This window comes from Streptomyces sp. NPDC015032 (assembly GCF_043080425.1).
Taxonomy (GTDB): Bacteria; Actinomycetota; Actinomycetes; order Streptomycetales; family Streptomycetaceae; genus Streptomyces.
Genome location: NZ_JBIBVN010000015.1, coordinates 1 through 56083 on the forward strand (window position 1 = coordinate 1; position 56083 = coordinate 56083).

Annotated in this window: 54 protein-coding genes and 2 pseudogenes (1 of these 56 cut by a window edge); 31 read left to right on the forward strand and 25 right to left on the reverse strand. The window is 71.1% G+C overall.

Going from position 1 to position 56083, the window contains the following annotated elements:
* The first annotated feature begins 51 nt into the window (after positions 1-51).
* From ACF08M_RS21625 to ACF08M_RS21645, 5 genes are all read left to right on the forward strand, one after another.
* A complete protein-coding gene (locus ACF08M_RS21625) occupies positions 52-210 on the forward strand; it encodes an Arc family DNA-binding protein (RefSeq protein ID WP_392186875.1) in 159 nt (52 codons plus the stop codon).
* Positions 211-1098: 888 nt separating this feature from the next.
* Positions 1099-3015 carry a LamG-like jellyroll fold domain-containing protein gene (locus ACF08M_RS21630; protein WP_392186876.1) on the forward strand — a complete coding sequence of 639 codons (1917 nt, stop codon included), beginning with the start codon at positions 1099-1101 and terminating at the stop codon, positions 3013-3015.
* 374 nt (positions 3016-3389) lie between these two features.
* Positions 3390-3851: a hypothetical protein gene (locus ACF08M_RS21635; protein ID WP_392186877.1), complete on the forward strand. Its 462-nt coding sequence runs from the start codon at positions 3390-3392 to the stop codon at positions 3849-3851.
* A gap of 138 nt (positions 3852-3989) precedes the next feature.
* Positions 3990-4622, forward strand: a complete 633-nt coding sequence (locus ACF08M_RS21640) for a hypothetical protein (RefSeq protein WP_392186878.1) — start codon at positions 3990-3992, stop codon at positions 4620-4622.
* A 61-nt stretch (positions 4623-4683) separates the two neighbouring features.
* A complete protein-coding gene (locus ACF08M_RS21645) occupies positions 4684-5532 on the forward strand; it encodes a GNAT family N-acetyltransferase (RefSeq protein ID WP_392186879.1) in 849 nt (282 codons plus the stop codon).
* Here the strand turns inward: ACF08M_RS21645 and ACF08M_RS21650 are convergent.
* The 3 genes from ACF08M_RS21650 to ACF08M_RS21660 form a co-directional block, all read right to left on the reverse strand.
* Positions 5476-7263: a SpoIIE family protein phosphatase gene (locus ACF08M_RS21650; RefSeq protein WP_392186880.1), complete on the reverse strand. Its 1788-nt coding sequence runs from the start codon at positions 7261-7263 to the stop codon at positions 5476-5478. The two genes, ACF08M_RS21645 and ACF08M_RS21650, sit on opposite strands and share 57 nt — an antisense overlap.
* Before the next feature lie 291 nt (positions 7264-7554).
* Positions 7555-7827 carry a DUF1876 domain-containing protein gene (locus tag ACF08M_RS21655; RefSeq protein ID WP_392186881.1) on the reverse strand — a complete coding sequence of 91 codons (273 nt, stop codon included), beginning with the start codon at positions 7825-7827 and terminating at the stop codon, positions 7555-7557.
* A gap of 13 nt (positions 7828-7840) precedes the next feature.
* On the reverse strand, positions 7841-8626 hold the full coding sequence (locus ACF08M_RS21660; protein WP_392186882.1) for an alpha/beta fold hydrolase: 786 nt from the start codon (positions 8624-8626) through the stop codon (positions 7841-7843).
* Between the two features lie 97 nt (positions 8627-8723).
* On the opposite strand from ACF08M_RS21660, the gene ACF08M_RS21665 reads away from it, so the two are divergent.
* The 3 genes from ACF08M_RS21665 (at position 8724) to ACF08M_RS21675 (ending at position 11401) form a co-directional block, all read left to right on the forward strand.
* Positions 8724-9209, forward strand: a complete 486-nt coding sequence (locus tag ACF08M_RS21665) for a peroxiredoxin (protein WP_392186883.1) — start codon at positions 8724-8726, stop codon at positions 9207-9209.
* A gap of 148 nt (positions 9210-9357) precedes the next feature.
* Positions 9358-9867, forward strand: a complete 510-nt coding sequence (locus tag ACF08M_RS21670; RefSeq protein ID WP_392186884.1) for a hypothetical protein — start codon at positions 9358-9360, stop codon at positions 9865-9867.
* A gap of 76 nt (positions 9868-9943) precedes the next feature.
* On the forward strand, positions 9944-11401 hold the full coding sequence (locus ACF08M_RS21675) for a flotillin family protein (RefSeq protein ID WP_392186885.1): 1458 nt from the start codon (positions 9944-9946) through the stop codon (positions 11399-11401).
* 97 nt (positions 11402-11498) lie between these two features.
* Here ACF08M_RS21675 and ACF08M_RS21680 read toward each other — a convergent pair whose 3' ends face one another.
* Positions 11499-11894 carry a nitroreductase/quinone reductase family protein gene (locus ACF08M_RS21680; RefSeq protein ID WP_392186886.1) on the reverse strand — a complete coding sequence of 132 codons (396 nt, stop codon included), beginning with the start codon at positions 11892-11894 and terminating at the stop codon, positions 11499-11501.
* A 158-nt stretch (positions 11895-12052) separates the two neighbouring features.
* Positions 12053-13051 (reverse strand): hypothetical protein, encoded by a 999-nt coding sequence (locus ACF08M_RS21685; RefSeq protein ID WP_392186887.1) that lies wholly within the window; start codon positions 13049-13051, stop codon positions 12053-12055.
* Between the two features lie 260 nt (positions 13052-13311).
* On the opposite strand from ACF08M_RS21685, the gene ACF08M_RS21690 reads away from it, so the two are divergent.
* The gene (locus ACF08M_RS21690) at positions 13312-13587 is read left to right on the forward strand and encodes a helix-turn-helix domain-containing protein (RefSeq protein ID WP_392186888.1); all 276 of its coding nucleotides are present in this window, start codon (positions 13312-13314) and stop codon (positions 13585-13587) included.
* 109 nt (positions 13588-13696) lie between these two features.
* Here ACF08M_RS21690 and ACF08M_RS21695 read toward each other — a convergent pair whose 3' ends face one another.
* The 5 genes from ACF08M_RS21695 to ACF08M_RS21715 form a co-directional block, all read right to left on the reverse strand.
* Positions 13697-14224, reverse strand: coding sequence for a GNAT family N-acetyltransferase (locus ACF08M_RS21695; protein ID WP_392186889.1), 528 nt, complete (start codon positions 14222-14224; stop codon positions 13697-13699).
* A 407-nt stretch (positions 14225-14631) separates the two neighbouring features.
* A complete protein-coding gene (locus ACF08M_RS21700) occupies positions 14632-15357 on the reverse strand; it encodes a 5-formyltetrahydrofolate cyclo-ligase (RefSeq protein ID WP_392186890.1) in 726 nt (241 codons plus the stop codon).
* Between the two features lie 19 nt (positions 15358-15376).
* Positions 15377-15814, reverse strand: coding sequence for a hypothetical protein (locus ACF08M_RS21705; protein WP_392186891.1), 438 nt, complete (start codon positions 15812-15814; stop codon positions 15377-15379).
* Between the two features lie 61 nt (positions 15815-15875).
* Positions 15876-16682: a CPBP family intramembrane glutamic endopeptidase gene (locus tag ACF08M_RS21710; protein ID WP_392186892.1), complete on the reverse strand. Its 807-nt coding sequence runs from the start codon at positions 16680-16682 to the stop codon at positions 15876-15878.
* Positions 16683-16894: 212 nt separating this feature from the next.
* Positions 16895-17839 (reverse strand): alpha/beta hydrolase family protein, encoded by a 945-nt coding sequence (locus tag ACF08M_RS21715; RefSeq protein ID WP_392186893.1) that lies wholly within the window; start codon positions 17837-17839, stop codon positions 16895-16897.
* A 61-nt stretch (positions 17840-17900) separates the two neighbouring features.
* Between ACF08M_RS21715 and ACF08M_RS21720 the strand changes: the two genes are divergently transcribed.
* On the forward strand, positions 17901-18509 hold the full coding sequence (locus ACF08M_RS21720) for a helix-turn-helix domain-containing protein (RefSeq protein WP_392186894.1): 609 nt from the start codon (positions 17901-17903) through the stop codon (positions 18507-18509).
* Between the two features lie 158 nt (positions 18510-18667).
* Here ACF08M_RS21720 and ACF08M_RS21725 read toward each other — a convergent pair whose 3' ends face one another.
* The 4 genes from ACF08M_RS21725 to ACF08M_RS21740 form a co-directional block, all read right to left on the reverse strand.
* The gene (locus tag ACF08M_RS21725; protein ID WP_392186895.1) at positions 18668-18997 is read right to left on the reverse strand and encodes a MazG-like family protein; all 330 of its coding nucleotides are present in this window, start codon (positions 18995-18997) and stop codon (positions 18668-18670) included.
* 26 nt (positions 18998-19023) lie between these two features.
* Positions 19024-20346 (reverse strand): UDP-glucose dehydrogenase family protein, encoded by a 1323-nt coding sequence (locus tag ACF08M_RS21730; RefSeq protein ID WP_392186896.1) that lies wholly within the window; start codon positions 20344-20346, stop codon positions 19024-19026.
* Positions 20347-20452: 106 nt separating this feature from the next.
* Positions 20453-20731 (reverse strand): hypothetical protein, encoded by a 279-nt coding sequence (locus ACF08M_RS21735; RefSeq protein WP_392186897.1) that lies wholly within the window; start codon positions 20729-20731, stop codon positions 20453-20455.
* A gap of 245 nt (positions 20732-20976) precedes the next feature.
* Positions 20977-22206, reverse strand: a complete 1230-nt coding sequence (locus ACF08M_RS21740) for a helix-turn-helix domain-containing protein (RefSeq protein WP_392186898.1) — start codon at positions 22204-22206, stop codon at positions 20977-20979.
* A 346-nt stretch (positions 22207-22552) separates the two neighbouring features.
* On the opposite strand from ACF08M_RS21740, the gene ACF08M_RS21745 reads away from it, so the two are divergent.
* The gene (locus ACF08M_RS21745; protein ID WP_392186899.1) at positions 22553-23023 is read left to right on the forward strand and encodes a cation:proton antiporter regulatory subunit; all 471 of its coding nucleotides are present in this window, start codon (positions 22553-22555) and stop codon (positions 23021-23023) included.
* Positions 23024-23025: 2 nt separating this feature from the next.
* A complete protein-coding gene (locus ACF08M_RS21750; RefSeq protein ID WP_392186900.1) occupies positions 23026-24288 on the forward strand; it encodes a cation:proton antiporter in 1263 nt (420 codons plus the stop codon).
* Positions 24289-24380: 92 nt separating this feature from the next.
* On the opposite strand, the gene ACF08M_RS21755 is transcribed toward ACF08M_RS21750, so the two are convergent.
* A complete protein-coding gene (locus tag ACF08M_RS21755; RefSeq protein WP_392186901.1) occupies positions 24381-25343 on the reverse strand; it encodes a M56 family metallopeptidase in 963 nt (320 codons plus the stop codon).
* A gap of 7 nt (positions 25344-25350) precedes the next feature.
* Complete coding sequence (locus tag ACF08M_RS21760; RefSeq protein WP_392187020.1) at positions 25351-25812, reverse strand: BlaI/MecI/CopY family transcriptional regulator; 462 nt, start codon at positions 25810-25812, stop codon at positions 25351-25353.
* 306 nt (positions 25813-26118) lie between these two features.
* Between ACF08M_RS21760 and ACF08M_RS21765 the strand changes: the two genes are divergently transcribed.
* The gene (locus ACF08M_RS21765; RefSeq protein WP_392186902.1) at positions 26119-26574 is read left to right on the forward strand and encodes a tellurite resistance TerB family protein; all 456 of its coding nucleotides are present in this window, start codon (positions 26119-26121) and stop codon (positions 26572-26574) included.
* Between the two features lie 246 nt (positions 26575-26820).
* On the opposite strand, the gene ACF08M_RS21770 is transcribed toward ACF08M_RS21765, so the two are convergent.
* The gene (locus ACF08M_RS21770; protein ID WP_392186903.1) at positions 26821-27891 is read right to left on the reverse strand and encodes a PucR family transcriptional regulator; all 1071 of its coding nucleotides are present in this window, start codon (positions 27889-27891) and stop codon (positions 26821-26823) included.
* 275 nt (positions 27892-28166) lie between these two features.
* On the opposite strand from ACF08M_RS21770, the gene ACF08M_RS21775 reads away from it, so the two are divergent.
* From ACF08M_RS21775 to ACF08M_RS21795, 5 genes are all read left to right on the forward strand, one after another.
* Positions 28167-28820, forward strand: coding sequence for a hypothetical protein (locus tag ACF08M_RS21775; protein ID WP_392186904.1), 654 nt, complete (start codon positions 28167-28169; stop codon positions 28818-28820).
* Positions 28821-28951: 131 nt separating this feature from the next.
* Complete coding sequence (locus ACF08M_RS21780; protein ID WP_392186905.1) at positions 28952-31120, forward strand: flotillin family protein; 2169 nt, start codon at positions 28952-28954, stop codon at positions 31118-31120.
* A gap of 105 nt (positions 31121-31225) precedes the next feature.
* Positions 31226-36295 carry a DNA repair ATPase gene (locus ACF08M_RS21785; RefSeq protein ID WP_392186906.1) on the forward strand — a complete coding sequence of 1690 codons (5070 nt, stop codon included), beginning with the start codon at positions 31226-31228 and terminating at the stop codon, positions 36293-36295.
* Between the two features lie 29 nt (positions 36296-36324).
* On the forward strand, positions 36325-38316 hold the full coding sequence (locus tag ACF08M_RS21790) for an NAD-binding protein (RefSeq protein WP_392186907.1): 1992 nt from the start codon (positions 36325-36327) through the stop codon (positions 38314-38316).
* A gap of 90 nt (positions 38317-38406) precedes the next feature.
* Positions 38407-38973, forward strand: a complete 567-nt coding sequence (locus ACF08M_RS21795; protein WP_392186908.1) for an exonuclease domain-containing protein — start codon at positions 38407-38409, stop codon at positions 38971-38973.
* Between the two features lie 20 nt (positions 38974-38993).
* Here the strand turns inward: ACF08M_RS21795 and trpS are convergent, their stop codons facing one another.
* Positions 38994-40088 carry a tryptophan--tRNA ligase gene (gene trpS, locus ACF08M_RS21800; RefSeq protein WP_392186909.1) on the reverse strand — a complete coding sequence of 365 codons (1095 nt, stop codon included), beginning with the start codon at positions 40086-40088 and terminating at the stop codon, positions 38994-38996.
* Positions 40089-40374: 286 nt separating this feature from the next.
* Here trpS and ACF08M_RS21805 point away from each other — a divergent pair, with 286 nt between their 5' ends.
* Complete coding sequence (locus ACF08M_RS21805; protein WP_392186910.1) at positions 40375-40764, forward strand: PadR family transcriptional regulator; 390 nt, start codon at positions 40375-40377, stop codon at positions 40762-40764.
* Positions 40761-41360, forward strand: coding sequence for a DUF1700 domain-containing protein (locus ACF08M_RS21810; RefSeq protein WP_392186911.1), 600 nt, complete (start codon positions 40761-40763; stop codon positions 41358-41360). The genes ACF08M_RS21805 and ACF08M_RS21810 overlap by 4 nt, the downstream gene beginning before the upstream one ends.
* Before the next feature lie 425 nt (positions 41361-41785).
* Here ACF08M_RS21810 and ACF08M_RS21815 read toward each other — a convergent pair whose 3' ends face one another.
* Positions 41786-41944, reverse strand: a complete 159-nt coding sequence (locus tag ACF08M_RS21815; protein ID WP_392186912.1) for a hypothetical protein — start codon at positions 41942-41944, stop codon at positions 41786-41788.
* 334 nt (positions 41945-42278) lie between these two features.
* On the opposite strand from ACF08M_RS21815, the gene ACF08M_RS21820 reads away from it, so the two are divergent.
* Positions 42279-42980, forward strand: a complete 702-nt coding sequence (locus ACF08M_RS21820; RefSeq protein WP_392186913.1) for a DUF4232 domain-containing protein — start codon at positions 42279-42281, stop codon at positions 42978-42980.
* A 189-nt stretch (positions 42981-43169) separates the two neighbouring features.
* Here ACF08M_RS21820 and ACF08M_RS21825 read toward each other — a convergent pair.
* Both ACF08M_RS21825 and ACF08M_RS21830 read right to left on the reverse strand, forming a co-directional pair.
* Positions 43170-43316: pseudogene (locus tag ACF08M_RS21825) on the reverse strand (hypothetical protein); the annotation flags it as partial.
* A gap of 170 nt (positions 43317-43486) precedes the next feature.
* Positions 43487-43645: a hypothetical protein gene (locus ACF08M_RS21830; protein WP_392187030.1), complete on the reverse strand. Its 159-nt coding sequence runs from the start codon at positions 43643-43645 to the stop codon at positions 43487-43489.
* Between ACF08M_RS21830 and ACF08M_RS21835 the strand changes: the two are divergent.
* The 3 genes and pseudogenes from ACF08M_RS21835 to ACF08M_RS21845 all read left to right on the forward strand — a co-directional run.
* Positions 43580-43783 (forward strand): annotated as a pseudogene (locus ACF08M_RS21835) (DNA alkylation repair protein); the annotation flags it as partial. The gene ACF08M_RS21830 and the pseudogene ACF08M_RS21835 sit on opposite strands and share 66 nt — an antisense overlap.
* Positions 43784-43820: 37 nt before the next feature.
* Positions 43821-44417 (forward strand): SMI1/KNR4 family protein, encoded by a 597-nt coding sequence (locus ACF08M_RS21840; RefSeq protein ID WP_392186914.1) that lies wholly within the window; start codon positions 43821-43823, stop codon positions 44415-44417.
* Positions 44418-44819: 402 nt separating this feature from the next.
* Entirely contained in the window at positions 44820-46247 is a 1428-nt protein-coding gene (locus ACF08M_RS21845; RefSeq protein WP_392186915.1) for an FtsW/RodA/SpoVE family cell cycle protein, read from the forward strand.
* A 200-nt stretch (positions 46248-46447) separates the two neighbouring features.
* Here ACF08M_RS21845 and ACF08M_RS21850 read toward each other — a convergent pair whose 3' ends face one another.
* Entirely contained in the window at positions 46448-46588 is a 141-nt protein-coding gene (locus ACF08M_RS21850; RefSeq protein ID WP_392187021.1) for a DUF6126 family protein, read from the reverse strand.
* Positions 46589-46746: 158 nt separating this feature from the next.
* On the opposite strand from ACF08M_RS21850, the gene ACF08M_RS21855 reads away from it, so the two are divergent.
* The 3 genes from ACF08M_RS21855 (at position 46747) to ACF08M_RS21865 (ending at position 49073) form a co-directional block, all read left to right on the forward strand.
* Complete coding sequence (locus tag ACF08M_RS21855; RefSeq protein ID WP_392186916.1) at positions 46747-47835, forward strand: LLM class flavin-dependent oxidoreductase; 1089 nt, start codon at positions 46747-46749, stop codon at positions 47833-47835.
* A 5-nt stretch (positions 47836-47840) separates the two neighbouring features.
* Positions 47841-48512, forward strand: coding sequence for an FMN reductase (locus tag ACF08M_RS21860; RefSeq protein WP_392186917.1), 672 nt, complete (start codon positions 47841-47843; stop codon positions 48510-48512).
* Positions 48513-48650: 138 nt separating this feature from the next.
* Positions 48651-49073, forward strand: coding sequence for a universal stress protein (locus ACF08M_RS21865; RefSeq protein WP_392186918.1), 423 nt, complete (start codon positions 48651-48653; stop codon positions 49071-49073).
* A 184-nt stretch (positions 49074-49257) separates the two neighbouring features.
* Here the strand turns inward: ACF08M_RS21865 and ACF08M_RS21870 are convergent, their stop codons facing one another.
* Positions 49258-49668: a hypothetical protein gene (locus ACF08M_RS21870; RefSeq protein ID WP_392186919.1), complete on the reverse strand. Its 411-nt coding sequence runs from the start codon at positions 49666-49668 to the stop codon at positions 49258-49260.
* 121 nt (positions 49669-49789) lie between these two features.
* Here ACF08M_RS21870 and ACF08M_RS21875 point away from each other — a divergent pair, with 121 nt between their 5' ends.
* From ACF08M_RS21875 to ACF08M_RS21890, 4 genes are all read left to right on the forward strand, one after another.
* Positions 49790-50674, forward strand: a complete 885-nt coding sequence (locus ACF08M_RS21875; RefSeq protein ID WP_392186920.1) for a hypothetical protein — start codon at positions 49790-49792, stop codon at positions 50672-50674.
* A gap of 90 nt (positions 50675-50764) precedes the next feature.
* Positions 50765-51721 carry an NADP-dependent oxidoreductase gene (locus ACF08M_RS21880; protein WP_392186921.1) on the forward strand — a complete coding sequence of 319 codons (957 nt, stop codon included), beginning with the start codon at positions 50765-50767 and terminating at the stop codon, positions 51719-51721.
* Positions 51722-51824: 103 nt separating this feature from the next.
* Positions 51825-52088: a DUF2630 family protein gene (locus tag ACF08M_RS21885; protein WP_392186922.1), complete on the forward strand. Its 264-nt coding sequence runs from the start codon at positions 51825-51827 to the stop codon at positions 52086-52088.
* Positions 52089-52110: 22 nt separating this feature from the next.
* On the forward strand, positions 52111-54069 hold the full coding sequence (locus tag ACF08M_RS21890) for an FUSC family protein (protein ID WP_392186923.1): 1959 nt from the start codon (positions 52111-52113) through the stop codon (positions 54067-54069).
* A gap of 146 nt (positions 54070-54215) precedes the next feature.
* Here ACF08M_RS21890 and ACF08M_RS21895 read toward each other — a convergent pair whose 3' ends face one another.
* Positions 54216-54623, reverse strand: coding sequence for an RNA-binding S4 domain-containing protein (locus ACF08M_RS21895; protein ID WP_392186924.1), 408 nt, complete (start codon positions 54621-54623; stop codon positions 54216-54218).
* Between the two features lie 111 nt (positions 54624-54734).
* Positions 54735-56083, reverse strand: the 3' portion of a protein-coding gene (locus tag ACF08M_RS21900) for a hypothetical protein (protein WP_392186925.1). The gene runs 205 nt beyond the window's last position; only the last 1349 of its 1554 coding nucleotides appear in the window; its start codon lies beyond the right edge, outside the window; it ends in the stop codon at positions 54735-54737.

Here is a 56083-nt window from a genome sequence, read left to right on the forward strand (position 1 = left end):
GAAGTCTTCTGTAGTGTCTCCATGACACCACTCTACCACTACGCTTGAGGCATGGATGAGACAGCACGGATCACACTCCGACTCCCAAAAGACCTCCACGAACGCCTCGTTGAAGAGGCCCGCTCAGGTCGGCGGTCCCTCAATTCTGAGATCGTCCACCTGCTTGAGGTCGCCCTCAGCCCGGCGGGCGGAGACGACCAATCGCCCTGACGGCGATTGCTCTATCCAGTGCCCCGCTACGCGGGAGCTTCGATTCCCCCCGGCCTGAAGGCCGGGGCTTCCTCGAAGGGGACAAGGTGACATCCATCGGGACCCGTTGATAATCCCCGGGCGCCCGGGGAATGGCGCGCGGAAGAATGCGCGACAGCGACGTGATGGCCGGATCCGGTCCCTTGAGTGCGTGACGCCCGAATGACACGTCTGGGACATGTTCGCCACGCAGGGGCGTTGTGCCAGGAGGTAGATCCAGTCGCCTGCGGTGACACGGTGGTCTTGGCGCGTTGAGTGATCACCAACTGGCTGGGCACTGCGGGTCTGTGCGGAGGCGTTCGGGAACGGGCGCCGGGTTCGTGCCCCGCGCGCCCGGTTACGTGCCCTTGGGCACTGGTTGTGCGCGGGTGCAGGCTCTGTGATCACAGTCGGCCACGATGCAGGGGGTGATGTGGTGCCTGCGGGAGTGGTGAAGCGGTTCGGCCCTGAGCGAGGTGTTGGCCGCGTCGTGCTGGACGGCAAAGGGCCCGATGACGTTGTATGCCGGTCCGCAGTTCAAGGGCAGGGGGAGCGGGTGTTGCTCGCGGGCGAGCCGGTGGAGTTCGCCCTCACCGTCGACGCCGCGCGTGTCCGTGCGGACAACATCTGCCGCCTTTCGCCTCTGCCAGGGTGAGGCCCGCCGGACCGCACCCGGTGGGACAACCTCGGGCCCACCATCCGCCTGGACTCAGACCCGGGGCCGGGGCCGCACGGCCCCACCGCGGCCCCCGGGGCGGGCAATTCATGGAGTCTTCGCCCGGATGTCGCCCCTACGGGCCGTTCCTCCCCCTGTCCCGCGGCTAGCTTCCCAGACGATCACCCCGACGACCGTCCTCCGCGGAGACACCCATGTGCAGCCCCCTCCACCAGCCCGACGGACCGCTCCTGCCCGACGCCGGACGTCGTACGTTCCTGCGGGCCGCCGCGCTCACCGGTGCCGCCGCCGCGGCCGCGGGGCTCGGGTCCGCCGCCCCCGCAGCGGCTCTCCCCCGGCAGAACGCCGGTGCCGACACGGCCCGTTGGCGGCCCGATCCGGAGAGCCCCCGGTTCACGCTCGTCGTCATGCCCGACACCCAGTACCTCTTCGACGGGGCGAGTATCGACAAGGCACCGGTCGAGGCGTCGTTGCGTTATGTCCTCGATCACGGACGCGACGAGAACATTGTGTTCCTGTCCCATCTGGGCGACCTCACCGAGAGCGGCCGGGCCGACGAATTCGAGGCGATCGGCGAGGCGTTCGAGCTGCTCGACCGGCGACGGATCGGCTACAGCGTCGTCGCGGGCAACCACGACATCACGTCGTCCACCGACGACGGGCGCGGCCGCACCCCGTACCTGGACACCTTCGGTCCCCGGCGCATGCGGCGGCTGCCCACGTTCGGCGGGGCGACCCCGGACGGCTACAACACGTACCACGTGTTCCGCGCCGCCGGGCGGGAGTGGCTGGTGCTGGCGCTCGACTGGCGGCCGTCGGCGGCGTCCCTCGCCTGGGCGCGGAACGTCATCGCCGAGCACCCGGACACGCCGGTCGTCCTCACCACCCACGAGCTGGTGTACGCGAACGCCGACGGCGACGAGGCCGAATTCTCCGGCCACGGAGAGCATCTGTGGGACGAGCTGATAGCCGGGCACGACCAGATCTTCCTTACTCTCAACGGCCACTACTGGCCCGCCGGGCGCACCACCCGCAGGAACACCGCGGGCAACGACGTCCATCTGCACCTCACCAACTACCAGAACCGCTACTACGGCGGCAGCGCGATGATCCGCCTCTACCGCTTCGACCTGGCCAGGAACACCATCGACGTGGAGACGATCTCGCCGTGGATCCTCGGCCGGGCGGGTGAGCGGCTCAACGCACTGGAGCGCGGCGAGATCGAGCTGACCGGTCCGCAGGACCGGTTCGCCGTCCCGATCGACTTCGAGAAGCGGTTCGCCGGCTTCGCGCCCGTGCCCGTGCGCGGCCCCCGCCCGGCGGAGCGGCTGCTGATACCGGGCACCGTCGCCTACTGGCGCTTCGACTCGCCCGCGCACCCGGACGGTTCCGCCGCCGCCGCCGATCTGCGCGTCCCCGACCTGTCGGGGCACCGCAACGACCTGGTGCGCGAGGCCGTGCCCGGAAGCGCGCCCGACGCACTGCGCTGGTCCACCGGTCACCACCCCGACCAGCCCGGCCACGGCAGCCTCTACTTCGACGGCTCGAAGCCGCCGCTGCGGGGCGCGTATCTGCGTACGGAGGACAACGCACCGCTCAACACCAGGACCTTCAAATCCGGCTACACCATTGAGGCCTTCCTCCGCCTCCCCGCCGACTGGGACGCCGGACGCAACGCCTGGGGCGCCGTACTCGGCCGCCGGGGCACGCTCGCGGCCGCGGGCAAGACGGCCGGCGACCCGGACGAGCCCGTCGCCACCCTCTCCGTGTCGGACGGCCCCGGGCTCCAGTGGGCGGCGGCGCCGCTGAACCAGCCGGGGGCCGTCACCAACTGGAGCCATGAGCTGCCGCGCGACCGGTGGTGGCACGTGGCGGTCGTCAACGACGGCAAGCTCACGACGATGTACGTCGACGGCTGCGTCGTCGCCCGCAACCCCGCCACCCGCACCACCGGTCTCGCCACCGCGGGCCTGCCCTGGCTGCTCGGCGCCTATGAATACGGGGGCAGGCTCGACCAGTTGATGCACGGCTGGATCGGCGACATCCGGATCGTCGAACGCCCCCTGCGCGTACGTGATTTCATGATGGCGCGAACTGCATCGTCCCACTGACTGGGCAGTCAGTTGATGACAACCTGACCAGCGGCCATAATGCACGTGTAGCCCTTCACGCATCCCCCGTCGTGAAGGGCTACACCTGTTGCGGTGCATGCGCCTTCTGCCCGCGCCGACTTCACGAGCAGGGAGCTCCCCTCGTGGTTCCCTGCTCGTGTTTTTTCGAGTTAACAGTGACGTAAAGAGTTTGCGCAAGCCCGCTCCCGTGCGGCCCCCGCACGGCCCCCGTACCGCCTCGCGCTCACGCCTCCCGATCCGCGAACACCGCATCAGGATTCGTTACAGTACGAGCCCGTTGACGGAATCGATGACCGTGCGGCACCGGTCGGGCGGGGACGGATACGTGGGGGGCCGGATACGTGGGGGGCCGGATGGACATCGGCGAAGAGCGCGCACCGGAGCTGCGGACGTTGCGGCAGAAGGTCGAGTACATGATGGAGAAGACGTTCCCCGACCAGAAGATCTCGGGGCGGGTCTTCGCCGACCTGGTCAAGGAGCGCGGCGGCGCCCTCTCGCACAGCTACTTCTCCAACATCCTGGCCGGAAAGGTCACCCAGCCCTCCGAGGACATCCTCAAGGCGCTCGGCCTGGGCTTCGGCGTCGACTGGCGGTTCTTCAAGGAGGAGTCCGAGGTCGTCGACGACGTCGTCGCCGGGCTGCAGTTCCTCGCGAAACGGCGTACCGGGGAGATCAGCGGAGTGGCCGGACGCGGCCTCGACGAGGACGGTCTCCCGCCGGAGCTGGTGCAGTTCGCGCTCTCCTTGCTGGAGGACAACAAGGCCCAGCGGGTCACGACCAACAGCGCCACCGCCCCTGACGCGCCGGAGAAGTAGGGCTTCACGCCCCTGCGCGAACCGCGCAGGAGCGTGAAGCCGGGCCGGCCGACCGCGTACCGGACCCAGCACGTGCAGGCCCGCGCACAACGCCGATACCACCGGGCCGACCCCCACGCCCTCCCTGGAGGAGACCGCATGACCCGCACCGACACCACCGCCACCACGGACACCACCGTCGACGCCTGCGCCGACGCCTCGCCGGCCACCGGCGCCGCGCGCACCGTCACCGACATGTTCCAGCCCCGCAACGTCCTGCTGGTCGGCATGCTCGGCATCGGCCTGGCCGCCGCCGGTCACTGGACCGGGCTCCTCTGGGGATTCCTCGGCGCCCTGTGCGCCGGACTCGTTCCGGCCGGGTACATCGAATGGGAGCGCGGGCGCGGCACCTGGGGCGACCGCCATGTCGTCGACCGCACCAAGCGGGCCCCGATCTTCTTCGTCATCCTCGGCTCCATCGGCGCCGGTTCGCTGGTGATGGTCATGGGCCACGCCCCCACCGGCATCCTCGTGGCGATGCTCGCCCTCTGGGCGATGACCGTGATCATCCTGGCCGTCAACACGGTCTGGAAGATCTCGGTGGACGCCGCGGTCGCCTCGGCCGTCGTCGCGCTGCCCGCGGCGGTCCACTCGCCGTGGTGGCTGCTCGCCTACCCGATGACGGTCGCCGTGTGCTGGTCGCGGGTCGCGCTCGGGTACCACTCGGTGGCGCAGACGGTCGCCGGCGCGTCGCTGGGGGCCGCGACGGCGGGCGCGTTCCTGTTCGTCTGAAACGGAACCGGGGCGGCCGGGCACGGGCATCGGACCGACCGGCCACGGGTACAGGTGCCCCGTGCCGAACTTCGAGATCACCACCGCAAGCGCCGACGACCTCACGATGCTGGCCGAATGGGCCCACGCCGAGGGCTGGAACCCCGGCCTCACCGACCGCCACGCCTTCTTCGCCACCGACCCGCGCGGATTCCTGGTCGGCCGGCTCGGCGGCGATCCGGTCTCCTGCGTCTCCGTGGTCCGCTACGGCTCCGGCCACGGGTTCCTCGGCTTCTACCTCACCCGCCCCGAACTGCGCGGACAGGGGTACGGCAGCCGGCTCTGGCGGGCCGGCATGGCACGGCTGGACGGGCGCAACATCGGCCTGGACGGGGTGGTGGCCCAGCAGCCCAACTACCGTAAATCCGGCTTCCGTTCCGTCTGGACGACCAGGCGTTACGAGGGCCGGCCGCCCACCGGCCCGACCGCCCCGCCCGGCACCGTCCTCGTCGACGCCCGCACCCTCCCCTTCGACCGGCTGGCCGACTACGACCGCCGCTTCTTCCCCGCCGAACGCGACAGCTTCCTCGCGCCGTGGATCGCCGGGCCCACCCGCACCTCGCTCGCCGCCGTCCGCGACGGGGAGCTGCGCGGCCTCGCCGTACTGCGCCCCTGCCGCACGTCGTCCCGCATCGGCCCGGTGTACGCGGAGTCGCCCGAGGTGGCCGGTGCCCTGGTCGGCGCGCTCGCGGCCGGCGATCCGGACACCGCGGTGGCGATCGACGTGCCCGACGTCAACCCGGCGGCGGTGCGCCTCGCGCAACAGCTGGGCCTCACCCCGTCGTTCGAGACCGCCCGGATGTACACCGGCCCGTCACCGGACGTCGACCACTCCGGGCTGTTCGGCATCACCAGCCTGGAGCTGGGCTGACGAGCCGACCCCGGACCGGGAGGTGGCGGCGCCCGTGCGGGGCCGGGTGCGCGAGGCCAGTACCGCGATGTCGTCCTCGGCACCCGGTCCGAACCGTTCGAGCACCCCGTCGAGCAGGGCGTCGAGGCTGCCGCTCGCGGGCAGAGCCAGTTCCCGGAGGCGGCCGACCGAGACGTCGATGTCCTCGCCGCGCCGCTCCACCAGACCGTCGGTGTACAGGAACAGCACGGTGCCCGGCCCGAACTCCACGGAAGCCGTCCGGTACCCGCCGAACCCGGTACCGAGGGGAGGGCCCACCGGTACCCCGCCGCACACCCTGGTCCCGGCCCTCCCGGGATCGATGAGCACCGGCGGCAGATGTCCGGCGCTCGCCACCTCGCACACCGTGCCGGATTGGTCGACGACGACCAGCAGGCAGGTCGCCGCCCGGTCCGTTCCGGACCGTTCGACCATCCGGTCCAGCCGTTCCAGGATCCGGTGCGGTGGCAGCTCGTCGTCGGCGAACATCCGCAACAGCGAGCGGTAGTGGCTCATGGCGACCGCCGCCTCCACGCCGTGGCCCATCACATCGCCCATCGCCTCCAGGTGGCGGCCGTCCCGCAGCGGGATGACGTCGAACCAGTCGCCGCCGACCATCACACTCCGGTCGGCCGGCAGATAGCGGGTGGCGATCTCGATGTGCGGGTGCGGCGGGCGCGGCTCGGACAGCAGGGAGCGCTGGAGTTCCAGGGCGATGGTGTGCTCGTGGCCGTACCGGCGGGCGTGGTCGAGATCGACGGCGGCCCGGCCGGCGAGCTCCCGGGCGACCACCACGTCCTCGTCCGTGAAGACGGGTGAGTCCCCCGCCCGGATCAGGGCGAGGACGCCGAGCGGACGGCCGCGCAGGCCGACGGGCACGATGACCGCCGAGTGCATCCCGAGGGCACGGTAGGCGGCGACCCGTTCGGGGGCGGGGGCGGAGCGCCTGAGCTGTTCATCGGTGGTGTTGTTCTCGACGACCGGCTGATTGGCCGCCAGGCAGCGCTGTACGGCCGCCGCCTCCTGGTAGTCGACGTACTCACCGGTCAGCCCGAACCCCGGCAGCCCGGCGCGCAGCCCGGCCACCGCCGTCAGCGCCGCCCGGCGCAGCCGCAGCACGCCGGGGGGTGCGGGGCGGACCGGGGCGGCGACATCGGGCGGGAAGACCTCGACCGTGGCGAGGTCCGCCAGCCCCGGCACGACGAGGTCGACGAGTTCCGCGCACGTGGTGTCCATGTCGAGCGTGGTGCCGATCCGGGTGGCCGCGGCGTCCAGCATCGTCATGTGCCGCCGGGCCTGCTCCAGCTCGCGCCGCCCCTGTTCCGAGCCCATCACCTCCAGCACGATCCCGGCCAGGCCCATGATCTGCCCGTCGACCTCCAGCCGGTGGTACGCCGCGTGCCAGTACCGCCGGCCCCCGCCCACCGAAGCGGCGGTGTAACCGCTGGTGGTGATCTCGCGGGGCTTCCCGTCGGCGAGCACGGCCCGCATCATGTCCTCGCCCGCGTCGACCCCCGGGAGGACCTCGGCCACGGTGCGTCCGAGGTGTTCGGCGGCCGGCACGCCGTTGATCCGTTCGAGGGCCGGGTTGACGTACAGATAACGCAGCTCCGTATCGAGCACGCCGACGCCCGCCACGGTGCCTTTGACCAGGGCCGCCGCGGCCTCGGGGTCGAAGGGCACCACGCTGTGGACGTACACATCGGCCGACACGTCAACCTCCTGGGGCGGGGGTACGGACCTCCCGCCGCCCAGGCCTCAATCGTCGGCCGCCCGCCCCCGCCACGCATCCGCAGCCGTGCCCCGCCACGTCCTCGTCCGCCGGACTCCAGAACACCGGCCCACCTCCGCGCGGCCCCCCTACAGTCTCTGCGCGGCCCCGTACAGCCTCCGTACGGCCCCTCCGTACGGAGGCTCCCGGCCTCCGTACGGCTTCCGTCTGCACGGCCCGCGCACAGCCCACAGGTCCCGGGCGCGGGAACGCCCGGGATTCCCTGTCAGGGCTCAGGCGAGCGGGTGCGACGTCCGGCCGGACGCCTCGTCGATCTCGTCGTGCGCCTTCGTCAGCATCTTCATCGCCAGCTCATTGAGTGCTCTGGCTCCCGCGATCTCCTCGCCCACCCTCGGCTGTTCCTTGTCGGACGGGTGGCGGCTCGCATAGCCGTGCGCCCGCACCTCGGCACCGTCCGGAAGCCGCACCAGTGCGGCCGCCCGGGTGCGGTGACTGTCCTCCTCGAATTCCAGCTCCACATGCCACCCGACAGCTGTGTGCATCATGACCATCACCTCCCTACCAGGGTGCGCCCGTTCCCCCGCCCCTGCACCACGGACCGGACGGGCGCCCGGGCCGGTCCCCGGGCCAGTCCCCGGGCCGGGCGCGGCCCATCCGGTCGACGTCGAGGGTTCCACGGACCGCCGAGGCGTCCGGCGGAAGCCGGAGGGCCGCCGTGACCTCCTCGGGGAGCGGGCCCAGGCCGAGCAGGCCGGTGGTGATCCGGGTCGTCAGCGCGTGCCAGGTACCGGCGCGCCGGAGCATCGCGTGGTCGCTGCCCCGGATCGCGACCAGGCAGGCACGCGCACCGGACCGGCGGGCGCGGGCGGTGAGGGACTGGGACGCCCGGGGGTTCGTGATGCGGTCGCGGGTGCTGTGCAGCAGGACGACGTCGCGGGCGGCGAGCTGGGCGACCGGGTCCTCGGCCGGGCACCACGGGGCGAGGCCCACCACCCCGCGCACCAGCGGATGGCCTGCGGCGCGCAGGGCGGCACGGGCGCCCATCGAGTGGCCGACCAGGACCACCGGGATCTCACCGGCCTCGCGGCGCAGGGTGTCGAGGGCGCGTACGGCGTCGTGGAACGGGTCCTCGCGGGGACCGTTCCAGCCGCGGCGGGTGTAGCGGACGGCGCGTACGAGAACATCCGCGGCGCCGTCGCCCGTGGCCCGGGCGACGGCCTGCTCGAACGGGCGCATCCGCACGGCGGGCACGTTCAGCAGGCCGGGCGGGGGCGCGCCCAGGCCCGTTTCGGCGCCGCCGTGCAGCAGGAGCACGGCCGCGGACGGTGGTCGGCGGACTGTCATACGTACCTCCTGGTGCGGTAACCGGTCCCATGACGAGCATGCTGTACGAAGCACGGGTTCGAAGACGCCCGCGGCATCGGATCACGGAGGAACCGACATGGGATCATCACCACAACTCGGCCGGGCCGTCCCGGATTTCACGCTGCCGGGCGGTGTGCTCACGGGCGAGACGTTCGAGCGCCGCGACTACACCCTCTCCGCGGCCCGCGGCCGCGCCGTGGTCCTGGCCTTCTATCCGGGCGACAACACGGCCGTCTGCACCAAGCAGCTCTGCTCGTACTCCTCGGGCCTGGAGACCTTCGGCGAGCTGGACGCCGAGGTCTGGGGAATCAGTCCACAGGGTGTGGACAGTCACGAGTCGTTCGCCCACTCCCACGGACTTCGGATGCCGCTGCTCGCGGACACCGGACGGGAGACCGCACGGGCGTACGGCGTCGCGGCGCCCGGGATCGGGGTGCGCCGCGCGGTCTTCCTCGTCGGGCCCGACGGCGTACTGCGCTGGAAGCATGTCGCGCTGCTCGGAGCCACGTTCCAGTCGCTGGACACACTGGCCGAACAACTCTCCGGCATCAAGAGCACGTAAAAGATTGCCGGAACCCGGCAGTATTCGCTGCCGGATATGTGTGGGATCATCCAGCCAGTTCGACGGAAATGTTCGAGGCAGAGACGTCCGGGGGACGTGATCGGGAAAACCGTGATCGCGGAACCCATGGATCGGGGAGGGTGACCGCATGACGTTGTTTCTCGGTCTCGGCATCGCGGGAGTCGTTCTGCTCGCGCTGTCCCTGATCTTCGACGGCCTCCTCGAAGGTCTCTTCGGAGGCCTACTGGACGGCCTCTTCGACGGCCTCCTCTCCCTCCCCGTCATCGCCGGATTCCTCTCGATGCTCGGCTTCGGCGGCGCGATCGTGCTCGGCACCACCGGTGCCGGTACGGTCGCCGCGACCGCCGCCGGAGTGCTGGCCGGAATCGTCGCAGCCTGGCTGACCTGGAAGTTCAGCCGGGCCCTGATGCGCGACCAGACCAGCGCCACCCCGCGCGGCACCGATCTCGTCGGCACGTCCGGCTCGGTCGTCACCGCCATCCCGGCCGACGGCTACGGCGAGGTCCTGCTGCGCATGGCGGGCCAGACCGTGAAGCTGGCGGCGAAGAGTCCGGTGCCGGTCGAACGCGGCACCGAGATCTGGGTGGAGGCCACGCTGTCGGCCACCTCGGTCGCGGTCCGCCCCGTCGAGCGCTGACCACCGCCCGAGCCGATACGGATACACCGCCCGAAAACAACTGCCGTCCCCGCAGGGAGGCAGGGGGGACCCCCTTATGAGCCCAGTCGTGACCGCAGTCGTCGGAGTCGTCGTACTCCTCGTACTCCTCGCCCTCGTCGTCATCACCCGCTACAAGGTCGCCGGACCCAGCGAGGCATTCATCATCACCGGCCGCCGCGGCAAGAAATCCACCGACCCGGTGACCGGCCGCACCAGCATCGACAACAGCGGTCAGAAGGTCGTCGTCGGCGGCGGCGTCTTCGTCGTCCCGTTCGTCCAGCAGAAGTTCACCCTGGACCTGTCCAGCCGGCACATCCCGGTGGCCGTGCGCGGAGCCGTCACCCTGCGCGGGGTGAAGTCCCACCTCGAAGGCGTCGCGATCGTCAAGGTCGGCGGCAGCGAGGAAGCGATCCGGGCCGCCGCCCAGCGCTTCCTCCAGCAGCAGGACGGCATCGTCGGCTTCACCCAGGAAGTGCTCTCCGGCGCGCTGCGCGCCATCGTCGGCCGGATGTCGGTCGAGGACATCATCCGGGACCGTGCCGCGTTCGCCGGCCAGGTCGCCGAGGAGGCCGAGGCCAGCCTCTCCGGGCAGGGCCTGATCCTGGACGCCTTCCAGATCCAGGACATCACCACCGAGGGCTCCTACCTCGAAGACCTCGGCCGCCCCGAGGCCGCCCGCGCCAAGCAGGAGGCGGACATCGCCGAGGCGATCGCCAAGCGCGCCTCCGAGCAGGCCCGGCTCAAGGCCGCCGAGGAGATCGCCATCGCCGAGCGGACCTTCTACCTCAAGCAGGCCGAGATCAAGGCCGAGACGGAAGCCGCCGCCGCCAAGGCCAACGCGGCGGGCCCGCTCGCCGAGGCGGCCCGCCAGCAGGAAGTCCTGGAGGAGCAGGAGAAGGTCGCCCAGCGCCAGGCCGCGCTGACCGACCGCGAACTCGACACCAAGGTCCGCAAGCCCGCCGACGCCGCCCGCTACCAGGCCGAGCAGGAGGCCGAGGCCCGCCGGATCGCCCAGGTCAAGGAGGCCGAGGCGGACGCCGAGCGCTCCCGGCTCACGGGTCAGGGCGAGAAGCTGCACCGCTCGGCCCTCGCCGACGCCGTGCGCATCGAGGGCGAGGCGGAAGCCGCGGCCATCGCGGCCAAGGGTGCGGCCGAGGCCGAGGCCATGCAGAAGAAGGCGGACGCATTCGACCGGTACGGCGACGCGGCCGTGCTCCAGATGCTGGTCGAGGTGCTGCCGCACGTCGTCGCCAAGGCGTCCGAGCCGCTGAGCGCCATCGACAAGATGACCGTCATCTCCACGGACGGCGCGAGCCAGCTGTCGCGCACGGTCACGGACAACGTCGCCCAGGGCATGGAACTCCTCAGCTCCACCACCGGAGTCGACCTGGCGGCCCTGCTGAAGAACCTCAAGGGCGGTACGGCAGCCGCGGCTTCGGCCGGTCTGCCCGACCGGGCCCCGGACACGGCCACTGCCGCGTCCCCCGACGGGAAGATCGAGATCACCGACTGATCCGGCCCGCTCCCCGCCCGTGCCCGGCCGACAGCGCTCCGTACCGCACCGGCCGGGCACGGGCACGTCCGGACCAGTGGAAACCCGGCGCCCGGCGTCAGCCCGTCAGGTCCACCCGCACCGTCAACAGGTCGGTCCCCAGGGCCCGCACCGCCGCGCTGTTGCCACGCGGCAGCACCTTGAGCCGGGCACGGGCGTCGTCCTGGGGAAGCAGGTGGGCGGTGCCCTTGTACCACCGGCCCTTGATCCGGACCCGGACCCGGGGATCGGCCTGGATGTTGCGTACGTACTGCGACTTCTCGCCGTACTCCGAAACCAGCCAGAACGCCTGGCCCACGCGCCGGCCGCCGACCGGGGTGCGGCGCGGGAGGCCGGAGGTGCGGCCCGTCGTCTCCACGAGGGTCTGGAACGGCAACCGTCTGGTGACCGGGTTGGCGACATACCGCTGGAACGACGTGACCGTCCGGAACTTGAGCTCTCGACTGCGCGACATGCGTGCCCCTTCCACCCGTTGCCTGCGTGCCGATGTACCGCTGCGCCGGAGGTCGCCGACGACTGCCGCCCCGAGCGTAGGGTCTGGCGACGCCGGGGCGGCACCACACGCGCACGCAGCGGCCGGACCCGCCCGTTCGGCACGCGAACGGAGCCCTGTCAGCCTCTCTCGCCGCCGCCCTCGCCCCGCTCCCCCGCGACCGACGCCAGCCGCTCCCTCCACGGCAGGGGGGCGGGCTCGGCAGCCTCCCTCTCGATCCGCCGAGCGGCCCAGTACGCCTGGTTAGCCTCGCGGGCGCAGGGCCCGCACATCGTCTCGTCCGCAAGCGGCCGGAAGACGTGTTCACTGCCCTCCCCCTCACAGACGATGAACGGCCGAACGGGCCGCGCCACCACCGGCGGCGGCGTCGGCGCAGCAGGTGCCGGAAGCTTCTGTACGAGCCGGTGGCGCAGAAATCCCACCGCCGACCGCACCCCGTCCCGGGGCAGCTCGCAGGAGAGTGCCCGCCGCAGATCCGCCGAGCCCACCCCACGCCGAATCCACTCGCCGGCCAACTCGGCCAGACCCCGCGCCTCCCGGACCCCGAGGTGCAGTTGCGGATTCGTGTGCCGCAGCGAGAGCAACACCTGTTCGCCCTCCCCGACTTCGGCTCGCACAGCGGACCGCTGTTCGGACTCCTCGCGAGCCTCGGTGCCTTCGGAGGGTGGGTGGGAGTAGTTCTCCCCACGTTCTTCATCTACCGGTTCATAGCCACCGACCGGCCGAACCCCCGGCTGACCGACCACCGGAACCCGCGCACCCGGACGGTCGGCGGAGGCGGCACCCACCCAGGACTCCCGGACCACCCTGGCCTCGTCGTCCGTGAGCGGGACGTTGGCGAAGAGCTGGTCGGTCACCCAGAACCCGCGCTCCCCCTGCCGCTTCCACTCATGCACGAACCCGTTCGTGATCAGCTGCCCCTTGGCCCTCTGGTAGGCCCTGCCGGTGATCCCGAGCTTCTTCGCGTGCTCGCTGAGCGCCTTGTCGGCCTGCGCTTCGGGGAGCCCCTGTACGTACAGGAGAAGAATCTTCGCGTCACTGCTCAGACGCGGATGCCGCACAACATCGTGCGAAGCCTTCGTGTAGCGCCGAGAGGGCGCGATAGCATGCCAAAGCATCCCGGTGGACCGTTCTTCCACTCGCGGTGAAGGCCCTCGGTGCGGTGCTCGTAACACCCCCGGGGGCCGCCCCATGCATGCATATGCACAGAGCGTGATGACGCGATCACCGTACCGCATGGGATCGGCCCCCTGCACCAGAACCGAGAACTCGGATACGAAGCAGTCGGGAGCGACGCATTCCCGCAGCACCGCCCGTGCGGCTTCAGGGGAGGGGCCGGCCGGGGAGGTAAGCGGCATCTGCCCGGTGGTGGTGCGCCATGGCCGATGAGTTGGCCCGCGGGCATGCGGTTACGGTCCTGGCGTCCGAGGTGCAGTTGTCGCCCGCTGAGGCCGCTGAGCTTCTGGGCCTGTCTCGGCCATTCGTCGCCCGCCTGCTCGACGCCGGTGACATCCCGTCGATGAACCTGCCCGGCAGCAGTCACCGCGTGGTCCGCCTTGCGGACGTGCTGGCGTTCCAGCAGCAGCGCGAGCGCCGCAGGGAGGGGCGGCGCCAGATCGCCGATGCCTTGGAGGGCGTCGACCTGCCCTATTGATGTGGGTGTCACCGGCAGCCGTGAAAGAGAAGAAGGGCGGGCCGTCGAGTAGGAACCCGCGGTTGTCAGCCGGCTTTGGCTGGCCAAGACGGGTCTGGTTCCGTGCAGCTCAGCTGTGGTTGACGCTGGATGCGACCTCGCGGGTCATACGTAGGTTGGGCAGCTTTCCTTGCCAAAGCTCTCGCTCGCCCGTGATCTCGAATCCGTGGCGTTGGTAGAAGCGGACCGCGCTGTCGTTGTAGTCAGTGACCCATAGGCATATGGGTGCGGCTCCGGCCCAGATGAGGAACTCGGTCATCATTCGGCCACCGAGTCCCTGGCCCTGGACGTGCTTCAGCACATACATGGGCCCGAGGGTGACCACCTCGCCGCGGCGCCCGCAGAGAACGCCGACGATCTCGGTATCGGAACGGACAACACGGCAGAACAGCAGGTCCGGTTGGTCGTTCGCGGCCTCGATGAACTCCCGCCACTGGATGATGCCTTCCGCGGTGGCTGCCGAGCCACGATGCTCACGGATCCAGTCCTCGTCGATCCCCAGCTCCGGGTTGGGGTATGTCTGCAGCCACGCTCTCAGCAGCAACGGCCCCAACCACGCGGAATTGTCCGGACGAGCGGATTCGATCACGTAGGTCATGACAACGATTTTCGTCGATCAACCACTGCCTCAGGCCGCTCAGACACAGATCAGCCGACTCTGGCAAACTGTTCCGTTCGCGCCCTGGTGCTGGCGAGCCGGTAGGAGTCGGTGCCGGTCTGGGGCTACCTGCCTTCGCCGACCTCCTGACGGGGCGCCTCGGGTGCCGAATGAGGTGATGTGGCGCGAAGGCGGCACGCGGCGCCTGAGTACGGCTTCGTCGATCGTTGTCGCCGCAGGAAGCGTGTTTCCGACGCGGGACCCGAACCGGGGAGGTGGCTGAAGCCGTGGAGTCGACCGCCCCAGCCACAGTGGGTTTTCTCATGGGTCCGGGCCCGCGCGCGAGCCCCTTGATGAAGTAGGGAAAGTTCTGCCGCGCTGGGAGCGGGCGCTTCCGGCTTCAGTCGTCAGGCTCGTTCCCGTGCCGCCAGCGCCGGGATCGTTGCGATCTTCTCCGCCGTAAGGGCCGACCAGTCCACTCCTGACGGTCGGTGGGGGCTCGGGCAGACGATGGTCTCGTCGGGAGTCACGATCAGGTCGACGCTTACGTCGTGGTCGGTGGTGGGGATCGGGGTGTCGGTCACCTGGAGTGTGTGGACAGTGGTGACAACAAGCGTCTGCGGTGTCACCAGGCCGGCCTCGGTGAGCAGGGCGAACTCGATGTCGGAGTAGCCGGCGCCCTTGCCGATGCGGGCGCCGTCGCGGTTGACGGCGACGCTGCCGAGGATGATCAGGTCCAGAGGGCGGAGGGCGTCGACCTCGACAGTGGGAGCGATGGTGGCTGCGTTGTGGCTGGCTGCGGCCTCGGCAGGTGAGACGGTGAGGGCGGCCGGGTCGAGGAGGTAGAAAGGCTTGAGGGTCGCCAGCTTCGGGACCGCCATGTAGACGGTCTTCCTCTCCTCCAGAGCCCTTGCGCGGACCGGTAGTTGGGCCTTGTCCGGCACGGCCTTGACGACACTCGCGCGTTGCCAGGCCGGGAGCGCCGCGAGTCGGGCCGCGGCATCCTCGGCACCCTTGAAGTTGGGGATGCGGCCGTGAACGGAGGCGTCGTGAACGGCATCCGCGGCGGTCAAGGCATCCCATACCTGAGTGCGTACCGCCTGCTTGGCGTGGTCCAGGGAACTGCCTGCCACCGGTGTCTCCTTCGCTCTTCTACGCTGCCGTCATCAGGCCGAACAATCTGTCGTGGACCGCTGCGACGACTGGCTCCTGACGCCAGGGGTGCAATTCGCGAGCAGCTCCGAAGACGATGTTCATTCCTCCGCCCCCGCGTGTGGCCTCCAGTTCGGCGATGGCCTCGGTGAGACTGTCCACCGCCGCTTCGACCTCGCGTTGTCGGATACGGGCGAGCGTAAGGTTTCCCAGCACGATCGCGCGTGACTTTCGCCTGTCCCGTAGCTTCTCCGCCATGCTGGTCAGCAGGGTTTCGGCCCGTCGGTGTTCTCCGAGGGAGAGGTAGCAGGAGCCTGCGAGGCGGCCGAACTGGGTGGGCGATACAAGGTCGGCAGCGGCGTCGCTGCCGTCCGCGTGGTCGAGTTGGCGTTCTGCTAGGGAGAGGGCGCGCTCGCAGTCCGAGGACGAAAGCAGCATGGCGTGTGCCTCAGCGACGTGCAGAAGTGCCAGCCCGGACAGAGCCGGGCTCGTACTCACGTCAATCGCGCGGGGTCGCTAGGGCCGCCGGCGCGGGGGTGGGCGCGGTGGGGTGGCTGGTTGGGCGGCTGGTGGTCAGGAGGAGTACTGCCACGATGGCCTGGACTCCGATGATCAAGGCCTGGGTCTCAGGGGCCTTGACGCCCAGTAGGACCATCGTCGTGTTGACCGCGAAATGGACCGCGATCGACGCGACGACTCCGGCACGTTCGTAGGCGCAGGCGGTGAGCATGGCCATCGGGATGGCGCTGACGGCGAAGAGCACGCCGCTCGGGGACTTCAGGCCCAGTTCGTTCTGGACGGTTCCGTCGATGAAGAACAGCGGCAGGTGCCATACGGCCCAGATGACGCCCAGCACCAGGCCGACCTGGAAGCGACTCATCGACGCGCGCATCCTCGGGTAGGCGGTGCCGCGCCAGCCTGGTTCCTCGGACAGTGGCCCTGAGACCACCATGCTGATGAGGAACGCCGCGGGCCCGCCTTGCCCGGCCATCACTTCCCTTGCGTCCTCCCAGCTCAGTGCGGGGCCGCCCGCCGCGTGCGCCAGCAGTGCGGCCGACAGCACGGTCGCCGAGGCCAGCGCCAGGAGGGGTGGCACCCAGAACAGGGCGGTCCGCCGGAACCGGACCACGTGTTCGGGGGCGGGCCCACCGCGGCGGCCGCGGCGGACCCGGATCACCAGGGCGCCTATCAACGGGCCGAAGGCGCCGAAGAGGAAGGGCAGGGCCGTGGGGGGCTGTGTCGCCGATCCGCCGAGCCCGATCGCCGTGAACCAAGACGCCCAGCTCACGCCGAAGGCGATGGCCATGAACAGGATCAGGTCGCTTCGGCGGCGGTCGGGAGGGGCGGGGGCCGCGAAGGACGTCGGGGATGTGGGGGATGTGGGGGATGTGGGGGATGTGGGGGATGTGGGGGATACAGCGGAAGTTGAAATAGGCATGCCAAAGTTCCCTGTGTCAGGTGTCCATTGGGTGGTCTTGCGTACGCGGGGGTGGGCGGTCGTGCGCGCGGGGGCCGGGATCAGGAGGAGAAGGTTCGCCCCTCGGCGCGCGTCCGCCCGGGGGCCACGCCCAGTTGGCGGGCGAGCCAGGCGGTGATGAGGTTCAGGAGGTCCGGGTCGACCGGGTCGCGCAGGAGGCGGCGGTAGGAGCGGAGGGTGTGGCGCCCGGGGTCGCGGCGCAGGATGTGCGTGAGGTCGGGGACGCGGTGGATCTCGGCCCTGCCCGGCACCAGCCGGTACATCTCGTCCAGGTCGGCGGGGTCCACCTGGAGGTCCTTGTCACCGGTGACGGCCAGGACGGGCGCGTGGATGGCGATCAGATCGTCACGGCTGTCGTGGGCGAGGTTCTCGCGCATCCAGCGGGCGTTGACCGGGACGGCGATGCGTGCCACGTCCGTACGGGTCCTCTTGATCCGGGCGAGGGCCCGCTCGCCCAGGGCCCCCAGGGGTCGCCGCAGGAGGCGGACGGGGGCGGGCATGCCCTGGATGAGCGAGCGGGCCTGCCAGCGCAGGGCCCCCTCTCCCGGACGGGCGTAGCCGGCCAGCAGCACCACCGCCCCCACGTCATGACGTGCGGCGAGGCTCATGGCGTGCAGGGCGCCTTCGCTATGGCCTATGACGCCGACGGCGTCGGGGCGGACGGCGGGGTGGTCGGCCAGGGCGCGCAGGGCGGCGGCCGCGTCCTCGTAGTTGTCGGTGAAGCCGGTGGCCCGCCAGACGCCGGGGGTGGCACCGGCGCCACGCCGGTCGTAGCGGAGCACGGCGACACCCTCCGCCGCGAGGGCGGCAGCCAGCGGTCGGCCGAGGTTCATCCGGACCTTACGGGTGTTGCCCTCGCGGTCCAGAGGGCCGGAGCCGTGCAGGAGCAGGACGACGGGGTGCGGGCCGGAGCCGACAGGCAGGGTCAGGGTGCCGGCCAAAGGGGTCCCGTCGTCCGCGGTGACCGTCATGTCGATGTCGGGCAAGGCTGCGCCTCTCATTGTCCTCAACTACGAGAACGTTATCAGATGTGAGACCATTGGAGTCATGGCAACCGCGAACCTCCTCCTCCACCCCGTCCGGATGCGCATCCTGCAAACTCTGGTCGGCGCCGACGAGCTGACCACCGCACAGCTGCGCGACCGGCTGCCCGACGTCCCGCCGGCCACGATGTACCGGCACATCGCCACCCTCACCCAGGCGGGCATCCTGGAAGTGGTCCATGAAAGGCAGGTTCGCGGCACCGTCGAACGCAGCTACCGGGTACGCCAGGACAAAGCCGTCGTGGACGCCGACGCCCGCACCGCCATGACCAAGGACGATCACCGGCAGTCCTTCACCGTGTTCACCGGGGCTCTGATGGCCGACTTCGACCGCTACCTCGCCCGCGACGACGCCGATCCCGCCCGCGAAGGTGTCGTCTACCGGCAGGGCGCGGTATGGCTGACCGACGACGAATTCGCCGAACTCGTCGAAGAGATCGAAGCCGCCGTCGCCCGCCGCACCCACACCGCCCCCGGTGACGGCCGCACCCGCCACATCATCAGCTTCGTGGTCGTACCCGACGATGCCACCGGTCCCGATGCCGGGACCGATCGGGAGTGTCATGAATTGGGTCCTGGCGTATCTCAACAAGGGCCCGCACAAGGCACATAAGGCAGGTGAAGCGGGCAGACGGTGAGGCGCATGGGCAACGGACAGGCAGCCCCGACCGGCTGCGCACTGATCAGGATCGGCCAGGCCTGGACCGCACCTGCGAGCACGAGCCGCCGACCGCGCCTTGTGGGCGCGGCCGACGGTCTGTTCAGAGGGCGTCAGGCCGCAGTAGCGGCTTCGCGTCCCCTGCGGGTGCGGCGGTGGAGGATTTCATCGAAGGTGGCGCGGGCGCCGGTGGGGTCGATGTAGTGCATGGCCAGCAGGGCGGCGATGACGGCGCCGACGAGGTCGTTCTGGACCTCGGACCAGGCGTGGTCGTCACTGCAGGTGGTGAGGCCCCTCAGGCCATGGAGGGCGTGCATGGCCTCGCCGGCCTCCTCGGCGACTTTGCCGACCTGGAGGCTCTTGAGCTCCTCGTCGGGCAGGTGGGCGCCCGCGGCTCGGTAGACGGCGGAGAGTTTTTCGATGTTGTCCCACAGGGTGTCCACGTCGGACCTCCGATCGATGGGTTCGGCTATTCGTGTGCGGGCCGTCCGAGCTGGCGCACAGCCCATCCGGCCATGCGCCAGGCGTCGGCGTCGATGAGGTTGCGGAGGTCGACGAGGACCGGGTCCGCGACCAGTGGGGCGAGGGCCTTGGGGTCGGCCTCGCGAAAGTGGGGCCACTCGGTGGCCAGGACGATCAGTTCGCTGCCCTGGACGGAGGCGTCGAGGGTTTCGGCATAGTCGAGTTCCGGGTGGCGGCGCAGGGCCGTGGGTACGGCATGCGGGTCGTGGACGGTGACGATCGCGCCCCGCTGGTGCATGAGGGCGGCGACTGCCAAGGCGGGGGATTCGCGGACATCGTCGGTTCCGGCCTTGAAGGAGGCGCCCCAGACGGTGACGCGCACGCCGTCGACGGGGCGGCCGAGAGTCTGCTCGATGAGCTTCAGTGCGGCGGTGGGCCGGGATTCGTTGACCTCCTCGGCGGCCCGCAGAAGGGTCGCGGCTTCGGTGGCGCCGAGAGTACGGGCGGAAGCAGTGAAGGCGCGGACGTCCTTCGGGAGGCAGCCGCCTCCGTAGCCGGGGCCGGCGTTGAGGCCACCGCGGCCGATCCGAGGATCGAGACCGATGGCCTCGGTGAGCTGCTGGACGTCGGCTCCGGCGGCGGTGCACATGTCGGCGACGCCGTTGATGAAGGAGATCTTCATGCCGAGGTAGGCGTTGGCGGCGCCCTTGATGAGTTCGGCGGTGGCGGGATCGGTGACGAAGAGCGGGATCTGGGCCTGCAGGAGCGGTGCGTAGACCTTCCGTACGACGTCCTCGGCGCGGGCCGAAGGGACGCCCACGACGATCCGGTCGGGCCGCAGGGTGTCCTCGATGGCGTGGCCCTCGCGCAGGAACTCGGGGTTCCAGACGACCTCCACCTTGTCTCCGGCCGGGGAGAGGCGGGAGAGGAGGGCGGCGAGGTCGCGGGAGGTGCCGACGGTGACCGTGGACTTGCCGATGATGACGGTCGGGCGGGTCAGGTGCGGTGCGAGGGCACGGGCGGCGCCGAAGACCTGCCCGGTGTCATAACTCCGTCCGTCGGCGTCGATCGGGGTGCCTACGGCGAGGAAGTGGACGTCGGCGAACTCGGCGGCTTCCGCGAGGCTGGTGGTGAACCGCAGCTGCCCGGAGACGGTGTGGGTGGTGAGGAGTTCGGGCAGGCCGTCCTCGTAGATGGGGCACTCGCCGGCGTTGAGGCGGTCGATCTTTGCCTGGTCCAGGTCCACGCCGATGACCTCGTGGCCGATCTCGGCCATGGCAGCGGCGTGGGGAATGCCCAGGTGACCACAGCCGATGACGGATACGCGCATGGGGCCGACGCTCCTTTCCCTGTTCTCGCCCGCCCGGGGAGTCCGGGCCGGCCGGGTGCGTCACGCTAGCGCCCGCACCCGGCAGGTCCCTCTTCCTGCAGGCAGATCAACCAGCCAGCTGCTTCAGGAGATCGGCGAGTGCGGGCAGCGCCTCGGCGGCAGTCGCCCGGCACACCAGGTCGCCGTCCTGGGGCCCTTCCAGCGGGTAGGGCATGAACTGGCCGTCGTGCCAGAAGCCCTCCGGGTCCAGGTAGACGATCTTCATGCCGCGTTCGCGGGCGCGGGCTTGGACCTTGCGTCGGTCGGCGTGCAGGCCGACCACGAGGAGGGCCTTGGCGCCGTCGACCCACTCGACATCGGGCACGGCCTGGTCATACCGGCGCATGAAGCACTCGTCGAGACCGGCGCGCGCGGTAGGTCGTGGCGGAGCCCTCACCGGGGAGGGCGACCACAACGCCGAGACGGCCTTCGCGCGCGGTGTCGGTGGCGAGGTCGCCGAGCCGGGGAACGAAGGGAGCTGCCGTTCCTCACTCGGCTCCCTGCGAGGGAAGGTGGGGAGAACGTCGTCGGGTCATGCCCTGAAGTTAGGGACAGCGCAGACCCCGAATATGAGCTGGAGGAATACGACTCCTATCCATCCAGGTGAAAGCGATCGGACATGCGCCGCAACTTCTCGCGTGTGACGGCCCGTTCGGCGTAGACGATGCTACGGAGGGTCGAGCGGGCGATGGGGTGGTTCCCTACGAGCTGCGGCGCGATGCGCTCGGCTGTCTCCAGCTCGACCAGGGCCTTGTCCCGGTTCCCGTCCCACAACCAGGCCCGCGCGACGTCCATGTGGTGGTGCCCCTGACGGGAGTTGGGCAGCGACCCCACGAGCGCCGGGCTGGTACGGCGGTTTATCTCCAGGGCTTTGCCCTGTTCGCCCATCTCCAGGGCCACACTGATCGCGTGGATCTGCACGTTCCCGGCGGAGAACGTCAGCGAATGCCGGTCGTACACCGGCGCCCCCGTGTACGCGTCCATGCCTTCGGCGGCGTCCTTCGCGTATCCGATCCGGTCCTCCGCCTCCGAGGCGCGGCCGGCCCGGGCAGCGGAGACCGCTGCTCGCAGCTGCAGCGTGCCCCACGCCCGTACGGCCAGCGGATCGCCGTGTTCATACGCCTGCTGCACCGAGGTGATCGCCTTGTCCGAGAGCGCCAGCGCATCGGCCCAGTCCGCCGTGGCCCACATGTCCCAGACTCGCATCCAGTCCGCGATCGCAGGCAGCACCGGATCCCCGGACAACCTGGCTGACCACGCGGCCCGCTCGCATGCCATGGCGACCAACTCGGGGTGACCGAGGGAGTGGGCGGCGGTGTGTGCGAACTTGCAGCCCACCGCGTAGATGGCGTACGCCTCCTCCCGCTCGTGCCCCTGCGACACCTCCGCCAGGGCCCGCGCCTCACGGAACAGGTCCGGCAGAACCCGGAGGATCGCCACATTGGAGGCGGTGTCCCGCAGCCGATGCAGCCGCGTCACCTCACGCCACAGCTGCGGCGCCGGCCGCGGAGTTCCGTCGAAGACGGGTGCGAGGTCGTAGCGGCGCAGCTCGCGCAGGATCGACGAGGCGGCGACCTGCCACTGATTGTCGTCGGGGGAGCTGTTGTACGGGCGCCCGACCAGGTCGTTCGGATGCACGTGCAGCTCGGCGGCCACCTGGTTGAGCAACCCGACCCGGTCCAGCTCGATCAGGCCCCGTTCCATCTTCGACACCCAGCCCTGCGACTTCCCCAGGGTCGTCGCCAGGTCGGCCTGCGGCATGCCCAACCGCAGCCTCGCCCTGTGGACGCGCCGACCGATCTCCTCGGCTTCCTCCAGCATCAGGACACCTCCCAGCCGCCGGACCGCCCGGCGTGATCGCCGGTCCGTCCGTACCGAGTTCGTCACGAGCACGGTACCCGCTGCTTGTACGTCGGCCATCGGGGCGGGAAGCACATCGCTGCGCCATTGATTGCTCGATGTGCGGGTCCGCAACGACGTCGCCGGAGAACGTCGTAGATCAGGTGCGCCGCGGTCGATGTCGAGGCATGAAGCGTGCCGAATCAGAACCCGGCACCCCCGCAACCCCGCACCCCTTAAGGCGGTGGAACCCCCCGGATAAGGTAATGGGTAGATAAAGAGATCACCAAGTGCGTCAAAGAACCGCCGCACATCTCGGGAGGAAGCCATGGGAACCCACCGCACCACGCTGCCCGGAGTCGGCGTGCAGTACGACTACACGACCGAGTCGGGCCAGCACATCTCCGTCGTCGTCCACCACGACGGGCGGCGGTTCATCGGCTTCTACGACCAGGACGATCCCGATTCGTGCCGCCTCTCGGTACCCCTGACACCGCAGGAGGCCACCGGCCTCGCCCACCTCATCGACGCCGCGCCCATCGATGCCGTACGGACCGACGGCATCGATCTCGTCACCGAGCACATTCCGCTCGGGACGCGCTCCCCGTACGGCGGCCGGCTGCTCGGGGACACGAAGGCGCGGACGCGGACGGGGGCGTCGATCGTGGCCGTGCTGCGGACCCACAGCGCGCATCCGTCGCCCGGACCGGACTTCCGGCTGGCCATCGGGGACACGCTCGTCGCCGTCGGTACGCGGGAGGGCGTCGACGCGCTCTCCGAGATCATTGCGGAGGGCTGACCGTGCACGACACGACCGCACTGCTGGTGGAGCTCGGCTCCGTCATTCTGGGCCTCGGGATCATCGGACGGTTGGCCGGGCGGGTAGGGCTCTCGCCGATCCCGCTGTATCTGCTGGCTGGCCTCGCGTTCGGTGACGGCGGGCTGCTGCCGCTCGGGGCCAGTGAGGAATTCACCGCCGTCGGCGCCGAGATCGGGGTCATTCTCCTGCTGCTCCTGCTCGGCCTGGAATACAGCGCCTCGGAGCTGGTGACCAGTCTCAAGACGCAGTACCCGTCCGGCGCCGTGGACTTCGTGCTCAACGCGACCCCGGGGGCGGTGGCCGCGCTGCTGCTCGGATGGGGTCCCGTGGGGGCCGTCGCACTGGCCGGGGTCACCTGGATCTCCTCGTCCGGGGTGATCGCGAAGGTGCTCACCGACCTGGGACGGCTGGGCAACCGGGAGACGCCCGTCATCCTCGGTGTTCTGGTCATCGAGGACCTGTCGATGGCCGTGTATCTGCCGCTGCTCACCGCGATGCTCGCGGGCGTGGGATTCGCCGGGGGCAGCATCGCGCTGCTCATCGCACTCGGCACCGTCGGGTTCGTGCTCTACCTGGCGCTGCGGCACGGGCGGCTGATCAGCCGGGCCGTGTCCTCAGACAACCCGGAGATGCTGCTCCTGGTGGTCCTCGGGCTGACCGTCCTGGTGGCCGGTGTGGCCCAGGAGTTGCAGGTCTCTGCGGCCGTCGGGGCGTTCCTGGTCGGGATCGCGCTGTCGGGCGAGGTCGCCGAGGGGGCGCGCAAGCTGCTGACTCCGCTGCGGGATCTGTTCGCCGCCGTCTTCTTCGTGTTCTTCGGGCTCTCCACCGATCCGTCCGCGATCCCGCCGGTGCTGCTCCCGGCGGCGCTGCTGGCCGTCGTCACCGTGCTCACCAAGATCGGCACCGGGTGGTACGCGGCGCGCCGGGCCGGAATCGGTTCGCGCGGGCGGTGGCGGGCCGGCGGAACGCTCGTCGCCCGCGGTGAGTTCTCCATCGTCATCGCCGGTCTGGCCGTGGCGACCGAGCCCCGTATCGGGCCCCTCGCCACCGCGTACGTCCTCATCCTCGTCATCGTCGGACCGCTCACCGCCCGCTGGACCCAGCCGGTCGCGGCCAGGATCCAGGCCTGGCGGGGCCGGAACAGCAGCGGTGGGACGGCAGGCGGCGGGACGGCGGGCGGCGACGTTCCCGCGAGCCGCCCGGCGCCCGCCGCGCAGGAGGAGTTCGCCTCCTCCGTCGACTGAGCCGGGCCGCGGTGGCGCCGCGTGGTGGCCGCGCTCCGGCGGGAGCGCGCCCGGCTACCGGCGCCCCGGCGGGCCCGTCCCCTCCGTACGGCTCACAGCGGGGTCGCCGCGTGCAGGATCTGCACCAGCGTCACCGCGGCGTTGAGCGACGACAGGGCGGAGACCGCCGTGCCCGCCGTCGCGACGAGCGCCGCCAGGGCGGCATGGGCGGACGACGGGGGCCACAGCCGCGTCGGGGGAACGGGAGCGAGCAGCGCCGCCACCCGGCGCGGTACGGGGCCCCCCGCCGGACCCGGAGCGGTAGCGGCGAAGGCCGCGAAACCGACCGAGGCGTCCGGGGCCCGGTGCGAGAAGAGCGCCGCCTTGCCGACCGCGACCGCCACCACCCGCCGGTCGCCGACCGCACGCGCGGCCTCCTCGTCCGCCCACCGCTCGGTGCTGAACGCCACCGCCGTACGCAGCGGCAGCAGAAACGGGTTGGCGCGCGCCGCGAGTTGGGCGGCCAGCAGGTAGCGGTGGTGACGGCCTGCCAGATGCGCCCGCTCATGGGCGATCAGGGCCCGGCGCTCCCGGGCGTCCAGGCACTGGGCCATCGCGGTCGAGACGACGACCCGGCCCGGGTTGCCGGGCAGTGCGTAGGCGTACGGCTCCGGGTCCGGGAGCAGGGCGACGTCGCCCGAGGTCACGGAAGGGGCCGCGGACAGGGCGCGGCCGGCCCGGACACGCAGCCGCACATGGCGGTAGGCCGTCCAGCCGCATGCCCCGAGCACCGCCGCCAGCACCCCGATCGCGACGATGCCTGCCTTCTCGTCGTACGGCACCGCGTTCCGCACCTCGGGGTCCGACCAGCCGTCCGGCAGCGGATTGCCCGGGAGCTGGGCCGTGCCGACCACCATCAGCAGGGCCAGGCACAGGGTGCTGCACAGGGCGAGCAGCGTGCCGACGACGGCGAGCAGCCGGGTCGCGCTGCGCGGGTGCAGATGCTGTTCGGCCAGCCGGGCGATCGGCAGCGCGGTCAGCGGCAGCACGAGCGGCAGGTAGACGAAGACGCCCATCGGACCGCTATCGGCCTTCCGTGTCGGGAGAGTTGATGGGACCGCCAGGACCGCCGGGACCGATGGGGTCGTCGGGGTCGTCGGGGTCGTTCGGGGCCGCCGCCCGCGTGAGGAGCGCGCGCAGCCGTTCCTCGTCGCCGGGGGACAGGGCCGAGATGAAGTGGGCGAGCACGGCGTCCCGGTCCCGTTCACCGTCCAGGACGCGGCGCATCCGCAGGGCTGCGAGGCCGGCCTCGTCGGAGGCGGACGTCCAGGTGTAGGAGCGGCCCTGGCGGGACCGCGTCACGGCGTTCTTCGCGTAGAGGCGGGAGAGGATCGTGATGACGGTGGTGTACGCGAGGTCGCCGTCGAGGTGTTCCTGCACCCAGCCCGCGGTCGCGGGGCCGTTCGCCGAGTGCAGTACGGCGAGGACCTGGGCCTCCAGTTGGCCCTGCCCGCGTCTGCGGAGCCGCCGGCTGTCGGGGCTCACGGAATCGGGGCGTTCCGTATCGGGGCGTTCGGAATCGGAGTGCACGGGGCCGGGGTGCATGGGGCCGGGGCGTACCGGGGCGGGCACTTCTTCGTGGGGCGGCTCGTTGTCCAATTGGCGGCCGGGCCTGGCCGAGTCCATCTGGGTCCGCCCTTCTGCGATACCGCGTCGGCTGCGGCGTCGCAGCATCCTACTTACATCTGTTTCCGGGACACAGCGGGCACCCGCCCTGCTAACTTCTACACGTCTGTAGAGTTGGCTTCCGTTCCGGCAACACAACGCAACGCAACGTATGGAGACGACGACATGGCACTGTGGGATCGGATCAAGGAATCCGCTTCGTCGATGCAGTCGCAGCTGGAAGCGAAGAAGAACGACCTGAAGAGCGGGGCGTTCCGTGACGCGAGCATGGCCATGTGCGCCCTGGTCGCCGCCGCCGACGGTTCCGTCGACCCGTCCGAACGCCAGCGTGTCGCCTCGCTGATCGCCTCCAACGAAGTTCTGCAGAACTTCCCGGCGGACGATCTGCAGCGCCGCTTCAACGACTACGTGAACAAGCTCACCACCGACTTCGCCTTCGGCAAGGTCAGCGTGCTCCAGGAGATCGGCAAGGCGAAGAAGAAGCCCGCCGAGGCGCGTGCCGTCATCCAGATCGGCATCGTGATCGGCGGCGCCGACGGCGACTTCGACAAGTCGGAGCAGGCCGTCGTGCGGGAGGCGTGCTTCGCCCTCGACCTGCCGCCGCACGAGTTCGACCTGTAGGTCTCCACCCAGTCCGGCGGACCGGCCCACCGGTCCGGCCCCGCCCCCATACCGCCGGAACGACCGCGGACCGGCTGACCACCGGTCCGCGTCCGGCAGGCCGGAGGTGCGCTACTCCCCCGATGCGCACCTCCGGCCACTTTTCTTTCACGGGACCGGGACGCTCCTGACCCGGTCCGGCCGGGCCGCTCTTCACCCCCGTCCGCACGGCTCCGTCCGCACGGCTCCGTCCGCGCGGCCCCCCGGTCACAGTTCCTTGGCCGGCCAGTCGAGCAGCCGGGCGCCGATGACCGCCGTCTGCAGCGTGTAGCGGTGCATCGGGTCGGACGGATCGGAACCGGTCAGCTGATGGATCCGCTCCAGCCGGTAGGTCAGCGCCCGCACGCTCAGCGACAGCCGACGCGCCGTCTCGGCGGCCACACAGCCCGCGTCGAAGTAGGCGGTGAGCGTCCTCAGAAGGGGCTCGGCGCCGCCGCGGGCCCGCTGGAGCGGGCCCAGCTGATTGCGCACCAGATCGGCCATCGCCTGCCGGTCCCGGGTCAGCACCGGATAGACCAGCAGGTCGGAGGCGTACAGCACCGGCTCGTCCAGATTCATCCGCTCCGCGAGTTCGAGCGCTTCGAGCGCCTCGTCGTAGGAGTGGACCACACCGCCGGGGCCCGGGTGCGGGCGGCCGACCGCGACCCGGCCGCCGTCCGTCGCCGCATGCGACTGCTTGGCGAAATACCGCAGGACGTCGGGCTGGCTGCCGGGGGCGATACAGACCAGCCGCCCGTCCTTCGTCGTGATCAGGATCTTCCGGCCGCTGAACCGCGCGAGCAGCGCCGCCTCGACCGTACGCGGTACGGAGTCGGTCTCCGTGTACGCCTCCGGGCCCGTCGCCACCGCGACCGCGTGGGCGCGCGAGAGCCGCAGTCCGAACCGGGTGGCCCGCTCGGCAAGCCGGCCCAAGTCGCTGCGCCCGTACAGCAGGTCGTCGATGAACTCGCGGCGGGCCGCCTCCTCGCGCCGCACGGTGAGCCGCTGGGCCCGCTCGAAGCCCGCGGCGAAGGCGTCGACGGCCTGCTCGACCGCGGCCAGCACGGCATCGGCGGAGGCGGCGTCGCCGGGGGCGGCGCACGGCCAGGCGGTGCGGGTCGTCGCGAGATGGAGGCCGACCAGGGCCCGCAGCTGAAATCCGGCCTCGGCGGCCTCCCGGCCCAGGAGGCGGCGCGCGTCCAGTTCGTCCCGGGTCAGCCTGCGGCCGGTGGCGGCGACTTCGGCCAGAATGCGGGCATAGCCCTCCAGATACTCGTCGGGAATCTCCGGCTCGGTCACACGCACTCCTCACATCCTGACGCGACATTGACACCCACTCAACGCATATGAGCCGGTGCCGGTGCCCGGCATCAAGGACGGGTAAAGATTGCCGGAGTCCGGCAGTGCGGTACGCGGCACCGAGTGACACGATCCGGTCAGCACCAAACGGGGGAACTCGGGGGACACGGGGGTACGGGGGAAGGCCCGGTTGCTGCGGTGCCGCGACGCGCGGCGCCGTAGCACCGTGGTCACCCGCCACCGAGCCGCCCGCAGAACAGACAGGGGGTGGGCCGATGCAGGAATTCCTGAGCGCGGGAACCGCCTTTCCGGCCGTTCTGTTCGGCGCCGCGCTGGTCGTGGTCGTCTTCTTCTGGCTTCTCGTGCTGGCCGGCGCGGCCGATCACCACTCCTTCGACGGGGACCTCGATACGGGCCCGGCCGGGATCAGCGGGGTGCCGGTCACCGTCTCGGTGTCCCTGATGGTCGCCATCGGCTGGTTCACGAGCCTGACCGGTACGGTCCTGCTGCACCGCAGCGGCGTCACCGGCCTCACCCGCGCCGGGCTCGCCTGCGCCGTGCTCGCCGGGGCGCTGCTGACCGCCTGGGTCGTGACGCGGGTGCTGGTGCGCCTGGTGCGCCGGCGCTTCCCGGACGAGCCTCCTCCGTCGCGGCAGGACTTCCTCGGCCGGGTCTGCACGATCCGTACCGGCTCCGTCAGCTCCGACTTCGGCCAGGCCGAGGTCGCGGCGGCCGACGGTTCCACCGCGATGGTCCAGGTCAGGCTGCTCACCGCGGCGGGCGACGCGGACGGCACGAGCGGCACGAGCGGCACGGTGCTCGCCTCGGGCAGTGCGGCGCTCCTGTACGCGTACGACGACGAGGGCGAGTTCTTCTGGGTCTCGCCGTACGACAGGGCCCTGGACCCGGGACCACCGCGTTCCGGCTGACCGGCCCCCCTGCCGCCGCCGCACCGCAACCGCCCCACCGGCACCGCCCCACCGGCACCGGCCCGTGGGAACCGCCCTAGCGGCCCCGCCCACCTTTTCTTCACCTTTCTCACCAGCTGCCAAGGACTGCCATGGATGCCATCACCCTGAGCTTCGGTGTGCTCGTAGCCGTTGTCCTGCTCATCGCCATCGCCCTGCTCCTCGTCATCAGCAGGCTCTTCCGCAAGGTGGAACAGGGCAAGGCGCTGATCATCTCCAAGACCAAGAAGGTCGATGTCACCTTCACCGGGGCCGTCGTCCTGCCGGTGCTGCACAAGGCCGAGTACATGGACATCTCGGTGAAGACCATCGAGATCCGCCGCACCGGGCGCGAGGGGCTGATCTGCCAGGACAACATCCGCGCCGACATCCACATCAACTTCTTCGTACGGGTCAACAAGACCGTCGAGGACGTCATCAAGGTCGCCCAGTCCATCGGTACGGAGCGGGCCAGCGACAAGGTGGCGATCCAGGAGTTCTTCGCCGCGAAGTTCGCCGAGGCGCTCAAGACCGTCGGCAAGCAGCTCGACTTCGTCGACCTGTACACCAAGCGCGAGGAGTTCCGGGACCGCATCATCCGGGTCATCGGCACGGACCTGAACGGCTACCACCTCGACGACGCCGCCATCGACTTCCTTGAGCAGACCCCCATGGCGCAGCTCGACGGCGCCAACATCCTCGACGCGCAGGGCATCCGCAAGATCACCGAGCTGACGGCGATCGAGCACGTCCGCACCAACGAATACCAGCGCACCGAGCAGAAGGAGATCACCCGGCAGAACGTCGACGCCCGGGAGACCATTCTGGAGCTGGAGCGCCGGCAGGCCGAGGCCGAGATCAAGCAGCGCCGCGAGGTCGAGACGCTGCGGGCCCGTGAGGAGGCCGCGACCGCCAAGGTCCAGGAGGAGGAACGGCTCGGCGCCCAGGCCGCGTTCATCCGCACCGAGGAGCAGCTCGGCATCCAGCGCGAGAACCAGGCCCGGGAGGTCGCCGTCGCGCAGAAGAACCGCGAGCGGGTCATCGCCGTGGAGAACGAGCGCATCGAGAAGGACCGGCTGATCGAGGTCATCGGGCGCGAGCGGCAGACCGAACTCGACCGGATCGCCGCGACGAAGGAGGTCGAGGCCGAGCGCCGCGAGGTCGCCGATGTGATCCGGGAGCGGATCGCCGTGGACCGTACGGTCGCGGAGCAGGAGGAGTCCATCAAGACGCTGCGCGCCGTCGAGGAGTCGGAGCGCACCCGCAGGTCGGTCATCATCGCCGCCGAGGCGGAGGCCCAGGAGAAGCTGGTCAAGGACATCAAGGCCGCGGAGGCCGCGGAGGCCGCCGCCACCCACCTGGCCGCCGAGCAGCTGACGCTCGCCGAGGCCCGGCTGAAGACCGCGGACCTGGACGCCCAGGCGAAGCTGCGGCTGGCCGAGGGCATCCAGGCGGAGTCCGCGGCGCCCGGACTCGCCGGGATCCAGGTGCGCGAGGCGGAGGCCGATGTCATCGAGAAGGCCGGTCTCGCCGAGGCCGAGGCCACGTCCGCCCGGCTCAAGGCCGAGGCGGAGGGAGCCAGGCTCAAGGCGCTCGCGGCGGCGGAGGGCACACAGGCCCAGGCGACGGCCGACGCGGCGATGATCGGCGAGAAGCTGAAGGCCGAGGCGGCCGGGCTCACCGAGAAGGCCGCCGCGATGGCGGCGCTGGACGACGCGTCGCGCGGGCACGAGGAGTACCGGCTGCGGCTCGCCGCGGAGAAGGAGATCCGGCTGGCCGGGCTCGATGTGCAGCGGCAGGTCGCCGAGGCGCAGGCGACGGTGCTGGCCACGGGGCTGGAGAACGCCGACATCGACATCGTCGGCGGGGAGTCGGTCTTCTTCGACCGGCTCGTCTCGTCCATCTCGATGGGCAAGAGCCTCGACGGGTTCGTCGAGAACTCGGACACGGCGAAGGCGCTCGCGGGGCCGTGGCTGAACGGCACGTCGTCGTTCACGGACGACCTGACGCGGGTGCTGGGCTCGGTGTCGACGGGGGACGTGCAGAATCTGACGGTGTCGGCGCTGCTGATGCGGATGATGCAGGCGCCCGGGGCGGGGGTCGCGCCGGGTCAGGTGCAGCAACTGCTGGCCGCGGCACGGGAGCTGGGGCTGGCGGACGTTCCGGTGTCCGAGGTGACCGGGGCGGGCGCGTCCGAGGTGACCGGGGCGGGCGCGTCCGAGGTGACCGGGGCAGTCGCGACCGACGTACCCGCCTCGCGGAACGGGTCGCCGGTCGCGTAGCACGGACCGGGCCCCGTCCGGCCCGCCGGTTCGCCCCGGCCGCCGGACGGGCCCGGCCCGCCGCATCCACCCCGCACCACACACCTCGTAGGGAGAGCCGTACGTATGGACACCGACACCACGACCGCACCGCCCGCCGGCGGCCCCGTGGACGCGGGGACCTACGACGTGCTGCGCCGCCGCCTGAACGACCGGGCCGCCGACCTCGCGAGCCGCGCCGAAGCGCTCAACGCGCGGCGCACCGAGGAGTTCGGGTCGACCGAGCTCCGGCTGACCGGTACCGAGCAGATCCGTACCGAGCGGGCCTTGGTGGCCCGCGACCTGGTGGCCGTCGGCGGCCGGCTGCTGTTCGGCTTCGAACGGGGGCCGGGGGCCGCGGACTCCGTCGAGGTGCACGACGTACTCGCCCTGTACGAGCCCGAGTTGGGCGAGGTCGCCCCGGGCGGCGGGCTGCTCGACGACGAGTCCTTCGTACGCGAATTCGCCGCCCTGCACCGCTACTACCGCGACGCCCGCCTCCTGCGGCTGCGCCGGGTGGACGGCAAGCTGCTCGCCGTCTTCCGTACCGGGGAGAGTGCCGACGGCATCCGGGTGCTGCGCTGGGCGCTCGCCCCGGACGGTTCGCCCGGGGCGTTCCTCGACGCGCGCGGCGACCGCGACCATGTCTTCCCGCCGTCGCACGACTTCACCTGGACCGTCGCGGGCCGCGAGTCCCACGTCCTCGGCCGGCACCCGCACATCGCCGTGGGCGGGGACGGGGACGGCACGGGCGCCGTCCTCTTCGTCGACACGCTGGGCGGCACCCTCACCGTCAAGACGGTCGACGACACCGACGCCCCCGACGGGATCTACGAGGAACCGGTCGCCGAACCGCTCCAGTCCCTCGCCGACGCGGATGTCGAACATGCCGCGATCGGACCGCTGGTCCTGCTCCGCGTCCGCCCGTACAACGAGGAGTCCTGGCGGTACCTGGTCCACAACACGCTGCTCGGCACGGTCCTGCGCCTGGACGGCATCGGGCCCGCCTGCCACCGGCTCCCGGAGGACCAGGGGATCATCTTCCCCGGCGGCTACTACCTCACCACCGGCACCGTGAAGACCTTCGACATCGCCGAGCCGCTCACCGGCCCGGTCTTCGAGGGCGCGGTCCGCTCCCCGAACGGCGAGGACGTCCTCTACGTCTTCCGCTCCCCCGACGACGGCCGCGGCCTGCTCCTGCCCTACAACCTGATCCGGCAGGAGGTCGCCACTCCGCTCCAGGGCCGCGGCCACGCCCTGCTCGACGACGGCACGCTCGTCCTGCTGCGGTCCACCGCGACGGGTGACGAACTGGCCCGGGTCCATCCGTTGCAGCGCTGGCACACCCCGTATGTCTCCGACACCCACGCCGCCTCCCGCCCCGCCGGGTCCGGCCCGCTCGCCCGGGTCGGCAACGCCGATCTGGTACGCGGCATCTCCGACTGCCTCGCGCTCGCGCACAGCGCCGCCGAGACCACCCCGACCGCCGCCGTGTACGCACGGCTGGTCGCCGACTGCACCCGCGCCACCGACCGCTACCACTGGCTGACCGACCCCGACCTGGGCGAACTGGCGGCCCCGTTGGCGGAGCTGCGGGACACCGCGCAGCAGGTGCTCGGCGAGTTCGAGACGGTGCGGGAGCTGACCCGGCAGGCCGCCGAAGCGCTGGCCGGGACGGCCGACCGGCTCACCACGCTCGTCCGCCGCATCCGGGGCGAGGCCCCGCGCTCGGCCGCCGCCTGGGTCGACCGGCTCACCGAGCTGCGCCGCGCACACGGTCAGCTGGCGACACTGGCCGAGATGCGGTACGCGGACACCGGGCGGATCGCCGAACTCACCGCCGCCACGGCCGACGACATCGAATCGGCCGCCCAGCGTGCCGTCGCGTTCCTCGGCCGGGACGGCGCCTTCGCCGGCTACCACGAGGACATCGACCGCCTCACCGCCGAGGCGTCCGCGCTCACCGCGGTCGTGGACGCCTCGGCGCTCGGCGACCGGCTGACGGAGATGACGGACGGCCTGAGCACCGTCACCGATGTCGTCGCCGGGCTCGACATCGGTGACGCGACGGTCCGTACATCGATCCTGGAGCGGATCGCCGAGGTGCTCGGCGGGGTCAACCGGGCCCGTGCCACCCTCGCCGCGCGCCGTCGCGAACTCCTGGACCACGAGGGCCGCGCCGAGTTCGCGGCAGAGTTCGCGCTGCTCGGGCAGGCCGTCACGGGGGCCCTGGCCGCGGCGGACACCCCGGACGCCTGTGATGAGCAACTCGCCCGGCTGCTGCTCCAGTTGGAGAACCTGGAGTCGCGGTTCGCGGAGTTCGACGACTTCCTCGCCGAGCTGGCCGAGCGGCGGACGGAGGTGTACGAGGCGTTCTCGGCCCGCAAGCAGACCTTGCAGGACGCCCGCGCCCGGCGGGCGGAGCGGCTGGCGGATTCGGCGGCCCGGGTCCTGGAGACGGTCTCCCGGCGGCTGGCCGCCCTGTCCGACCCGGACGCCGTCCACACGTACTTCGCCTCCGACCCGATGGTCGCCAAGATCCGCCGCACCGCCGACGAGCTGCGCGAACTCGGTGACCCGGTGCGCGCCGAGGAGCTGGACGGGCAGCTGCTGGCAGCCCGCCAGGAGGCCGGGCGGGCGCTGCGGGACCGCAGCGAGCTGTACGCGGACGGCGGCGCCACGATCCTTCTTGGCCGGCACCGGTTCGCGGTGAACACCCAGCCCTTCGACCTGACGCTCGTCCCGCACGGGGAGCGGCTCGCGTTCGCCCTCACCGGCACGGACTACCGGGCGCCGGTCACCGACCCGGAGTTCGAGGCGAGCCGCCCGTACTGGGACCGGACGCTGCCCTCCGAGTCCCCGGACGTCTACCGCGCCGAGCACCTGGCCGCCCGGCTCCTGGACGAGCACGGCGCCGATACCCTCGCCGCCCTGAACGCCGACGAACTCGCCACCCTGGTACGGGAGTCGGCGGCGTCCGCCTACGACGAGGGCTATCAGCGCGGGGTACACGACGAGGACGCCACCGCGATCCTCACCGCCCTGCTCGGCCTGCACGCCGGGGCCGGACTGCTGCGCTGCCCGCCCGCCGTACGGGCGGCGGCGCAGCTCTTCTGGGTGTACGGCACGGACGAGACCCGGCGTACCTCCTGGACCCGGCGGGCCCTCTCGCTGGCCCGCGCCCGTGAGACGTTCGGCCTCGCCCCGGCCATCGGGGCCCTCCAGGAGGAATGGGCGGACGCCATCCGGGCCGACGGGTGCCGGGGCGGGGAATCCCGGGGCGAGGAGTCCAGGGGCAGGGAATCCCGGGGCGGGGAATCCCGGACCGACGACGCGCGGGCCGACGACGCGGAGGCCGACGACGCGCGGGCCGTCGCCGCGTACCTCTTCGAGGAGCTGACGAGCGGCCCCGTCGGATTCGTCACGAGCGCCGGCGTCCGTACGTTCCTCGACAAGTTCCGCCGTACGACGGGTTCTTCGGCGTACGACGAGGACCTCGCCGCCCTCCACGACGACCTCCCCGCCCGGCGCCAGCTGGTCGAGGGCTGGCTCGCCCCGTACGCCTCGGCGAGCGGTACGGAGATGGACGCGGGCGATCTGGCGGAGGCCGTCGCCGTGGAACTCTGCCCGGAGCCGGTGCTCGCCCGGTACGAGTGCGACGCGCCGCTCACCGCGACCGTGGACGGCCTGCTCGGCACCCACCCGCGCGTCGACCGGGGCCGGCTCACCGTCCGCCTCGACGAACTCCTCACCCGCACCGCCGAGTTCCGCACCACCGCCGTTCCCGGGTTCCGCGCCTACCAGCGGCTGCGCACCGCACTCGTCACCGCCGAGCGCACCCGGCTGCGGCTGGACGACCACCGGCCGCGCGTCATGTCGGCCTTCGTCCGCAACCGCCTCCTGGACGAGGTGTATCTGCCGCTGATCGGCGACAGCCTCGCCAAACAGATCGGCACCGCCGACGCCGACCGGCGCACCGACTCACAGGGCCTGCTGCTGCTCGTATCGCCGCCCGGCTACGGCAAGACGACGCTCATGGAGTACGTCGCCGACCGCCTCGGCCTGGTCCTCGTCAAGATCAGCGGACCGAACCTCGGCCACGACGTGACCTCCCTCGATCCGGCACAGGCGCGCACCGCGACCGCCCGCCAGGAGATCGAGAAGATCAACTTCGCCCTGGAGTCGGGCAACAACACCCTCCTCTACCTCGACGACATCCAGCACACCTCGCCCGAACTGCTCCAGAAGTTCATTCCGCTCTGCGACGCCACCCGCCGGATCGAGGGCGTCCGGGACGGCGAACCGCGCAGCTACGACCTGCGGGGCAAGCGGTTCGCGGTATGCATGGCGGGCAATCCGTACACCGAGTCCGGGGCGCGCTTCCGCGTCCCCGACATGCTCGCCAACCGGGCCGACGTATGGAATCTCGGCGAGGTGCTGAGCGGCCGCGAGGACGTCTTCGCGCTGAGCTTCGTCGAGAACGCGCTGACCGCCAACCCGGTGCTGGCACCGCTCGCCGGCCGTTCCCGCGACGACCTCGCGCTGTTCCTCCGGCTCGCCGCCGGCCCGGCGCACGCAGCCGGCGCGGACCGGCTCGACCATCCCTACGCACCCGCCGAGGTGGACCGGATCGTCTCGGTCCTGCGCCATCTGCTGGCCGCCCGGGACACGGTGCTGGCCGTGAACGCCGCGTACATCGCCTCGGCCGCGCAGACGGACGCGACGCGCACCGAGCCGCCGTTCCAGCTCCAGGGCTCGTACCGCAACATGAACAAGATCGCCCAGCGGATCGTGCCGGTGATGAACGAGGCGGAGCTGTCCGCCGTCATCGACGACCACTACGCGGGCGAGGCCCAGACGCTGACCACCGGCGCGGAGTCCAACCTGCTGAAGCTCGCCGCGCTGCGCGGGCGGCTCACCGCCGAACAGTCCGCGCGCCGGTCCGCGATCAACGCCTCCTACGTCCGCACACAGACACTCGGCGGCCCGGACGGCGACCCGGTGACGCGAGCGGTCGCCGCGCTGGGGCTGCTCGCGGACCGGATCGCGGCGGTCGAATCGGCGATCGTCCGGGTCGCGGACCCGCGCCACCTGCTCGCCGGCCCGCACGCCCGGCACGCGGCACGCCCCCTGGACGCTCCCGAGGAAGATCGCTGACCGACGGATACGACACGGAGGAGCAAGGCATGCTGGGTTCCGTGCCTCCACTTCCCCAACAGTCCCAACGCTCCCCGTTCGGCGGACACATGGTCGTCTGCGGCGACGACGCGCTGGCCCAGCGGCTCGCCGGAGAGCTGCGCTACGTGTACGGGGAGCGGGTCACCCTCGTCCTGCCGCCCGGACGCGACACGCACCGGCCGGAACTGCCGCTGACCGGCCGGGGCCGGGCGGCGGCGCTCTTCGGCCGGATGTCGCAGGCGATGAACCGCACCGCCGGAACCGGGCCCGCGGGTGCCACCGGGGACGGCGACACCAACGCCGGGGTCGAGGCGGTGCGCATCCTGGAGGCGGCGGAACCGTCCGACGAGATCTTCGAGGAGGCGGGCGTCGGATCGGCCGCCGCACTGGCCCTGGTCTACGACGACGACGAGCGCAACATCCGCGGCGCGTTGACCGCCCGCCGGCTCAACCCCCGGCTCCGGCTGGTCATCAGGCTCTACAACCGCAAGCTGGGCCAGTACCTGGAGACCCTGCTCGACCAGGCCGCCGCCGTCGCCGCGCCCGAGTTCGACCGCAGCGCACTGGACACCTCGACGACCGTCCTCTCCGATGCCGACACCGTCGCGCCCGCCCTCGCGGCATCCGCGCTCACCGGCTCCAGCAAGGTCATCCAGGCCGAGGGCCTGCTGCTGCACGCCGCCGAACGGACCCCGCCCCAGGACGGCCGGATCGCCGACCCCGGTCTGTGCACCCTGGCGCTGCTCTCCTCCACCGCCCATGACCCGGCGGGCACCGAGGGCTCCGACAGCAGCGGCGACGACGGCCCCCTGCTCCTGCCCGACGAACGGCAGGTGGCCGCCGCGACGGGCCGGGGCACGATCGTCCTGGAAGCGGTCAGCCGGGCGGGCCCGGCCGGTCCGCCGCCCCGGATGGGCGGCAGGGGCGCACCGCTCGGCCAGTTCTTCTCCCCGCGGCTGCGCTGGTCGGCACTGGGCGTCGGCCTGGCCGTGCTGGGCCTCGCCATCGCCTCCACGCTCACCACCGGCGACGATCCCTTGCACGCCGCGTATCTGACGCTGCTGGACCTGTTCGCCATGGGCGACCCGGCGATCGGCGACCCGTCGGCCCGCCAGGTGATCCAACTCCTCTCGGGCGTCGCCGGGTTGATGCTGCTGCCGCTGCTCGTGGCGGGCGTGCTGGAGGCTTTCGGCTCGCTCCGTACGGCGTCCTCCCTGCGCCGCCCGCCACGCGGTCTCTCCGGCCATGTGGTGCTGCTCGGCCTCGGCAAGATCGGTACGCGGGTCCTCGTCCGGCTGCGTGAACTCGGCATTCCCGTGGTGTGCGTGGAGGACGATCCCGATGCACGCGGCATCCCCGTGGCCCGGCGGCTGCACGTCCCGGTGGTCCTCGGTGACGTCACGCAGGAGGGCGTGCTGGAGGCGGCGAAGATCCAGCGCGCCCGCGCGCTCCTCGCCCTGACCAGCGCCGACACCACCAACCTGGAGGCCGCGCTGTACGCCCGCTCGGTCAAGCCGGATCTGCGCGTCACGCTGCGGCTGTTCGAGGACGAGTTCGCCACCGCCGTCTACCGCACCCTGCGCACCGCCCACCCGCAGGCCCTGACCCGCTCCCGCTCCGTGACCCACCTGGCCGCTCCGTCCTTCGCCGTGGCCATGATGGGCCGCCAGATCCTGGGGGCGATCCCGGTCGAACGGAAGGTGATGCTGTTCGCGGCGATCGAGGTCGCGGGACACCCGCAGCTGGAGGGCCGCACGGTGGAACAGGCGTTCCGGGCGGGTGCCTGGCGGGTCCTCGCCCTGGACGCGACCCCGCCCGAGGACCGCCGCCCGGACCTGACCGCGCCCGCCCCCACGTCCCCGGACCGCCCGTCGAACCTGGTCTGGGATCTGCACCCCGGGTACGTGCTGCGCCCCCAGGGCCGCGTGGTGATCGCGGCAACCCGGCGGGGCCTGGCCGAACTCCTCCGCAGACGCCGCCCGGTGGCCCCGAGGCCGTAGCGGGGGCCGGTGGTCCCGAGGCCGTAGCGGGGGCCGGTGGACGCCGAAATCCGGATGCCCGGCACGTGCCCCGGTCCCTACCCTGCCCCCATGGACACGGCCCCCGCACTCCTGAACGTGATCGACATCGAGGCGACGTGCTGGGACAGGCAGCCGCCGCCCGGTGCGGTGAGCGAGATCATCGAGATCGGGCTGACGGTCGTCGACCTGCGGTCGGCGCAGAGGCTGTCGCGCCACCGGATCCTGGTCCGGCCCGCCCGGTCCACCGTCAGCGCGTTCTGCACGGAGCTGACCGGCCTGACCCAGGCCGAGGTGGACACGGGCGTGTCCTTCGCCAAGGCCTGCCGCCTGCTGGCGGCCGAGCACGAGTCGGGCACACGTCCCTGGGCCAGCTGGGGCGACTACGACCGCAACCAGTTCACCCGCCAGTGCCGGGCCACCGGAACCCGCTATCCGTTCGGCCACCGCCACACCAACGCCAAGCTCCCCTTCACCGCCGTCCACGGCCTGCGCAAACGCCCCGGCATGGCCCAGGCCCTGAAGGTGGCGGGCCTCCCCCTGGAGGGCCGCCACCACAGCGGCGCGGACGATGCCTGGAACATCGCGGCACTGATCCTGGACGTGGCGGCCCGGGGCGCCTGGCCGGCCGCGGACTGACCGGCCGTCGGCCTACAGGCCTACAGCACGCCCCCCATCACCCCCCGTACCTCGTCCAGCGTCGCCTCGGCGATCTCGTTCGCCCGCTCGTTCCCGGCCCGGAGCACCGACCGCACGTACGCCATGTCCTGCGCGTACGCGGCGCGCCGGGCCCGGATCGGCGCCATCCGGCTGTTGACGGCCTCGGTCACGGTCCGCTTGAGCACAGCCGCACCACCCCCGCCGATCTCCTCGGCCACGGCGTGCGGATCGCGGTCCAGACAGAGCGCGGCCAGCAGCACGAGCGAGGACACCCCGGGCCGGGTCTCCGGTTCGTAGGTGATGTGCCGCTCGGCGTCCGTCTTCGCCCCGCGGATCAGCCGCGCCGTCTCGTCGGCGGTGGCGCCGAGCGGGATGGAGTTGCCGCGGCTCTTGCTCATCTTGGTGCCGTCGGTGCCGAGCAGGAGCGGCGCGGCGGAGAGCAGCGCGTCCGGCTCAGGGAAGACCGCCCCGTACCGCTCGTTGAAGCGGCGGGCGACGGTCCGGGTCACTTCGAGGTGCGGCAGCTGGTCCTGCCCGACCGGCACCAGATTGCCCTTGCAGAACAGGATGTCGGCGGCCTGGTGCACGGGATAGGTGAACATCAGCCCGCTGACGGCGGACTGCCGGGAGTGCGCGATCTCGTCCTTGACGGTGGGGTTGCGGTTCAGCTCGGCAACGGAGACGAGGCTGAGGAAGGGCAGCATCAGCTGGTTGAGCGCGGGCACGGCGCTGTGGTTGAAGACCGTCGAGCGTGCCGGGTCGATCCCGATGGCCAGGTAGTCCAGCAGCATCCCTTCCATGTGCTCGGTGAGCCGGTCGGCGAGGTCCCGGTCGATGATCACCTGGTAGTCGGCGATGATCAGGAAGACGTCCACACCGAGGTCCTGGAGCCGGACACGGTTGTGGAGGGTGCCGAAGTAGTGCCCGAGATGCAGCGGCCCGGTGGGCCGGTCCCCGGTCATCACCCGGAACCGGCCGGGGGTCCGCCCGATCTGCTCCTCCAGTTCGGCACTGCGGGACTGGGCGGGGGCGGGCGCGGGGGCGGGCGCGGGCGCGGTTGCGGTGGCTGTGTTCACCGTGTGCACCGTTTTCATGGGGCTCTCCTCGCGAGTGGTGGTTGCGTGGAGGACGGCCCGCCGGGATCGGCATCCGTACCCGTACGAGGGCAGAGAAAAAGGGCCGTCCATATCGAACGGCCCTGGTTCCGTGCAGATGAGGCGGCCGCTCCTAGAAGGAGCGCCACCAGTTTCGGCACGGTACGGAGGTCATGTGAGCGAGCTTAACGGAGGCGGGCTCGGCCCACACCTGAACTTCTGCGTTTCGACGGCACTGTCTCCCCCACCTCTCCACTCCTGCCCATAACAAGGTACTGTGCATTGCATGGAACCCGGCGATACGAGTAACCGCACCGCGAGCAAGGCCGCGAGCCAGCTCCGCAAAGGCGTGCTGGAGTACTGCGTGCTCGCCCTGATGCGTGACGGGGCGCGGTACGGCGTGGAGCTTCTGCGGGAGCTGGAGGAGACCGGAGCGCTGGCGACCAGTCAGGGCACCGTCTACCCGCTGCTGTCACGGCTGCGGCGGGACGAGCTCGTCGTCACGACATGGCAGGAGTCGGCCTCCGGTCCGCCGCGCCGCTACTACGAGCTGACCGAGTCCGGACACGCCGCACTCGCGGAGTTCACGGAAACATGGCCGCAGTTCCGGGACGCGGTCGATCACATTCTCGCGCCGAAGGCGCGCACGCAGGCATCTGGAGAGGCAGCGCGATGATGAAGACCGAGGACACCGAGGACGCATTGGTCCGGCAGTACCTCGCGGCAGTCGAACGCGAGACGTCGGCGCTCCCCGCGGAACGCCGCCAGGAGCTTGTCGCCGATCTCTCCGAGCACATCGAGACAGCGCTCGCCGAGCGGCCCGGCAGCAGCCGGGAGATCCTGCGTGAACTGGGCGACCCGCGCACCATCGCCGCCACCGCGCTCCAGGAGTCCGGGCCCGGAGCCCATGCCCCGTCCGAGGCCGTGCCGGAGCCGGCCACCGGGAAGGCGGCCAGGCGCCGCTCGCCCGCGTGGGTGGTGGCGTGGCTGCCTCTGATCACCTTCGTTCCGGGCCAGCTCTGGGGGCCGTTGGGCCTGGTGTTCAGGATCATCGGGGTCGTCGTGCTGTGCAGGTCCCGGTACTGGACCTGGGAGCAGAAGTGGGTCGGCGTGACGCTGACCGCCTTTGTCCCCTCAGCCGTCGCCATCGCCTTCAACCTCGGGCTCGTACCCCTCGATCCGCCCGCTTACGTGAGGTGGCTGGTGATGGCGTCGATGGCGGCCCTGGCTCTCGGCAGCTCGGCCTGGCTCTGGAAGGTACGCAAGGACTGAGTTCCTCGGCAACCGACGGATGCGAGCGTGACGCTCCCACCATCGGAGGAATGCCGAAAGCAAGGCACCGAACGGGGATCCAATTGGCTGGTTGCCCAACCGATTCGACCCGAGGATGCCCCCATGCGTCGTGCCCTTACAGCGGTTGCCTTGTGCGCCGGGACCGTTGCTCTCACGCTCGGAAGCGCGGGATTCGCCAACGCGGAAGATTGGGTCTTCCCGCGACAGTGCTTGGACGGGGGCGGGAAGGTTATGCAGATCGAGCCCGGGCTGGGTACCTGTGCCGGCGGGACGTACGACGGCATCGAGGTGCACGAGCGAGCCTGAGCCCATTCGATTCCACTGTGATCGCGCCGCCCCGCCGAACTGTTCGGCGGGGCGGCCGCGCTCGCAGAACAGGTCCTCGGCGCGGACGCGGGTACGGCTCATCCCTCGGGCCGGATGCGGGCGAGCTCGGGACGGACCGCCGACAGGTCGACGACCGCGTCGCCGGCGGTGACCTTGCGGGCGGCGGCGTTCTCCGCCTTGGTGGCGATCAGATCGGCCGGGGTGCACTCGAAAATGTCGCAGAGCGCGGCCGGCACCGGCAGCGACAGCCGCTCGGAGGGACCGCCGCATCCCGCTCCCGGTGCGCTGGCGATCTCAACGCCCGAGCAGGGCGGACCCTCGGGGGTGCCCGCCCTGCTCGGCGCCCTCCCCTTCGGGAGACGGTGCGGTCGGATCAGACGGGCCAGTAGATGAGGTCGTTGCGAACCCAGCCGTACTGGGCCACGGCGCGATGTCTCTTGAGACGATCTTGGGCGGAGTTCGTGCGGGCTTGGTGACTCTTTACCTTCAGGATGCAACTAGTGCGTCTTGATGGATCATCCTGCTTCTCGTTTGGCTCTTAGGTTTTTTTGATGGAGAAGAAGGAAGTTCATGCGCACTCGTGCCCGTACCCGCATAGCCGCTGCCAGCGCGCTCGCTGCACTGTCCGCGCTCGCGCTCACCGGCTGCAACGGCGACGACGAGGCTGACGCCGCCGCCGGTTCGTCGGCCTCGACCGCGGCGTCGTCCGGGAGCAGCTCAAGCGGTGGCGGCAGCTCGTCCGGGAGCAGCTCGAGCGGGAGCAGCTCGAGCGGGAGCAGCTCGAGCGGTGGCGGCAGCTCGTCCGGTGGTAGCTCGTCCGGTGGTGGCGCCACCGCGGCCTGCACCACCCAGAACACCTCGGCGCAGTTCCGCCAGAGCGCGAACCACGCCAGCGAGTCGCAGGCGGCCGCCGGTTCGCTCAGGATCACCAACTCCTCCGGCGCCGCCTGCACCATCGTCGGTCCCACGGTCGTGACCGTCACCGATGAGGCGAAGGGCGGCGGGCCGGTCTCCGCGGACAACTCCGAGGAAAGCTCGGATGCGGTCGACATCCCGGCGGGCGGCACGGCGACGGCCGACGTGATGTACAACGACGTGAACACCGAGGGCACCGCGCGCCTCTCCTGCAGGACGGAATCGCCCACGGTCAAGGTCGCGCTGCCGAAGGATGCGGGCACCACGGTGAACGTGATGAAGGCGGACGGCTCGCCGGGCGGTGTCTTCAGCCTCTGCGCCGACTCCTTCAAGCTCGGCGCCTTCTCGGTCGGCTAGAGCGCGTATCGAAAGTGCATTGACCTTTCGGGCCCCGGCCGCATGCTGATGGGCGCGGCACACCGTGGAATCAACGCTTAGGTCCCACGTGATCGAACCATCCGCGTCGGCCAGGGACTGGAGCTGGGCGAGGACCCGGTGCCAGGTGCCGTTCCGCTGCCATCGGCGGAACAGGTCGTACGCCCGGCCCCACGGCCCGTACTCGACGGGTACGTCCCGCCACGGAACACCGGTACGGACTCGGAACCGTATGCGGTGATCAGCTGCCGCCGGGACCAGACGGGCGGCCGCCCCGCCTTCCTCCCCTTCGGCAACAACGGCTCCAACCCCGCCCACTGTTCATCCGTGAGATCTCCCCGCGCCATGAACCGTGATCATTCACCGCTCAAGATCCACTTTCGATACACGGCCTAGGAGGAGCGCCACCAGTTTCGGCACAGTACGGAGGTCATGGGCCGTTGGTAACGCGTCCCGGTCCCGCGGTCACGGCCCATTTCCGGAGCTCATCAACCGGGCATCAGCTCCGCCCACACCACCTTCCCGGGTCCGCACCGCGCCCCGTACCCCCACCGGTCCGCCAGCGCGGCGACAAGGATCAGCCGGACGCCCCGGATCGGCTGCAGTGGGCGATGAACCACTGCCTGGCCCGGATCGGGATCGAGCACGCCGAGTACCGTACCCGTGTGATCGGCATCCCTGAGCGCCTGGAGGTGCTCAGGGACTACCCGGCTCCCCCTGGCTGCACGTCTCCGTACGCGCCGGTCTGGATCACCGAGATGGTGCGCCGGAAGCTCGACACGTAGCGGTCCGCCACCGGTGCACCGGAGCAGAGGAGGGGCAGTGGGCAGAAATCCGCAGTCAGCGGCAGCGGCGCTCGCACAGGTCGTGCCGACGCGGCACGGCGTGGACGAGCGGATCGACTGGAGCAAGGTCGAGGAGATCTGGGGGACCCGGTTCCCCGCCGACTACCTCGCCTTCATGGAGGTGTACGGTGCGGGGCAGCTCAGCGGGGAAGTCGGCATTCTGCTGCCGGTTCCGCGCACCGACGCCTACTCGGACGGGTCCGGACTGCGGAACGAGACCGAGAACGCCCGCGGCACCTGGAAGATGCTCGGCGGCAGGGCCGCCCTGGACGTGGACCCCGGCTCCATCCTGGCCTGGGGCGTCACCACCGGCGCGGACATCTACTGCTGGCTGACCACGGACGACGACCCCGAACGCTGGCCCGTGCTGGTGTGCGGACGGCACACCAGCCCCGCCTTCCAGGTCCACCCCTTCGGGATGGCGGAGTTCCTCCGCAGGCTGCTCACCGACGAGGAGTTCCAGGAGGAGACGATCAGCGTCACCCTCCCGGGAGAGCATTCCTTCGTCAACTGGCGCGAGCAGAAAAGGCGTTGGGACGCCGGCCTGGACCCGTCCACGGGCGAGCCCTGGTAGCAGGAGCTGCGGTGTTCTCAGCCGCATCGGCCTGCGGGACCGGGCCCCAAGACGTACGACTCTCCGCCGGCCGGCCTGCAACCGGCCCAGCGCCTCGTCGAACCCCCTGTTCCGGCCGGCCTCCACAGGGCCGTCCTCGACCCGGGCGAGGGTCGGCGCACCCATCGGCCTCGGCGCCGGATCCACGGCGCCACAAGTACCACAGGAACCGCGCACGTTTCCTTCACGTCTCTAGCGGAAGCCAAGGCCACAGCGCCGCCGAATCCATCGGCATCGATGTCGCCGTCCACGTCCAGGAGCACTACCGCACCCGTTTCCGGCCCCGGCCCTTCAGGGGAAGCGCAGGAGTTCGTACCGCTGTGCGGTAGGCAGTAGGCAAGCCGTGAGGGGCTCGGTCACACGATGAGCAGCACTACGAACACGTCGGCGCACCACACGTCCACGATCGGCACGCCGAGCCGGCGCAACACCGAGCTCGCCCTGCTGGCGTTCGCCGTCCTCGTCCCGGTGTTCGCCTACGCCAACGTGGGCCTGGCCATCGATGGCCGGTTACCGTCCGGCCTGCTGAGCTACGGCCTGGGCCTGGGTCTGGTGGCCGGCATCGCCCATCTCGTCGTACGGAAGTCCGCGCCGTACGCGGACCCGCTGCTGCTGCCGCTGGCCACGCTGCTGAATGGGCTCGGCCTGGTCGTCATCTGGCGGCTGGACCAGTCCGAGCTGCTGCAGTCGATCAAGCAGGCGGGCTCAGCCGCGCCACGGCAGCTGATGTACACGGCGATGGGCATCGGACTGTTCATCGTGGTGCTGATCGTCCTCAAGGACCACCGCGTCCTGCAGCGCTACACCTACATATCCATGGTGGGCGCGCTGTTCCTTCTGCTCCTTCCGCTGGTCCCGGGACTGGGCGCCGACATATACGGCGCCAAGATCTGGATCCGCATCGGCAGCTTCAGCATCCAGCCCGGCGAGTTCGCGAAGATCGCGCTCGCGGTCTTCTTCTCCGGCTATCTGATGGTCAAGCGCGACGCGCTGGCCCTGGTCGGCCGCCGCGTCATGGGCCTGTCCCTGCCGCGCGGCCGCGACCTCGGCCCAATCCTGGTCGTCTGGTTCCTCTCGATCGTGATCCTGGTTTTCGAGACCGACCTCGGCACGTCGCTGCTCTTCTTCGGGATGTTCGTCATCATGCTGTACGTCGCCACCGAGCGGATCAGCTGGATCGTCTTCGGTCTGCTGATGTCCGCGGCCGGCGCCGTCGGCGTCGCCTCCTTCGAGCCGCACGTCCAGCAACGCGTCCAGGCCTGGCTCGACCCCATGCGCGAGTACATGCTCAGCCGCCAGGGCGTGGTCGGTCACTCCGAGCAGTCGATGCAGGCGCTGTGGGCGTTCGGCTCCGGTGGCACCCTTGGCACCGGTCTCGGCCAGGGGCACTCCGACCTCATCCGGTTCGCCTCCAACTCCGACTTCGTCCTCGCCACCTTCGGCGAGGAACTGGGCCTGGCGGGCATCATGGCGATCCTGCTGGTCTACGGCCTGATCGTGGAGCGCGGCATACGCACCGCCCTCGCGGCCCGCGATCCGTTCGGCAAACTGCTCGCCATCGGCCTGTCGGGCGCGTTCGCACTGCAGGTCTTCGTCGTCGCCGGCGGTGTGATGGGCCTGATCCCGCTGACCGGTATGACGATGCCGTTCCTGGCATACGGCGGTTCCTCCGTCATCGCCAACTGGGCCCTCGTCGGCATCCTGATCCGCATCAGCGACACTGCACGCCGTCCCGCGGCCGACCCCGCCCCCGACCCCGACGCCGAGATGACCCAGGTGGTGCGCCCGTGAACAAGCCCCTGCGCCGGATCGCGATGACTGTGCCGTGACGCCGGTTCGTGCGAGGGCGCCGGGTCATCACTGCTCAGCAGCCCCGGAAGCGCTCGGTGGGCGGCTGCGGGGACCGCGTGCCCAGGCCGTTCGGAGGGCCGTCACCTGCCGCTCGGTGATCCCGGGCCGCTGAAAGAGCCCCTTGGCCCGCCCCGCTCACTTCACTTCTTGGCGTGCTCGCCCACGTAGAAGAGGATCCAGATGAAGCCCGCGAAGAGATGCGTGGCGAAGACGTAGACGAAGACGCGCAGGGCCACGCCGCGCTCCTTCCACCGCTCGCTCTCGGCGCCGCTCCCGCTCACTGTTCTGCCTCCGTCGAAGGTGCGGCCCATGGCCGGTCCGCGCATCCCGTCCAGGGTACGCACCGCCCCGGAAACCCCCCTCGGAATAGGTCAGGGGGGCGCCCCGTTGTAGGGTGTGTTCTCATAGTTCAACATTCAACAACCTGGAGGCGGGCGCCATGGAGTTCGGGATCTTCACCGTCGGAGATGTGACCACCGACCCGACGACTGGCAGGACACCGAGCGAGCACGAGCGGATCAAGGCCACCCTCGCGATCGCACAGAAGGCGGAGGAGGTCGGCCTCGACGTGTTCGCGACCGGCGAGCACCACAACCCGCCGTTCGTCCCGTCCTCCCCGACGACCACGCTCGGTTACATCGCCGCCCGCACCGACCGCATCATCCTGTCCACGTCCACGACGCTGATCACCACCAACGACCCGGTGAAGATCGCCGAGGACTACGCGACGCTCCAGCACCTCGCGGACGGCCGCGTGGACCTGATGATGGGGCGCGGCAACACCGGCCCGGTCTACCCCTGGTTCGGCAAGGACATCCGCCAGGGCATCCCGCTCGCCATCGAGAACTACGCCCTGCTGCACAAGCTGTGGCGCGAGGACGTCGTCGACTGGGAGGGCAAGTTCCGTACGCCGCTCCAGTCCTTCACCGCGACCCCGCGCCCGCTGGACGGCGTCCCGCCGTTCGTCTGGCACGGCTCGATCCGCTCCCCGGAGATCGCCGAGCAGGCCGCGTACTACGGCGACGGCTTCTTCCACAACAACATCTTCTGGCCCATCGAGCACACCAAGAAGATGGTGGACCTCTACCGGCAGCGGTACGCGCACTACGGGCACGGCACCGCGGAGCAGGCCATCGTCGGGCTCGGCGGCCAGGTGTTCATGCGGAAGAACTCGCAGGACGCGGTACGGGAGTTCCGCCCGTACTTCGACAACGCGCCGGTCTACGGGCACGGTCCCTCCCTGGAGGACTTCTCCCGGCAGACCCCGCTGACCGTCGGCTCCCCGCAGGAGGTCATCGAGCGGACCCTGTCCTTCCGGGACGCCGTCGGCGACTACCAGCGCCAGCTGTTCCTGATGGACCACGCAGGACTGCCGCTGAAGACGGTCCTGGAGCAGCTCGACATCCTCGGCGAGGAGGTCGTCCCGGTGCTGCGCAAGGAGTTCGCCGGTCTGCGGCCGGCCGGAGTCCCGGACTCCGCCCCCGCGCACCCGGCCGTCGCCGCCCGCACCGCCACGAAGGAGGTCTGACCACCGTGTCCACCGCATCCACCGCGTTCGTCACCGAGCCGCTGAGGATCGTCGCCGTGTCGGCCGGGCTCAGCAGCCCCTCCTCGACCCGGCTGCTGGCCGAGCGGCTGGCCGGCGCCGCCCGCGAGCGCCTGCTGGCCGAGCAGGACCGCGCGGTCGAGGTCCACGTGATCGACCTGCGTGACCTGGCCGTCGACATCGCCAACCACCTGGTGACCGGATTCCCGCCGGGCGCACTGGACGAGGCGATCAAGGAGGTGACGGAGGCGGACGGACTGATCGCCGTCTCGCCCGTCTTCACCGCCTCGTACAGCGGACTGTTCAAGTCGTTCTTCGACCTGATCGGCAACACGGCGCTGACCGGCAAGCCCGTCGTCATCGCGGCGACGGGCGGCACCGCCCGCCACTCGCTGGTCCTGGAACACGCGATGCGCCCGCTCTTCGCCTACCTGCGGGCCACCGTCGTACCGACCTCCGTGTACGCGGCGTCGGAGGACTGGGGCTCGTCCGGCGACGAGTACACCGACGGCCTGCCGTCCCGCATCCGGCGCGCGGGCGGCGAGCTCGCGGCCATGATCGCGGGCGGCCGGGCGGTCTCCGGGGCGCCGAGGGCCCTCGGGCTCGACGACGAGGTCGTGCCGTTCGAGCAGCAGCTCGCCGACCTCCGGCTGGACTGAGCCGACTGCCGGACGGTCCGAGGGGGCACCGCCCGAAGCCCTGTCCGGTTTGATTAGAGTTGATCAGAAAGATGCGTCGTGCGGGGTTTTCTCGCACAACGCCTCTGCGCACTGAGCCGAACCGAGCTGGAGGCAGAGATGGGCAGGATCGTGGTGGGCGTTGACGGCTCCGAGTCGTCGATCAGGGCGCTGCACTGGGCCGTACGCCAGGCGGAACTGACCGGCGACACGGTGGAGGCCGTCAACAGCTGGGAGTACCCCGCGACCAGCTGGGCGTCCATGATGCCCGGCATGCCGGAGGACTTCGACCCGCAGGCCCTGGCGACCGTGTCCCTCAACGAGGCGCTGGAGGAGGCCCTGGGCGCCGAGGGCGCGGCCGAGGTGAGCAAGGTCGTGGTGATCGGCAACCCGGCCCAGTCCCTGCTGGAACGCGCCAGGGGCGCGAACCTGCTGGTCGTCGGGGCGCGCGGCTACAGCGGCTTCAAGGCGACACTGCTCGGCTCGGTCAGCCTCCACGTCACCCAGCACGCACCGTGCCCGGTGACGGTCGTACGCGACTGAGCACCACCGCGTGCCGTGCAGGTGAGGACGTAAGGACAGAGGAGGCATGGAGACGGGCCCGCGCCGAGCGCGGGCCCGTCTCCATGTTCCGAATGCCCCGGATTTCCCGGATGTCCCGATGCGTCGGAAGGCGCTCACGACTTCTCGTGCGTGCAGAACTCACGTCTTCTCATGCGTGGAGAACTCACGTCTTCTCGTGCGTGTAGAAGATGTAGAACGTCGTGATGAACATCCCGAGGCCGACCGCCAGTCCCAGCGCCGAGGACCGCAGCACGCTCGAACCGGTCAGCCCGACCAGCAGGCCGATCGCCGCGGCTGTCAGCGCGCCGTACGCCACCGCCCGCACCAGGGGCAGCATGGTGTGCTGGGTCCGGCCCAGCACGAAGCACAGGGCGGCGAGCACCACCGCGGTGATCAGGCCGTACCAGAACTGCCGGCCGCCGCTCGCACCGTTGTTGCGGAGGATGAACGACGCGTAGAGGCCGTACGCCGCACCCAGCGTGACGGGGACGGCCCAGGCGGACGCGCCGTGCCTCCGGACACGGGACCGGCCCCGGGCCCGGCCGCGGGACGGCATCGCTGCATGAGTGGCCATGGCGGAGAACTCCTTCCGTCGCCCTCTTCGTCCCTCCAGGGCACACCCGGCCGCGTCACCCGGCAACTCGGATGGCGTACGGCCCGCGGCACACCGCTCCCATACGGGATTCCCTGGAGGGATGCGGACGTATCTCTCGACGGCTCGGACGGTGGCGGTGCTGGTGCTGCTCGCCGTACTCGTCCCGGTGAGCGCGCTCTCCGCCTGGGTGGACCTGGAGATCGACAACACGGACCGTTACGTCGCCGCGGCCGCCCCGCTCGCCTCCGACCCGCAGGTGCGAAGCACGGTCGCCGACCTCATCACCGACGCCACGATGAAGCAGGTCGAGGCCGGTCCGCTCCAGAGCACCGTGCGGGACTTCCTGCACCAGGCGGTGCTGTCCTTCACCACCACCGACGCCTTCCAGGCCGCGTGGAACGCCGCCAACCGCACCGCCCACGAGGCCGTCACCGCCGCGCTGAACGGCAACACCGGCGAGGCCGTCACCATCGATCTGGCGCCCGTGACCGAGCAGGTCAGACAGAACCTGGAGAAGAACGGGGTGCCGTTCGCCGACCGGATCCCGGTCCAGCACACCGACATCACGCTGATCTCCGCCGACCGCGCCGACCAGCTGCGCCAGACCTTCCGCCTGCTGCGCGCCGGCAGCGTCTGGCCCGCCGTGGGCACGGTCGTGTTCGCCGTCCTCACGGTGCTCGTGCCCTGGGTGCGCGGCGGACCGGGGCGCGGGCGCTCCGCGCACGCCGCGCTCACGGCCACGGCGGTGGCCGGATTCGGGTTCGCACTGGGGGCGCTCGTGCTGCGCACGGTGATCGCGATCGCCCGCGGCCGGGTGCTCGCCGAGGTGCCGGGCAGCGAGACGGGCGGTGCGGCGGCGGTCTACGACGCGCTCACGGGCTCCCTGCGCACGACGGTGTGGATCGTGTTCGGGACGGGGCTGGCGGTGGCGCTGTGCGCGGTGTTCGCACGGTGGTGGGCGGCCCGGCGACGGCCCGGCCCGTAGCGGCCCCGGTTCGACGTGCGGCGGTGGACGGGCCGGGGAAGAGTGGTTCTCATGACTGCCGGATCGGGGGACGACTGAGAGGTCTTCCGCATGCGAGCCATAGCCGTCGGCGCGTTCCGGGCCGACCCCGCACTGGTCGAGATACCCAAGCCCGAGCCGGAAGCCGGCGAGGTACGGGTCAGGATCGAGTACGCCGCACTCAACCCCCGCGACTGGCAGGCCTCACGGGGCACCCCGGACGACGGGCCCGCCCCGTGCGTGTTCCCGCTGGTCGTCGGCGTGGACTTCGCGGGCCGGGTGGACATGATCGGCAGCGGCGGGAACCGTTTCCGGGTCGGCGACCACGTCTTCGGCCGGATTCCCGCCCAGGAGACCGGCGCCGGTACCTACTGCGACTACGTCTCCGTACCGCAGGACTCCGCCATCACCCACGTCCCGGACGGCCTCCCGCTCCGGACCGCGGCGGCCCTGCCGTCCGCCGGGATGGCGGCCGCCCAGATCCTGGAGATCCCGGTGCTCCACGGTCACGAGAGCCTGCTGGTCATCGGGGCGGCGGGCGGCGTCGGCAGCTGTCTGACCCAGCTCGCCGCGGCCCGCGACATACACGTGATCGCGGCCGTGCGCGGCGACGAACACCGGCGGATGGCGGACCTGGGCGCCACCGCCACGATCGACACCACGGACCGCCCCCTCGAAACCGCGGTACGGGAGAGCTGCCCGGACGGCGTCGACGCGCTCGTCGACCTGGTCTCCACCACCCCGGACGCCTTCGCCGCCCGTGCCGCGCTGGTACGCGGCGGCGGGATCGCCCTCACCACGCGGGGCGTCGCCGCCGGGGCCGCCCGCCCCACGCACGTGACCGGCATCGACTTCCGGCTCGAACCCACCCCGGTCCTGCTCGACGTCCTGGCCGCGGGCGCCGCCGAGGGCGTCCTGCGCGTACCCATCGACATCGAACTCCCGCTGGAGAAGGCCCCGCAGGCCCTCGACCGGAACCGGACGGGCGGCGCACGAGGCAAGACCGTCATCGCGCTCATCGCACCCTGAAACCCACGCCGCGCGCACGACCGGAGGGAGCGCCTGAGCACGACCGGAGGAGTCGCCCGCGCACGACCGGAGAAGGCGCCCGCGCACGACCGAAGGAGTCGCCATGGACGACCGGGAACGCGACATCGAGCACAACATCATCGACAACATCGGCGGACTCATCGCCGAGGAACGAGAGCTGCGCGACCGCTCCACCCGGGACACGGGCCTCACCGACGACGAGAGATCCCGCCTGCGTACGGTGGAGGTCCGGCTCGACCAGTGCTGGGACCTGCTGCGACAGCGCCGCGCCCTCAGCGAGTTCGGCGAGGATCCCTCCGCGGCGAAGGTCCGGCCGGCCGACGAGGTCGAGGGCTACGAGGGCTGAACGCACCACACAGGGGGACGCATTGACCGACACGGAGGCCGGATCCGGGCGCAGGCGTACCGCACCACCCCCCTGGCTGCTAAGCGGACTCCGCCCCCAGCCGTCCACGCCCGTCCCCTGGGCCGCGGCCGTCCGCGCCTCCATCGCCCTGGCCGCCCCGCTCGCCGTCGGCTTCGCGCTGGACCGGCCCGCATACGGCGCACTCGTCTCCATGGGGGCGCTCTCCGGCGTCATCGGCGACACCGCCGACGCGTACCGGATGCGCATCCTCAACATCGCGGTGCCGCAGCTGTTCGGCGCACTCGGCATCATGCTGGGCACGCTGGTGTTCGGGACCGGCTGGACGGCCGTCGCCGCGCTGACCCTGGTCGGACTGGTCTCCGGCATGATGTCGACGATCGGCGCCATCTCCTCCGTGTCCGGGCTGCTGCTCCTGCTCAACGCCGTCGTCGGCGCCGGACTCCCGATGCCCAGCCCCTGGTGGGTGGCGCCGCTGCTGCTGACGGTCGGCGGCCTGTTCGTCCTCACCATGACGCTGCTGGCGTGGCCGCTGCGCCGCGAACTGCCGGAACGGGTCGCGGTCGCGGGCACCTATCTCGCGGTCGCCGACCTGCTCGCCGCCGCGGGCACCGACGCGTACGAGGAGCGGCGACAGGCCGTCACCCAGTCCCTCAACACCTCCTACGACCTGATCCTGGCCCGCCGGGCCCGCTACCACGGCCGCAGCAACTCCGGGGTACGGCTGCTCGCCCAGCTCAACGTCGTCATCCCGCTCGTCGAGGCGGCGCCCGCCGTACACGTCCGGCGCTGCCCGCTCCCGGACGAGATCCCGGCGGCGGTCCGTGAACTGGCCACCGCCGTAGAGGAGAGCCGCACCGGCGGCGCCGCGCTCTCCCTGCCGCCCCCGGACTCACCCGCCACCAGGGCGGTGGACGGCGCGCTGCGGCACGCGGCGGTCGTCGTGCACAAGGCCGATCCCGACCCGTACAACGTCGACGACCGGCTCGGACGCCCCGCCGCTCTCGGGGTGCGCGTCCGGCGGACCACCCGCGATGTGCTGCTCTCCCGGGCCTCGTGGCGGTACGGGCTGCGCCTGGCCCTGTGCATCGGCCTGGCCCAGGCACTGACCTCACTGGTCCCGGTGCCCCGCTCCTACTGGGTCGCACTGACCGTCACGTTCGTCCTCAAGCCGGACTTCGGCTCGGTGTTCTCCCGGGCCGTGCTGCGCTCGGTGGGCACGGCGGCCGGTCTCGTGATCGCCGCGCCGGTGCTCGCCGCGGTCCCGACCGGGTGGTGGGACGTGCCGGTGATGGTGGTGCTCGCCGCGCTGATCCCGGCGCTCACGGCAAAGGGGTACGCGTTCCAGACCGCGGCCATCACCCCGGTCATCCTGCTCCTGTCCGACCTGCTGAACCACCAGGGCTTCCACCTGGTCTGGCCGCGTTTCCTGGACAGTCTGATCGGCTGCGCCATCGTGCTGGTGGCGGGCTACCTGCTGTGGCCGGAGAGCTGGCACGTCCGGGTCGGCCACCGGCTGGCGGACGTGGTGACGAACATCGCCGACTACGTGGCGTGCGCGTTCGAGCAGGGCGGCTGCGGCGACCGGGCGGAACGGGTGCGGGCCCGGCGCCGGATCTACCGCGATCTGTCCGTCGTACGGTCCGAGTTCCAGCGTGCCCTGACGGAACCGCCCCCGGTCGGTGCCCGGGCCGCGGCCTGGTGGCCACTGGTCGTCGCGGTCGAACGCATCGTGGACGCGGCGACGGCGGCCCGGGTCCGCGTCGACCACGGAGCACCGGAACCGCCCACCGCGGAGGCGGCCGGGATCCAGCAGCAACTGCGGGAACTGGCGGACGGCATACGCGCGAGCGAGACCCTGGTCGGCGTACGCGCGGAACTGCCGGGCGACGAGAAGGGGGTGCTGGCTCCGCTGCGCCAGGAGGTGGCGGCGGCACGGGCGATCGCGTCGCCGCAGCCGTAGCGCCTCTCGCTTGGATCACGCCGGGCTCGCGGGGCCTGGCGTGATCCAAACGAGAGGCCCTGGCCGCGCGGCTCCTCCGGCCCGTCCGAGGCGCGACCTGGAGCCCGTCGGGCGCTTGAGGACAAACCGGCCACGGACGGCCACGGTCAGCCCATGGGCCCGGGCCCGGCCCCCCGCAGCCGCTCCATCTCCCGCCGGTCCCGCTTCGTCGGCCGCCCCGCGCCCCGGTCCCGCACCGGAACCTGGATCGCCGCCTCGCGCGGCGGCGGAGGCGGGCTGTTGTCGACGAAGCACTCCGCTGCCACCGGGGGGCCGACCCTCTTCTTGACGAGCTTCGACACGACGACGATCCGGTCCCGGCCCGCATGCCGGAGCCGTACCTCGTCGCCGACGCGCAACGTCTGGGCGGGCTTGGCGCGCTCGCCGGCGACCTTCACATGACCCGCGCGGCAGGCGGCAGCGGCCTGCGAACGGGTCTTCGTCAGCCGGACCGACCAGATCCAGACGTCGACCCGAACGCTTCCCTCCGCCTGCGGCGCCTCACCGGAAACCATGCAGCCGACTCTAGTGCGGCAGGCACGTCCGGTCAGGCCCCGCGCCCCGGGCCGAGCCCTGATCCGGTCAGGGCCCATGGTTCAGACCCTGATCCGGTCAGATCCCGCGGCTCAGCCGAAGTCGCTGATCACCTCGCTCATGTTGTAGCTGTAGACCTCGCGCTTGCACGCCCCGCACTTGCTCGGCGCGTGCTCGCTCAGTGACCAGAGCTGCGGCGGGAACCCGTCACCGCGTCCGTGCGCGAGATAGAGGTCCTCGGGCCCGAACGCCGACTCCAGGGTCTTCGCGTTGCCGACGAGTCCGCTGGTTCCGTCGACCGTCCCCGGCGTGGCCTGGAGCAGCCGGCCGTTGTCGAAGCCGTTGCTGCGGTGGAAGTACCACTTGCCCTCGTACCGCGTGACGCCCTGGATCTTGTGCCACAGGGCCTCGTTGCCGAAGGTGGCTCCGGTCGGCAGGCCGTAGGCGAGGTCGGCGTCCGCGACCGTCCCGGGCGCGCCCTCGACCGCGGCCGTCAGCGCGGTCATGGGGTACGTACCGACGCGGCCGGGGCTGGTGCCGCCGTTGTTGGTGTTGCAGTACTCACCGAGAACCAAGTGGTCGGTACCGGTGCGGTCCAGCGAAATGTACGAGGCCTTCGGGCGCCCGGTGGCATAGCACTGGTTTCCGCTGGTGGTTCCGCCGTTCTTCGCCGTGGTGAACTTCAGCGTGGCGACCTGTGGCATGACGTAGCGGTAGCCGTAGCCGTACCAGACGTTGCTCTGCCGGCCGACCCGCTTCTTGTCCACGACATCGCTGACCAGACCGTCCGGCGTCGGGTCGTTGACGTCGGTGTTGTTGTCCGGGTTGAGGTCCATGATCTTGCGCAGGTCGAAGACCCGCATGCCGTTGGCGGTGTCGGCGACGTACAGGTAGTTGCCGTACCAGACCATGCCCCCGGCGTGAATACCGTTCTGCGCCGCGCAGGAGGACGTCACGCCGGCGGTGCACTTGCCCTCGCGCGCGTGCAGGGCGTCGAAGGAGATGTGGTCCTTGGAGTTCATGTACGGCCAGACCAGCAGCACATGGCGGTACATCTGGGTGGCCTGGTTGAAGAAGCTGACCCGGATGCCCTTCTCGTTGCAGGCGTCCGACGCGGAGTCCTGGACGCAGTTGTCACGGCCCGCCACGTAGTCGCTGCGGCCCGGGTTCTCCGCGTCGTAACCGGCCACGGCGATGGGATCGGCGTTCGACGTGCCCCAGTCCTCGTCCTCCTGCGCGTCCGAGACGCCGGTGATGGCCTGCGGCACCCACTCCGAGGAGGTGGCGTCGTCGCTCTTCCAGCAGACACGGTGGTTGACCGCCAGATCGGAGCCGTAGATACCGGCGGTTCCGCAGGCACCCTCCCACCCGGCGGGCCGGTTGGCCTGCTCCATCAACTCGGTGAGGCCCTGCTCGGGCAGCGCGGCGTCCAGTTTGGTGA

Bases quoted from the DNA above. Each gene is read 5' to 3' on its own strand.
- ACF08M_RS21720 (WP_392186894.1), top strand. From the start codon at position 17,901: ATGGCAACCGCGAACCTCCTCCTCCACCCCGTCCGGATGCGCATCCTG.
- ACF08M_RS21775 (WP_392186904.1), top strand. From the start codon at position 28,167: ATGCAGGAATTCCTGAGCGCGGGAACCGCCTTTCCGGCCGTTCTGTTC.
- ACF08M_RS21735 (WP_392186897.1), bottom strand. From the start codon at position 20,731: ATGCGCCGGTATGACCAGGCCGTGCCCGATGTCGAGTGGGTCGACGGC.
- ACF08M_RS21810 (WP_392186911.1), top strand. From the start codon at position 40,761: ATGATGAAGACCGAGGACACCGAGGACGCATTGGTCCGGCAGTACCTC.
- ACF08M_RS21680 (WP_392186886.1), bottom strand. From the start codon at position 11,894: ATGTCGCGCAGTCGAGAGCTCAAGTTCCGGACGGTCACGTCGTTCCAG.
- ACF08M_RS21885 (WP_392186922.1), top strand. From the start codon at position 51,825: ATGGACGACCGGGAACGCGACATCGAGCACAACATCATCGACAACATC.
- ACF08M_RS21625 (WP_392186875.1), top strand. From the start codon at position 52: ATGGATGAGACAGCACGGATCACACTCCGACTCCCAAAAGACCTCCAC.
- ACF08M_RS21705 (WP_392186891.1), bottom strand. From the start codon at position 15,814: ATGCTGCTTTCGTCCTCGGACTGCGAGCGCGCCCTCTCCCTAGCAGAA.
- ACF08M_RS21785 (WP_392186906.1), top strand. From the start codon at position 31,226: ATGGACACCGACACCACGACCGCACCGCCCGCCGGCGGCCCCGTGGAC.
- ACF08M_RS21640 (WP_392186878.1), top strand. From the start codon at position 3,990: ATGACCCGCACCGACACCACCGCCACCACGGACACCACCGTCGACGCC.
- ACF08M_RS21745 (WP_392186899.1), top strand. From the start codon at position 22,553: ATGGGAACCCACCGCACCACGCTGCCCGGAGTCGGCGTGCAGTACGAC.
- ACF08M_RS21665 (WP_392186883.1), top strand. From the start codon at position 8,724: ATGGGATCATCACCACAACTCGGCCGGGCCGTCCCGGATTTCACGCTG.
- ACF08M_RS21805 (WP_392186910.1), top strand. From the start codon at position 40,375: ATGGAACCCGGCGATACGAGTAACCGCACCGCGAGCAAGGCCGCGAGC.
- ACF08M_RS21630 (WP_392186876.1), top strand. From the start codon at position 1,099: ATGTGCAGCCCCCTCCACCAGCCCGACGGACCGCTCCTGCCCGACGCC.
- ACF08M_RS21675 (WP_392186885.1), top strand. From the start codon at position 9,944: ATGAGCCCAGTCGTGACCGCAGTCGTCGGAGTCGTCGTACTCCTCGTA.
- ACF08M_RS21670 (WP_392186884.1), top strand. From the start codon at position 9,358: ATGACGTTGTTTCTCGGTCTCGGCATCGCGGGAGTCGTTCTGCTCGCG.
- ACF08M_RS21660 (WP_392186882.1), bottom strand. From the start codon at position 8,626: ATGACAGTCCGCCGACCACCGTCCGCGGCCGTGCTCCTGCTGCACGGC.
- ACF08M_RS21870 (WP_392186919.1), bottom strand. From the start codon at position 49,668: ATGGCCACTCATGCAGCGATGCCGTCCCGCGGCCGGGCCCGGGGCCGG.
- ACF08M_RS21895 (WP_392186924.1), bottom strand. From the start codon at position 54,623: ATGGTTTCCGGTGAGGCGCCGCAGGCGGAGGGAAGCGTTCGGGTCGAC.
- trpS (WP_392186909.1), bottom strand. From the start codon at position 40,088: ATGAAAACGGTGCACACGGTGAACACAGCCACCGCAACCGCGCCCGCG.
- ACF08M_RS21880 (WP_392186921.1), top strand. From the start codon at position 50,765: ATGCGAGCCATAGCCGTCGGCGCGTTCCGGGCCGACCCCGCACTGGTC.
- ACF08M_RS21655 (WP_392186881.1), bottom strand. From the start codon at position 7,827: ATGATGCACACAGCTGTCGGGTGGCATGTGGAGCTGGAATTCGAGGAG.
- ACF08M_RS21710 (WP_392186892.1), bottom strand. From the start codon at position 16,682: ATGGCCATCGCCTTCGGCGTGAGCTGGGCGTCTTGGTTCACGGCGATC.
- ACF08M_RS21790 (WP_392186907.1), top strand. From the start codon at position 36,325: ATGCTGGGTTCCGTGCCTCCACTTCCCCAACAGTCCCAACGCTCCCCG.
- ACF08M_RS21730 (WP_392186896.1), bottom strand. From the start codon at position 20,346: ATGCGCGTATCCGTCATCGGCTGTGGTCACCTGGGCATTCCCCACGCC.
- ACF08M_RS21635 (WP_392186877.1), top strand. From the start codon at position 3,390: ATGGACATCGGCGAAGAGCGCGCACCGGAGCTGCGGACGTTGCGGCAG.
- ACF08M_RS21875 (WP_392186920.1), top strand. From the start codon at position 49,790: ATGCGGACGTATCTCTCGACGGCTCGGACGGTGGCGGTGCTGGTGCTG.
- ACF08M_RS21685 (WP_392186887.1), bottom strand. From the start codon at position 13,051: ATGCTTTGGCATGCTATCGCGCCCTCTCGGCGCTACACGAAGGCTTCG.
- ACF08M_RS21695 (WP_392186889.1), bottom strand. From the start codon at position 14,224: ATGACCTACGTGATCGAATCCGCTCGTCCGGACAATTCCGCGTGGTTG.
- ACF08M_RS21740 (WP_392186898.1), bottom strand. From the start codon at position 22,206: ATGCTGGAGGAAGCCGAGGAGATCGGTCGGCGCGTCCACAGGGCGAGG.
- ACF08M_RS21820 (WP_392186913.1), top strand. From the start codon at position 42,279: ATGCGCACTCGTGCCCGTACCCGCATAGCCGCTGCCAGCGCGCTCGCT.
- ACF08M_RS21755 (WP_392186901.1), bottom strand. From the start codon at position 25,343: ATGGGCGTCTTCGTCTACCTGCCGCTCGTGCTGCCGCTGACCGCGCTG.
- ACF08M_RS21765 (WP_392186902.1), top strand. From the start codon at position 26,119: ATGGCACTGTGGGATCGGATCAAGGAATCCGCTTCGTCGATGCAGTCG.
- ACF08M_RS21690 (WP_392186888.1), top strand. From the start codon at position 13,312: ATGGCCGATGAGTTGGCCCGCGGGCATGCGGTTACGGTCCTGGCGTCC.
- ACF08M_RS21855 (WP_392186916.1), top strand. From the start codon at position 46,747: ATGGAGTTCGGGATCTTCACCGTCGGAGATGTGACCACCGACCCGACG.
- ACF08M_RS21780 (WP_392186905.1), top strand. From the start codon at position 28,952: ATGGATGCCATCACCCTGAGCTTCGGTGTGCTCGTAGCCGTTGTCCTG.
- ACF08M_RS21845 (WP_392186915.1), top strand. From the start codon at position 44,820: ATGAGCAGCACTACGAACACGTCGGCGCACCACACGTCCACGATCGGC.
- ACF08M_RS21865 (WP_392186918.1), top strand. From the start codon at position 48,651: ATGGGCAGGATCGTGGTGGGCGTTGACGGCTCCGAGTCGTCGATCAGG.
- ACF08M_RS21795 (WP_392186908.1), top strand. From the start codon at position 38,407: ATGGACACGGCCCCCGCACTCCTGAACGTGATCGACATCGAGGCGACG.